Origin of the sequence: Macromonas bipunctata (genome assembly GCF_002837135.1) — a bacterium.
In the GTDB taxonomy this organism is placed as follows: Bacteria; Pseudomonadota; Gammaproteobacteria; order Burkholderiales; family Burkholderiaceae_C; genus Macromonas_A; species Macromonas_A bipunctata.
In genome coordinates, this window is sequence record NZ_NWBQ01000048.1 from 1 (window position 1) to 56,452 (window position 56,452).

The window sequence follows — 56,452 nt, forward strand, 5'->3', positions numbered from 1 at the left end:
CATGCCGCTGGGCGACGACGACATCGTGCTGCCCTTTGGCCCCGGCGCTGAGCTGGGTGGCCGCAGCCCCGCCCCGGTGGCCCAGCGCAGCAACCGCCACCAGCCCCAGGCCGCCGCTGCCGCCCCGGCCAGCGCGGCCATGACCGCCAACGAGGCGCGGCTGGCGGGTGAGCTCAGCGGCCTCAAGGCGCTGATCGAGGAACGCTTCAACACCATGTCGTGGCTGGGCGATGCGCGCCAGAACCCGCTGCAGGCCAACCTGATGCTCAAGTTTTTGCGCGCGGGCTACTCGCCCACCGTGGCGCGTGCCGTGCTGGAGCGCATGCCCACCGACCGCACCCCCACCGACACCTTCCGCTGGGTGCAGGAAGTGCTGGCGCGCAACCTCAAGACCCCCACCGACAACACCGCGCTGTGCGACGAAGGCGGCATATTTGCCCTGATTGGCGCCACCGGCGTGGGCAAGACCACCACCGCCGCCAAGCTGGCCGCCCAGTGCGTCAAGGCCTACGGCGCCAACAGCGTCGGCCTCATCACGCTGGACAGCTACCGCGTGGCCGGTTACGAGCAGCTGCGCGCCTATGGCCGCATGCTGGGCGTGGTGTCGCACCTGGCGCACGACCGCGCCGCGCTGCAAGACTTGCTCAGCCTGCTGGCCAACAAGCGCATGGTCATCATCGACACCGCCGGCCTGGGCCAGCGCGATCCGCGCATCCAGGACATGCTGGAAGTGCTGGAAACGCCCAAGATCCGCAAGATGCTGGTGCTCAACGCCGGCAGCCACGGCGACACGCTGGACGACGTGCTGACCGCCTACAAGGACACCTCGCTCTACGGCGTGATCCTGTCCAAGCTGGACGAAGCCGCCAAGCTCGGCCCGGCGCTGGACGCGCTCATCCGCCACCAGACCGTGCTGCGTGGCGTGACCACCGGCCAGCGCGTGCCCGAGGACTGGCAGCGCGCCGACGCCGCCGCGCTGGTGCGCATGTCGATGGGCAACAACGGCAAGTCCGCGCACGATCCGCAAAGCACCGAGCTGGGCTACTTCTTTGCCCAGCCCACGCACGCGCCGGTCAAGCTGGACAACTGGCATGTTTGAGCCCCACTTCGACCAGGCGCACGGCCTGCAGTCGCTGGTGCCGGTGCCGCCCACCCGGGTGCTGCCCGTGGTGGCCACCGAGGGCGACACCCTGTCGCTGGAGCTGCTGTGGACACTGGAGCGCGAGCTGCAGGCCCAGGGCCATACCCTGGTGGTGATTGACGGCCTGTGCGGCCTGAAACCGCAGGACGCGGCCCAGGGCCACCAGCGCGTGCTGCAACGCTGGCTGGCTGGCGTGCCCCAGGGCGTGGTGGTGCTGCTGCACGCGCAACTGCACCCGCTGGCGGTGCTGCTGGCCGACAGCGAGGCCTCGCCGCTGGTGCCGATGGCGCTGGACGCCAAGGGCGTGGTGCAGGCCTACAGCGCGGTCAAGGTGCTGGTGCAGGCGGGCGGCCTGTTGCCGGTGGTGTTGCCGCGCGTGAGCGCGCGCCCGCCGGTGACCACCGCTGCCGCGCTGCAGACGGCGCAGCAGTCGCTGCAGCGTTGCTGCCACCAGTCCTTGCGCGTGTTGCCCTACGTGTGGCCGCTGGAGTACCATGAACACACGGTGCTGGAGCGCCGACCCCGGCAGGAAGCCTGCGTGCTGCGCGTGCTCGACAGCGCTTTGGTGCTGCCCGTTGCGCCTGCGCCTGCCGCTGAATCCGCCCCCGCCGTGGCTGCTGCGCCCGCCGCAGTGGCCCGCCCCGGACACTCCGTTCGCCGATAGAGTCAGAATACCGTGTTGTTCACCGCTACGGAGTTGCCCAAGATGTACACCGCCAAAGGCACACTGGATCTCAACGCCCAGTTGCGCAAGTACACCCCGCTGGTGCACAAGCTGGCGCACCACATGATGGTCAAGCTGCCCGCCAGCGTGGAAGTGGACGACCTGATCCAGGTGGGCATGATGGGCCTGAGCGAGGCGCTGTCGCGCTTTGAGCCGTCGCAGGGCGTGCAGTTCGAGACCTTTGCCAGCCAGCGCATCCGGGGCGCCATGCTCGACGAGCTGCGCGAAGGCGACTGGATGTCGCGCAGCCTGCGCAAGCAGCAAAAAGACATCGAGCGCGCCGTGCAGCGGCTGGAGCAGCGCCTGCAGCGCGTACCGCGCGAATCGGAGATTGCCACCGAGCTGAACCTGCCGCTGGCCGACTACCAGGAGCTGCTGGGCCGCGTGCGGGGCACGCAGCTGGTCTATCTGGAAGATTTGGCCGGCCAGGCCGACGGCGAGGATCACTTTCTGGACCGCTACCTGCCCGGTGGCGCTGAGGTGGACCCTGAGCTGCTGCTGACCGGCCAGCGCATGCGCGAGGCGCTGGTGGATGCTATCGAGAAGTTGCCTGAGCGCGAGCAGTACGTGATGAGCATGTACTACGAGCACGACATGAACCTCAAGGAGATTGCCGCCGTGCTGGGCGTGACCGAATCGCGCGTGTGCCAGTTGCACAGCCAGTCCATTGCCCGTCTGCGCGCCCGCTTGCGCGAGCACTGAGCCGAAGCTTCAGGCCACCCGCATTTCAGGCCTTGAGCGGCGCCTGGCTGGGCCAGCGGCGCGAACCCATGCCGCCGCGCCCGCCCAGCTGCGCGTAGGTGCCTTGGTGCTGCTGCGGAAACAGGATGCCCAGCGCACGTTCAGGCCCAGCTGCCAGGCGCGCGGTGGTGTCGCGCAGGTGCTCCAGCCGCTGCTTGACTTGCTGGAACAGCGTGAGCACTTCCGCCGGGGGCTGGCCTTGCATCAGCGCGCGCGCCAGCACGGGGTAGGCCTGCGCCACCTGCTGCGCCAGCTCGCGGCACTGGGCGGCGTAGCCGTCGGCCTGCGCCGGGCTGTGGCTGGATTGCTGTGCCGCCACGCGGGCGGCGTCAAACTGGGCCAGCAGGCCTTCGAGCTGTTGCTGTGCTGCCGACCAGGGGGTTGTGGGTGCGACCATGGTTGCCAAACGCCAAGAGGGGGTGGAAAGAAAGCGGGCTCAGTTGCTGCGGCTGGTGCGCCAGAGGTCGCGCGCGTTGGCCAGCATCTTGTCGGCAATGGCGCCGGGGTTGGCCCGGAACGAGCCGTTTTCGATGGCGTCGCGCATGGCTTGCACCTTGTCGGCATTGAAAACGGCACTGGAGCCCGACGAACGGCTGGACGCGACCATGCTTTGTGTGGCGGACGATAACTGGACTTGCACCGACGCACCCGTGGCGGGGGCGTCGGCAGCGGGGCTGGCAGGCGCGGCGGCGGGCGCTGACCTACCGGCGAGCTTGGACGGCGCCGCAAGGGCGGCGCTGGCAGGCTGGTCTGACAGGTGGTGGATTTTCATGGCACTCTCCCAGCCCCTTGAACGGGCTGCGTGAATGCTGTATCGGCACAAATAAGGCCGACTTTACCGGATTTTTTGCGCTTTAGATCTGAATCTCGACCGTGTCGGCGCTGCGCACCACGCCGACGATGACGCGCCCGCTGGCCATGCGCACGCGCACGCTCTGGCCCAGGTAGCCGTGGCCCACGGCCTCGCCGTTGGCGTTGAGCGCAAAGCCCTTGCCGCTGGCCACCACCTTGACCTGGGTGCCCGACGAGAACAACTGCGGCGCGCGCACCATGTTCTGGCGCAGCACCTGGCCGGGCAGGATGGCGCGCACCGCCTCGTTGCCCACCCACTGCTCCTCGCTGGGCAGCACGGGCGAGACGCCTTCGGCCCAATCCACCTCCGTCTGCTCGGCCATGTCGCGCGTGAGCACGGTGCCCGGCGTCAGCGTCTGGCGCACCGTCCACGCCGGGCCCCAGGCCTTGACGGTGATGGGCAAGAACACCCGCCACGGCGTGGGCCCCTGCACGCAGCGCAGGCCAATGCGGCTGCGGCCCCACAGCCGGGTGTTGGGCGGCAAAAAGGGCTCCACGCGCTGGCAGGGCGCCAGCCGCAGCCGGGTGTCGAGCTGGCCGACGATGATCTCGGGCCGCAGCTGGCTGGGGGCGTTGCTGTCGCGGTTCTGCTGCCACTTCTGTTCTATCCACTGCTGGGCTTGCTGGCTCCAGGCCTGGGGCGGTGCGCTGGCGTAGGGCGTCTGGGCCTGCGCTGCGGGTGCCACGATGCCGGTGGCCAGCCCCCAGGCCAGCGCCACGCCACAGGCCAGCATGGCGGGCTTGGCGCCGCTGCCAACGCGTGCGCTGCGAACGTCATGGTGGGCGGGCAGGGCGGGGCAAGGGCGGGAGGGGGTGCGGTCAGACATGGTACGTGCCACTGTACGCACCCAGGCCAGCGTGCGCTGCGGGCAATAAGGGGGTGTTTGGGGCCTTTATCGTGCCTTTGTGGCGGCGCCAGATTCCCACAATCGGGGCATCGAAACGTGCTGCATGGGTGTGCAGCGCACCTTGTATGTTGTGAGGCCCGCCATGATTGAGCAATTGACGAAACGCATGGAGTTGTATTCCAACTCGCTGCAGTTGCGCTCGCTGCGCCAGCAGGTGATTGCCAGCAACATGGCCAACGTGGACACGCCCGGCTACGTGGGGCGCGACTTCGACTTTGCCAAGGCGCTCAAGAATGCCAACGGCCAGCAGCCAGGTGGCGCCACCGTGCTGCGCACCAGCGGCAGCACCGGCCTGGCCACCACCAGCGGCGCGCACCTGAGCACCGTGGAGCACGTCGGCGCGCTGCAGGCCAGCGCCAAGATGGCCTACAACGTGCAGATCCAACCCTCAGCGGACGGCAACAGCGTGGACATGGATCAGCAGCGTGCCAACTTTACCGACAACGCCATCCGCTACGAATCGACGCTGCGCTTCATCACCGGCCACGTCAAGACCATGCTCAACGCCATCCAGGGCCAGTAAGCCACCATCAGGGAGTTCATCATGTCGATGTTCGGAATTTTCAGTGTATCGGGCAGTGCCATCAGCTCGCAGGCGCAGCGCCTCAACGTGGTGGCCAGCAACCTGGCCAACGCCGACGCCGTGGCCGGGCCCGACGGCCAGGCCTACCGCGCGCGCCAGGTGCTGTTCCAGACCGTGCCGCTGAGCAAGGACGGCGCCACCAGCGGCGTCAAGGTCAGCAACATTGTGGAAAGCGAAGTGCCCAACCGCCGCGTGTACAACCCGCAGCACCCCAGCGCCGACGACCAGGGCTACGTGACGCATTCCAACGTGAACCCGGTGGAGGAGATGGTGAACATGATCTCGGCTTCGCGCGCTTACCAAAACAACGTCGAGGTGATGAACACCGCCAAGTCGTTGATGCTCAAAACCCTGCAAATGGGCCAGTAACCCGATATTGCACACATTGACACCGGAGCACCCTTATGTTCATGACCCCTTTGTCGGCCACCGAAATTCAGACTTACAACGCCAACGGTGGCAAAAAAGCTGTGGACTCTGATCCACAAGCCATGCAGGATCGCTTTTTGAAGCTGTTGGTGGAGCAGCTCAAAAACCAAGACCCGATGAACCCGATGGAAAACGCGGAAATGACCTCGCAAATGGCGCAGATCAACACCGTAACGGGCATCCAGCAGCTTAACAGCACCATGTCCAGCATCACCACCCAGTTCAATGCGTTGCAAAACATGCAAGGTACATCGCTGGTGGGCCGCCAAGTGCTGCTGCCGGGCAACCAACTGGCATTCGATGCCAATGGCGTGGGCCAAGGGGCGCTGGAATTGCCCAAAGATGCCAAGGGCGTGAAGGTGGAAGTCATCAGCACCACTGGCACCGTATTGGGTACGCTGAATTTGGGCGACAAAACCGCTGGTACCCACCACTTCAACTGGAATGCCCAAGCCGCTGGCGTGACCGATTTGAGCAAGGTCAAGAGCTTCCGCGTCACGTCCGACGTCAAGGGCGTGGCCGCCACCGTGACCACGCTGGCGCCGCAAACCGTGGAAAGCGTGAGCTTTGCCGACGGCGCCATGCGCCTGCGCACCAGCAGCGGTGGCACGGTGGCCTACGACGACGTGAAAGAGTTTATGTAAGCCGGGCCCAGACGCCCATTTGTGCAACTTTTTTTGAAAAGCTGAGAGGAAACTACCATGAGCTTTAACATTGGACTGTCTGGCCTGAACGCTTCGGCCAAGAACCTGGACGTGATTGGGCACAACATTGCCAACGTCAACACCGTGGGCATGAAGACGCAGCGCGCCGAATTTGCCGAGCTGTACGCTTCGTCGTTGGGCTCTGCCGGTGGCATGGGCTTGGGCATGGGCACCAGCATTGCCACTGTGTCGCAGGAATTTACGCAGGGCAACCTGAGTGACACCGGCAACGAGCTGGATCTGGCCATCAACGGCGCGGGCTTCTTTACGCTGGAAGCTGGCAACGGCGAGCGCATTTACACCCGCGCAGGCAACTTCAAGCTGGACGAGCTGGGCGAGATTGTGGCCAACAACGGCGCCAAGCTGATTGACCCGACCACGGGCGACCCGTACAAGTGGCCCAACGGCGGTGTGGCGGCGGGCCGCGAAACCACTGGTATCACGATGGATTTGAACTTGGATACGAACGCCAAGATCGCAGCACCTGACCCTACTACAGGTCTGACCGATCCGCCGCTGAAAACCTACGGCACCACGTTGCAAGTGTTTGACCAACAAGGCGCGGCCATCAACATGGATTTCTATTTCAAGAAAACCGAGGCCAACACTTGGGCCGTTTACGCCAAATACCCGGAAGGCACAGGAGATGCTGCTGCACCCACTGCTGTGCCCACCGATGGGGGCGAGATCAACGCGGCATGGTCTGCAACGGATCCTGATCGGTATGAGGGAACTGATGTCGACTACGAACCCGATTTGAAGCCGATTGCCTATTTGCAATTTGATTCGTTTGGAAAAATGAGCAAAATGACGACTGAATCGGTTCTTGAGGCAGCTCCCACGATAAGTAAGACCCCTTCTCCCGCAGTAGGAACTGCTGCTACAGAAACCAGATTTGGTGGTTTTACGGGTACCAATACTGTAGGCTCTGTTGGTACTTTAACCGTTGATGTGGTGACCAGTACAGACGGCCCAGATGCTGATGCCATATTTGATACTGCAACTGGTGTTCGTAAAAGCTACGCCAACGCAAAGCTTACAAGTGGCACGGCTGCTTTTCCAGCTGCCAATGCGGTTCTAACCTCGGCGATTGATAATGGAGATGGCACACTTACAGTCTCTGGTAGTGGTAATACTTGGATTTTTGCTGTCCAAAGCGATTGGAAGCCAACCAATATGGCTGTTCCACCAGCCTTCAGTGTTTCGATTGACAATATTAAAAATACCAGCGGTGCTACCGACTCTATTGGCCAGTTGAACAGCCCAGAGGGCATTACGGTCGATTTTTCCAAGATCACCCAAAACGCCCAGGAATTCAGCGTGACCGCGCTGGACCAGGACGGCAACCCGCCCGGCTTCCTGACCAAGATCAGCGTGGAAGACGACGGCACCATCTCGGCCAAGTACACCAACGGCCAGACCGAATCGATGGGGCAGCTCAAGCTGGCCAACTTCCGCAACGTGTCGGGCCTGGAGCCGTCCAGCGGTGGTTACTGGGTGGAAACCAAGGACTCGGGCGGCCCGGTGTTTGGCGTGCCGGGTTCGGGCAGCTTTGGCTCGTTGCGCGGCGGTGCGCTGGAAGAGTCCAACGTGGACTTGACCGCCGAGCTGGTGAACATGATGACCGCGCAGCGCAACTACCAGGCCAACTCGCAGACCATCAAGACGCAAGATCAGATCATGAACACCGTGATCAACCTGAAGTAACGCTGAGAGGAAACCACCATGAGCTTCAACATTGGACTGTCTGGCCTGAACGCTTCGGCCAAGAACCTGGACGTGATTGGGCACAACATTGCCAACGTCAACACTGTGGGCATGAAGACGCAGCGCGCCGAATTTGCCGAGCTGTACGCCTCGTCGTTGGGCTCTGCGGGTGGTATGGGCCTGGGCATGGGCACCAGCATTGCCACCGTGTCGCAGGAATTCACGCAGGGCAACCTGAGCGACACCGGCAACGAGCTGGACTTGGCCATCAACGGCGCGGGCTTTTTTACGCTGGAAGCCAGCAACGGCGAGCGCATCTACACCCGCGCCGGCAACTTTAAGCTGGACGAACTGGGCGAGATTGTGGCCAACAACGGCGCCAAGCTGGTGGATCCGACCACCGGTGAGCCTTACAAGTGGCCCAATGGCGGTGTGGCCCCGGGCCGCGAAACCACGGGCGTGACGATGGACTTGAACCTGGACACCCGCGCTGCGGTTGCCGTGCCCAATGCCGTCACCGGCTTGACCGACCCACCGTTGAAAACCTATGGCACCACGCTGCAAGTGTTTGACCAGCAAGGTGCGGCCATCAACATGGATTTCTATTTCAAAAAAACCGAGTCCAACACGTGGGCAGTGTACGCAAAATACCCTAAAGACGATGGCACAAATAAAACAGCGGCAGCACCATCTGCAACACCGACCAAGGGTGGTGTTGTTGACGCAGCTTGGAGTTCATCTAACCCGGATCAATACGACGCGACAACAGACGCTGACAATGACCCCGATTTGAAGCCAATTGCTTTCTTGCAATTTGATTCTTTTGGGAAAATCAGCAATATGACGGAAGCCTCTACATGGGGCCCAACGTCAACTGGTACTGCCCCCACGAATCCGATCACCAGTGCTCAGCTGACGGGAACCGATCTTAAAATTATTGGTGGTGCAAATACCATAACCTACAGCAATGCCAGTGTGAAGGCTGTTGACACATCCGCTAGTTCAACAGGTGCGCCAGCAGCAACTACTTACACAGTCAACAGCGACGGTACGATTGATGTGTCTGTAGACCCTGGTGTTAACGGTGATCCCATAGTTAAAACAACGTACAAAGTTATTGAAAACTGGCAGCCAGCTTTCCCCGCTTCCGCCCCTGTTGCATTTTCTGTTCCTATCAACAACATAAAAAATGAAAGTGGTTCGACTACTTCTTTGGGTCAAGCAAACAGCCCGAAGGGCATCACGGTTGACTTCTCCAAGATCACCCAAAACGCTCAAGAGTTCAGCGTGACCGCGCTGGATCAGGACGGCAACCCGCCCGGCTTCCTGACCAAGATCAGCGTGGAAGACGACGGTACCATTTCCGCCAAGTACACCAACGGTCAGACCGAGTCGATGGGCCAGCTCAAGCTGGCCAACTTCCGCAACGTGTCGGGGTTGGAGCCGTCCAGCGGTGGTTATTGGGTGGAGTCGAAAGACTCGGGCGGCCCGGTGTTTGGCGTGCCGGGTTCGGGCAGCTTTGGCTCGTTGCGCGGCGGTGCGCTGGAAGAGTCCAACGTGGACTTGACCGCCGAGCTGGTGAACATGATGACCGCGCAGCGCAATTACCAAGCCAACTCGCAGACCATCAAGACGCAAGACCAGATCATGAACACCGTGATCAACCTGAAGTAACCGGGCAAGCGTCTAGCAAAACTGGCTGGCCCGTGGGGCTGGCCAGGTGGTTTGAATTTGAGCAAGGAGTTGCACTGTGGATCGCGTTATTTACACCGCCATGTCGGGCGCCAACGCTGCCATGTACCGGCAGCAGTTGCTTTCGAACAACCTGGCCAACGTCAACACCAACGGCTTTAGGGCCGAGATGGCCACGTTCCGGCACGTGCCGGTGCGTGGCGAAGGGGCCAGCACCCGCGTGCATGCGCTGGAGGCCACCGCCGGGCATTTGGATTTGCCGGGCACCGTGGCCACGACGGGCCGCCCGCTGGACGTGGCGGCACAGGGCCAAGCTTACTTTGCTATTCAGGGTTTGGATGGCGTGGAGGCTTATACCCGTGCTGGGAATTTGCAAATTTCGCAAAACGGCAATCTGGTGGGCCATGCAGGTTTGCCAATGCTGGACGCGGGTGGCGCGCCCATCACCATTCCAGCCAACGCTGAGGTGGGCATAGGCAGCGATGGCACCATCAGCGTGAAGGTGGCGGGCGAGAACCCGCAAGCTGTGGGCCGCTTGAAGCTCGTCACGCCCAACGCCGAGGCCCGCCTGCAACGCGGTGAGGACGGTTTGTTCCGGGGCGCGGACAACCAGCCTTTGCCCGCCGACCCGGCGGCACAAATGGTCAGCGGCGCACTGGAAGGCTCCAACGTGAACCCAGTCGAAGCGATGGTGAACATGATTTCTGCAGCGCGGCTGTTCGAGGCGCAAATGAAGATGATTAAAAATGCTGAACAAAATGACCAGACGGCTGGCAAATTGTTGGGCATGAACGCCTGATATATTGAAATAAGGGGTTAAAAATGGCAATGGTTCAGTCTCTTTGCATTGCAGCTTCAGGCATGCAGGCACAGCAAACCCATTTGGATGTTATTTCCAACAACTTGGCCAACGTATCTACTACGGGTTTCAAGCGTGCTACGACGGTATTCGAAGATTTGATGTACCAGAATTTACGTCAAGCTGGGGGCAACAATACTGAGCAAACGCAATTGCCAACAGGATTGCAGCTCGGGTTGGGTGTGCGTACGGTAGCCACCTCGCGCAGTTATACCCAAGGCAGCTTGCAGCAAAGCGACAAATCATTTGATATCGCCATCAACGGCAATGGGTTTTTTCAGGTGGAGTTGCCCGATGGCACCACAGGCTATACCCGTGATGGCACGTTTGAAATCAACGCCCAAGGCCAGTTGGTCACAGCCAATGGCAACCGCGTGCTGGGTGGTGTGACAGTGCCGGCGGACGCGCGCAGCATTACCGTGGGCAAAGACGGTGTGGTCACAGCCTTGATTGGCCTGAACAACCCGCAGCCGCAGCAGATCGGCACGATTGAGACCGCATCTTTCATCAATCCGGCGGGTTTGGAGCCGCGTGGTCAAAATGTTTACACCGAAACCCAAGCATCCGGCAATCCAGTAGCCGGTACGCCGGGGGCTGACGGACTGGGTTATTTGATGCAAGGGCATTTGGAAACCTCGAACGTGAACGTGGTGCAGGAGCTGGTGTGCATGATTCAGACCCAGCGCGCTTATGAAATGAATTCGAAGGCCGTGACCACGTCCGACCAGATGCTGCAAAAACTCACGCAGCTGTAACGGTGGCGGCGGGCTTGGTGCCGCTGCCTTGAATGTCTTTGTGTTGTATTGATGGATGGTTTGCCATGCGCCGCTCTTTGTTGCCTTCCCTGATGTGTGCGCCTGCCGTTGGCCGTTGGCCATTGCGGTTGGGTGGGCTGGCGCTGGTGTTGGCGGCCACGGGTTGCAACACTTTGTCGCGGGTGCCGGATGTGGAGCTGGCCAAGGGGCCAGACGATCCGTCGATGCTGTACCCGGCGCGCCAAGAGCGGTCGTTTGATCCGCCCACCGGATCGCTGTTTGCCACGTCGTCGTACCGCCCAGGGTTTGAGGATCACCGTGCGCGGTTGGTGGGGGACGCGTTGACGATCAATGTCGTAGAGAGCGTGTTGGCATCGCAGGAATCCAACTCTGGTGTGAGTCGTCAGTCAACATTGGGGGCGGCCATTAGCATGTTGCCTTTAATTGGTACTGCTTTGGGCACAAAACTGGATGCCGAGGCCGAAACCAGCAACAGTATGAGTGGCAATGGTTCTACGGCCAGCAACAATTTTTTCCAGGGCGCTATCACCGCCACGGTGGTGGAAGTGTTGCCCAACGGCCATTTGCAGGTGGTGGCCGAGAAGCAGGTGGGCGTGAACCAGAACGTGGATGTTCTCAAGTTTACGGGCACGGTAGATCCGCGCACCATTGCACCGGGCAATATGGTGGCTTCGACGCAGGTGGCCAATGTGCGTGTTTTGTCGCGTGGCCGTGGCGCGCAGGACGATGCCCAAACCTTTGGTTGGCTGGCGCGTTTCTTTCTGACGCTCTCGCCGTTCTGATGGGGTGAGGCCACATTTGGCGGGTGTTTGCCGGTCTTTTTGACGTTTGCACCGCCGTCAGTCGTCTGCACAATAGGTTCAAGGGGTATTGTGCGATGAACAGATTCAATTTTTACAAATTACATGCCGTCCACAGCGCGCTGCTCGCAGTGGCCGTCGGGTGGGGGGCGGCGGTGGCTCCGGCCCATGCCGCGCGCATCAAGGATGTGGCCGCCGTGCAGGGGGTGCGCACCAACCAACTCACGGGTTACGGGCTGGTGGTGGGGTTGGACGGCAAAGGCGACAAAGCCGGTGGCCCAGCCAGCCAGAGTTTGCGCAACTACTTGCAGCAAATGGGTCTCTCTCTGGGATCAAACGTCAAAGACGGTAAAGCCATTGACTCGAACATCAGCGGGGCCAATATCAAGAGTGACAACGTGGCCGCTGTGTTAGTCACTGCACAATTGCCGCCGTTCGCGCGCCCAGGGCAGGCCATCGATGTGACGGTATCGTCGATAGGCGATGCCAAGTCGCTGCGCGGGGGTACCCTCATCAGCACCCCGTTGCGTGGGGTGGACGGTCAGATTTATGCGCTGGCGCAGGGCAACCTGTTGGTGGGTGGTGCGGGTGGCAGTTCCAAGGACGGCAAAAGCAGTGTGCAGGTCAACCACTTGAACGCAGGCCGTATCCCCGACGGAGCGCAAGTAGAACGCGCGGTACCCACGCCTTTTTTGCAGGGCGATTTTATTGAGTTGGGTGTCAAGTCGGCGGATTTTCAGACGGCGCGCCGGGTGGCAGCGGCCATCAACCAGTCCAAAGGCGGTGGCACAGCGCAGGCGTTGGATGGCCGGGTGGTGCGGGTGCGTGCGCCACAAAACCCGGATGCGCGGGTGGCGTTTTTGGCTGATCTGGAAGAATTGAATTTGGATTTGCCCACGCCTGAAGCGCGGGTGGTGGTCAATTCCCGCACTGGCTCGATTGTGATGAACCAGGCCGTGACTTTGGGGGCCTGTGCCGTAGCGCATGGCAACTTGACCATCAGCGTCGATTCCACCCCCGTCATCAGCCAACCCAATTCCTTCACGGGCAACGACAACGACACCAACATTGGCATCAACGCCAAGAACAACCAAAATACCGCCATAGTGGCCAATGCCGCCAACAATGGTGGCGTGCGTACCGTGGAGTCTGAAAAGGCCAATATCACCATCACGCAAGACGGCGGTCGGCTGATGCACTTGCCCCCTGCACCGCAGTTGTCGGATGTGGTGCGTGCGCTCAACAGCATGGGCGTGACACCGCAAGATTTGGTGGCCATTTTGCAGGCCATCAAATCGGCTGGTGCCCTCAACGCTGAGCTGGAGGTGATCTGACATGGACTTGAGCAGCAGCACCGTTTCCTTGGCCGGTCAGCGCGGTTTGGCCGCCGACAGCAAAGCACTCAATGGTTTGAACGCCTTGGCGGGCAAAGACAGCAAAGCCGCCATCAAAGAGACCGCCCGTCAGTTTGAAGCCCTGTTCATGCGTGAATTGCTCAAGAGTATGCGCGATGCGACGATGAAGAGCGGGTTGATGGAAAGCGAGCAAGGCGACTTTGCCACTGATATGCTCGACCAGCAGTACGCCCAACAAATGGTGGGCCTGCCCCGAGGCTTGAGTGAAATGATTGAACGGCAGTTATCGCAGCAAATTGCCCCGAACAACAGCTCGGGACAAAGCGGTGGTGCGCCGCCGTCGGCCACTTGGTCGGGCCGTGAGGCGCGCAGCACGGTGGCGGCGGTTGCGGCGCAGGCGCGTTCGGTAGGTGCGGCCAGCGGCGGTGGAGACACTGGAGGCAACGCCAATGCGGCCACGTTTGTGGGGCAGCACAACGCAGCGGCCCAGCAGGTGGCGCGTGAATCGGGTATTCCGGCAGCGTTCATGCTGGGGCAGGCGGCACACGAAACCGGTTGGGGCCGCAGCCAGATCAAAAGTGCCGATGGCAGCAACAGCTTCAACCTGTTTGGCATCAAGGCGGGGCCGGGCTGGAACGGCAAGGTGGCGGAAATTACCACCACCGAGTACATTGGAGGCCAGCCGCGCAAGGTGGTGGCCAAGTTCCGCGCCTACGACTCCTACGCCGACTCGTTCCGCGACTACGCCCGCCTGATCGGCAACAGCCCGCGCTACGCCAAGGTGATGGACAACCTGCACTCGCCGCAAAGCTTTGCCGCCAACCTGCAGCAGGCTGGCTACGCCACCGACCCCCAATACGCCAGCAAGCTCAGCCGCGTCATCCAGACCGCCATGAACCTGCAGCGCACCGCCACCTGAGCCTTCAATAGGATCCCGTCATGAGCAACAACAGCCTTAACATTGCCCGCAGCGCCGTGACCAGCAACCTGGCTGCGCTGCAGGTGATAGGCCACAACATTGCCAACGCCACCACCGAAGGCTACACGCGCCAGACGGTGGACATGCAGGCGCGCACCGGCAGCCAGCTGGGCTCCAGCCTCAACTTCTTTGGCCAGGGCGTGAACGTGGCCAGCGTGGAGCGCCAGTACAGCGGCTTTCTGACGCGCGAGGCGCAGGCCACCAAGTCCGTGGCGGCGGGCGACGCCGCGCACTACATGCGCCTGCAGCAGTTGGAAGAACTGTTCCCGATGGGCGAGACCGGCATGGGCGAGGTCATCAACGGCGCGCTCAACGCCTGGGTGGATGTGGCCTCGTCGCCCATCGACCTGACCGCGCGCGCCGTGGCCCTGACCAGCGCCGAGGACTTGGCCACGCGCTTGCAGGCCACCACCAGTGGTTTGGACGAGTTGCGTGTGTCGGCCACGCAGCAGTTCAATGGTGCATTGGACAGCATCAACACGTTGGCCAAGTCGATTGCCGCGCTCAATGCAAAGGTGATGCAGTCGGGCGACGAGGTGTCCAACGACCTGCTGGACCAGCGTGAGCAGGCCATCACCGACCTCAACAAGTACGTGCAGACCAGCACTGTGGCCGACGCGCGCGGTGGCCTGACGCTGTTTGTGGCCGGCGGCCAGCCGCTGGTGCTGGGCGGCACCGCGTTCCAGCTCAAGAACGCCGCCGACCCCAGCGTCAAGAATGGCAGCCAGCTCGCGCCCATCGACTCGATGCAGGTGGCGGTGGTGCTGGACCGCGGCGACGGCCAGCCCACGGCGCTCAACCCGCAGATGCTGGGCGGCGGTGAACTCAGCGGCCTGCTGCAGTTCGTCAACCACGACCTGACCGACACCCAGAACGCGGTGGGGCGCCTGGCCATGTCGCTGGCGGTGCAGATGAATGAACAGCACCGCCTGGGTATCGACCTCAACGGCCAGGCCGGCGGCGATTTGTTCAGCCTGCAGGGCGGCTACGTCAGCACCAACGCCACCAGCGGCGCGGTCAGCATCAGCGCCTTGCCTGCGCTCAAGCCCGATGGCTCCCGCGCCGCTGGCACCGTAGCAGCCACCGTGACCGACCCGACCGCGCTCAAGGCGTCGAACTACGAGTTGCAGTTTGACGCCAGCGATCCGACCAAAGGCGCCTTGGTGCGCTTGTCGGATGGCGCGAGCGTGTCATTTCAGGTGGACTCTGCCACCGATCCCGAACCAGGCCGGTTGAGGTTTGGTACGGCTGCCGATTCCGAGTTCGATGGCCTGTCGTTTGCGGTGGACACTACCCAGCCCCTGCCCACTGGCGGCGACCGCTACCTGTTCAAGCCCTTCGCCGATGTGAGCCGCAACATCAACATGGCCGTCACCCAGCCTGCCAGCGTGGCGGTGGCCAGCCCGGTGTATGCGTCGTTTGCGTCGGCCAACACCGGCAGCATGGGGCTGCAAAGCCTGAGCCTGAGCGCGGCCAGCCCGAGCTTGAAGGATGTGATGGCTTCTGGGTCATTGCCCACAATATCGTTGGAGTACGACAGCGCAACTGGCACCTTTGACGGCCTTGCTGCATCTCCAGCAGGCAGTGCTCAATTTTTAGATAAAGATGGCGCGCCTTTATCTGCCCCCAACTTGCCCAAATACGTTCCCGGCGCAACCCTGAATATCAAGTGGAGCGATGGTGGTGGCAACAGCCTGACCTACGCCCTGATTTTGCGCGGTACGCCCGCCGATAATGACAAGTTAACCATCCGGTCGGCGCTTCCCAATCCCAGTGACCCAGCCGCCGGTTTCATCCAGAACGCCGGCAACGCCAACGCCATGCTGGCGCTGCGCGACCAGGCCAGCCTGGACGGCGTGACGTTGAGCAACGGCTACACCAGCGTGTTCTCGGTGGTGGCCAACAAGGCGCAGGCGGGGCGGCTGGCGGCGGAGTTCTCCGACACCAAGGCCATGGCGGCCGAAAACGCGCGCTCGAGCCAGTCCGGCGTTAACCTGGACGAGGAGGCCGCGCGCTTGCTGCAGTACCAGCAGGCCTACGAGGCCGCGGCCAAGTACCTGCAGGTCATCCAGGCCAACTTCGACACCCTGCTCAGCCGCCTGGGCTGAGGCGGGTCAACCCGACACTGAAGCCGAATCCGGCACCCAGCCTTCCCAATCCGTTTTTTGACCTGAAAAGGGGACGACCATGGCCATCAACCGCGTGTCCACCGCCAACAGTTACGACCGCACCTTGCACAACATCGGCCAGCGCAGCAGCGAGCTGTCCAAGTCGCAGGAGCACATTTCATCGGGCAAGCGCGTGCTGCGCGCCAGCGACGACGCCGTGGCCGCCACCCTGGCCGAGCGCGCCCGCAACCGCCAGCTGCGCAACGAGGCCGACCTGCGCGCGCTGGAGGCCTCGCGCACCGCGCTGACGCAGGTCGAGTCGGCCCTGGGCGACGGCATCGAGCTGACGCAGCAGGCGCGCGAGCTGATCGTGCAGGCGGGAAACTCCACCCTGTCGGCCACCGACCGGGGCATCCTGGCCAACCAGATCGACGGCCTGCGCGACCAGCTGCTGGAAGTGGCCAAGCGCAAGGACACCTCGGGCTTGACGCTGTTTGGCGGGCTGGGGGGTGGAGATCCGGCGTTCAAAGAAGAAACGGGATCCGGTGTCGCGCCGGACAGCGAGGTCAACTTCTATGGCCAGAACGGGCAGTACCTGCCGACCGAGAACGCCTTGCCCAAGGCGGTGGATGGCAGCGTGGCGTGGTTGGTCAACAACCCATCCAGTTCTGGTTTGCCGTCCAAAAACAACCCTGATGGCTCCACCGAACCCAATTATCTGTTTGATATTCTGGAAGAGACTGCCAAAAAATTGCGCGATCCAGCCCCGACAGAAGCTTTGTCCACCACTGTGGGTAATGCCTTGTCTGATGTGGACCAAGCGCTGGAGAACATGCGCATGGTGCGCGGCCAGGCCGGGCAGTGGCTCAATCGGGCCGATTCGATGGAAAGTCTGTTCCAGGACCGCGACCTGTTCCACGAGCAGGAAATCTCCGACCTGACCGACCTCGATCTGGCCAAGGGCTATTCCGAGTTCCAGACCCAGCAGCTCGCGCTGAATGCCGCGCTGCAGTCCTACGCCCAGGTGCAGAAGAAATCGCTGTTTCAGTACATGGCCTGAGCGCCCGCGTGGCATGATCTAGCGCATGGCATTCAACATTCTGGAACATGTGGCGCTGGCCTATCAGCCGGTGTGGGGCAGCAACCGCCAGCTGGTGGGGGTGCGCTTGCAGGTGCGGGCGCTCAACCCGGAGTCGGTGGACGCTGCGCACCTGCTGCACTGGCTCGAGACCGAGTGGTTCGACGAGTCGCCGCGCCTGCTGGTGTCGTTTGCCGACACCGAGCTGCTGCAGCAGGCGCTGGGCCTGACGCCGCAGCCCTCCATCTGGCTGGAGCTGCCCGCCTGGCAGGACGACCTGCCCGCCGATTGGGCCCGCACCGTGGCGCTGGCGCTGGGCCACGGCCACGTGCTGGTGCAAAACGCCACGCTGGCGCAAGCCAAGCTGGGCCTGAGCCGGGGCCGTGGGCCCGAACGCTACGTGCTGCAACTGCAGGCCGACCAGATCGAACAGGCGCTGCAGGCGGCGCAGCAGTCGCAGGCCATGGCCGCTGGCCAGCTGCCGCGCGCCGACGCCAGCGGCATGGGCCAGCACCGCCCGGGCCTGGTGCGCAGCCCGGTGCTGGCCAACCAGCTGTACGAACACGTGGGCACGCGCGCGCTGGCCGCGCACTGCCTGGACGAACAGCGCGCCTGGGGCATGTGCGGCTGGCCCATGCTCGACACGCTGGAGCCCTACCGCCTGCACGGCGTGCCGGTGGACCGCCTGACGCTGGTGCGCGTGCAGCAGGCCCTGCTGCACGAGCGCCCGATGGACGTGGTGGAAAACCTGATCCTGCAAGACCCGGTGCTGACCTACCGCGTGCTGCAGCTGGTCAACTCGTCGGTGTTTGGTGCCAGCCGCGAGGTCAACACCATCCGCCAGGCGCTGATGCTGCTGGGCCAGAAAATCCTGCGCGACTGGCTGCTGGAGCTCATGCCTGGCGCCTCGTCCGACCGCGACCTGGTGCCGGTGCGCCAGACCATGGTGCTGCGCGCGCAGCTCATGACCTACCTGATGGACGCGGGCGCGCAGGCCGAGCTGGGCACCGAGATCTACGTCACGGGGCTGTTCTCGCAGCTGCACCTGCTGCTGCACGAGCCGCCGCTCAAGATGCTGCAGCGCCTGCCCATTCCCGAGCGCATGGTGGACGCCTTGCTGCGCCACAGCGGGCCGTACTTTCCGTACCTGGATCTGGCGCGGCGGCTGGAACAGTTCCAGACCCCTGAGCGCGTGCTGGGCGCGTGCGAGGAATACCAGTTCCCGCTCGACACCGTCAACCGTGCCCTGCTGCGCATGCTGGCGCGCTGGCGCAACCAGCTCTGATGCCGCACGGCACAGCCCGCCCGGCCACGTCCGGGCTTTTTTGCGCCCGGGTTATGGTTTCCTATAAGTAAACTTATTTACCTAAAAGAAACTTTGCGGTATAGTCGAACCCGTTGTGTTGTTGCACCCGTTGAGTTGTTAAGGAGACCCCACCATGAGCCTGATCCAGAAAATCCACCACGTTGCCTACCGTTGCAAGGATGCCAAAGAGACCGTTGAGTGGTACGTCAAGCACTTGGACATGGGCTTTGTGCTGGCGATTGCCGAAGACCTGGTGCCTTCGACCAAAGCGCCCGACCCGTACATGCATGTGTTTCTGGACGCAGGCGACGGCAACGTGTTGGCCTTCTTTGAACTGCCCAATTCCCCCGAGATGGGCCGCGACGAAAACACCCCGGCCTGGGTGCAGCACATCGCGTTCAAGGTCGAAAGCGTGGACAAGCTCGAAGAAGTCAAGGCCCGCCTGCAGGCCGCTGGCATTGACGTGGTGGGCCCCACCAACCACACCATCTTCAAGAGCATCTACTTCTTCGACCCCAACGGCCACCGCCTGGAGCTGGCCGCCGACGTGGGCACGCCCGAGATGTACCGCAAGCTCGACGAGGTAAAGTGGGACATGCTCAACGAATGGGCGCAGACCAAGCGCGCCCCCAAGCACGCCGCCTGGATGCACGAAACCGAGTTCAAAGCTTGAGCTAACATCCGGGGCATGCACACCTCTGCCCTGGTTTTGTTCTCTGGTGGACAAGATTCCACCACTTGTCTGGCCTATGCGTTGCAACGCTACACCCGCGTTGAGACCATAGGCTTTGCTTATGGCCAACGCCATGCCGTCGAAATGGACGTGCGCCCCACTGTGCTGGCCGAGTTGCGCCGTGCCTTTCCGGCGTGGGCCGACCGTCTGGGCGAAGACCACGTGCTGGACGCGGGCGTGCTGGGCCAGATCAGCGACACCGCGCTGACGCGCGGTACTGAAATCGCGATGCAAGCCAACGGCTTGCCCAACACCTTTGTGCCGGGGCGCAACCTGTTGTTTTTGACGCTGGCGGCGGCGCTGGCTTATCGGCGTGGTTTGCAAGTTATCGTCACGGGGGTGTGCGAGACCGACTTTTCCGGTTACCCCGACTGCCGCGACGACACCATGAAAGCGTTGCAGGTCGCGTTGTCGTTGGGCATGGACACGCGCCTGCTGATCGAAACCCCGCTGATGTGGCTGGACAAGGCACAAACCTGGGCACTGGCGCACCAGCTGGGTGAGCAAAGCGGTGTGGCCGGTGGTGGGCGTGCCCTCATCCAACTGTTGTTGGAAGACACCCACACCTGCTATTTGGGTGACCGCAGCTTGCGCCACCCGTGGGGCTATGGGTGCGGCACCTGCCCCGCGTGCGAGTTGCGCGCCAGCGGCTGGCAGCGTTACACCGCGTCTGCCACTGCATCCACCGCCTGAACCGCCACGTTGCTGATGCCGCTGGCCACGTGGCCAGCGGGCACGTGCCGGGCGGCGTGCTCAATGTGGCCGGTCTGGTCGTCAAAGAAGAAATCCGGTTCAAACTCGCGCAAAAATTCGCCTTTGGGCAGGCCGCCGAGGAAGAAAGCTTCGTCGATGTCGATGTGCCAGTCCATCAGGGTGCGGATGGCGCGCTCGTGCGCCGGGGCGCTGCGGGCCGTGACCAGCGCAGTGCGGATGCGCATGGTGTCGGTGCCCAGCCGTTGCAGTTGTTGCAACGCTTGCAGCAGCGGCTTGAACGGCCCGGCGGGCAGGGGTTGGCTGGCTTTTTGCGCTTCGTGCGACTGGAAAGCGTTCAGGCCTTCGGCCTGGAAGATGCGTTCCGCCTCGTCGGAAAACAGCACCGCATCGCCATCGAAGGCAATGCGCACCTCGTGCGGGTGCGCGTCGGACGCGTGTACCGACTGCGGGTACACCCGCGCCGCTGGCACGCCGGCTTGCAGCGCGGCATGCACATCGTCCAAGTGGGTGGACAAGAACAGGTTGGCTTGCAAGGGCCGCAGGTAGCGCCACGGTGGTGCCCCGCGCGTGAACACACCGCGCTGAATGCTCAGGCCATAGTGTTGCGCCGAGCGGAACACGCGCAAGCCCGACACCGGGTCGTTGCGCGACAAGATCACCACCTCGACCCGGGGCGCGTCGGGCTGGTTGAAGCTCAGCAGTTTGCGCACCAGCGAGAACGCCACCCCGTGGTTGGCAGGTTGAGTCAGCCGGTCGAGTTGCAGCTGCATGTAGGCGGTGCTGTCGCTTTGTTCAAAGATGCGGTTCTCGGCCTCAAAGTCGAACAACGCGCGCGAGGAAATGGCCACAACAAGTTGGCCTTCAAGGCTGGCGGGCATGGGGGCGGGGCTCCGGTGGCGGCACAATGTGGCGTATGTGGATCGACACCCATTGTCACCTGGACGCGCCCGAGCTGCACACCGGCGGCCTGCACCCGCTGGCGCTGCGGGCCCAGGCGCGCGCCGCGGGCGTGGCGCTGTGCGTGTACCCGGCGGTGCAGTGCCGCAACTGGGACGCGGTGCGCACGCTGGCGCACCAGACCGGCGATGCCTACGCGCTGGGCATCCACCCGCTGTACGTGCCCCAGGCCAGCGACGACGACTTGCTCCAGCTGGACGCCGCCTTGCAGCGCCACCAGCACGACCCGCGCCTGGTGGCGGTGGGGGAAATCGGGCTGGACTTCTTTGTGCCCGCTTTGTGCGAACCCGCGATGCGGGAACGCCAGTTGCACTTTTACCGTGCCCAACTGCGCTTGGCCCAGCGTTACGGGTTGCCGGTAATTCTGCATGTGCGCCGCAGCGCCGATGCGTTGCTGAAGCCTTTGCGCGAGCTGGCGGGGCAGGGCAGGCCGGTGTTGTGTGGCATTGCCCACGCCTTCAACGGCAGCGTGCAGCAGGCGCAGGCCTGTGTGGCGCTGGGCTTCAAGCTGGGTTTTGGCGGCGCGGTCACGTTCGATACCGCACGCCGTTTGCGCCAGTTGGCCACGGAGTTGCCCCTGGACGCGCTGGTGCTGGAAACTGATGCCCCCGACATTCCGCCGCAGTGGCTGTACGTGGACGCCGCTGCCCGCGCCGCTGGCCAGCCGCAAGGCGTCAACACTCCGGCGGAGCTGCCGCGCATCGGCGCCGTGGTGGCGGGCTTGCGTGGCATCCCCCCGGCGGCGCTGGCGGCGGCCACCACCGCCAACGCGCGCGCCGCCTTGCCCCGTCTGGCCGCACTGCAGCCCGCTGGCGCCAGCACCTGAGCTGCCGCGCATCCGCGCCGCCATGCCCTACGATTGCCGTCTTTCTTTTTCATCCGCATACTCAACGAGAACCCATGGCCCACCACGACGCCCGTTACCACCCCGACCAGCGCACCCCGCCGCCGCGCGCCGCCCAGACCCAGGACAACCTGCCCCCGGTGTCGATCTCGGAACACGGCGACCAGCGTTACCTGCACCTGGGCACCGAATGGATCCAGGGCGGCATGTGCATCGATGCCCCGTTCGACATCGAGCTGGAGTACGTGCAGCGCATGATGGCGTGGCTGCTGTTCGTCGAGCCCGACACCGTGGCGCAGCGCCACGCCATGCAGCTGGGCCTGGGCGCGGCGGCGCTGACCAAGTTCCACTTCAAGAAACTGAAGATGGACACCACCGCCATCGAGATCAACCCGCAGGTGGTGCTGGCGTGCCGCCAGTGGTTCAAGCTGCCGCCCGACAGCGCCAAGCTGCGCGTGCTGCTGGGCGATGCCGCCGAAGTGGTGCGCCACGCGCCGTTCTACGGCACCATCGACGCGCTGCAGGTGGACTTGTACGACCACGAAGCCGCCGCCCCGGTGCTCGACAGCCCCGACTTCTACGCCGACTGCCGCCACCTGCTGACCGACGAAGGCGCCCTGACCGTGAACCTGTTTGGCCGCGACGCCAGCTACGAGCGTTCGCTGGAAAGCATCTGCGCCGCTTTTGGCGCCGACGCGGTGTGGACGTTCAAGCCCACGCGCGAGGGCAACGCCATTGTGCTGGCGCTGCGCACGCCACAGCACCCCGAGCGCATGGAGCTGCTGGCCCGCGCCGAGCGCATCCAGGAACGCTGGGGTTTGCCAGCGGTCAAGTGGCTCAAGGTGTTCACCTCGGCAGCGGCCCGCTGAAGCGCCCAGCGGCGCGCTGGCGCGTCAGGCCTTGCGCGCCGACACCGCAATCCCGGCCACCAGCAGCGCAAAGGCCACGCCGTGGTACAGCTGCGGCAGCTCACCCAGCACGGCGGTGGACAGGATGGCGGCAAACAGTGGCGTCATGTTGGCAAAAAAGCTGGCCAGCGTCGGCCCCACGCGCTGCACCCCCGCGCCCCAGAAGCGGTACGCCAGCACCGCCGGCCCGATGGCCACAAACACCAGCACCCCCAGCAGTGGCCAGCCCCAGGCCACCAGCGGTGCCGCACCGGGCGCGCGCGGCGCTTGCAGCAGCCACAGCCATTCGCCCGCCATCAGCACGCCCGACACCAGCAGCCCGAACACCATCTGCGCCAGCAGGAAGGCGGCCCAGTCCTGCCGGATGGCGGGGCACGGGTCGGGCCGGGTCAGCAGCCAGCTGTAGCAGGCCCACGCCAGCGCGGCCAGCAGCATCCACGCATCCCCGGCCACCAGATCGAGCTGCAACAGCCTGAGCGGCTGGCCTTGCGTCAGCACCACCACCACGCCCAGCAGCGACAGCGCCGCCCCCAGCCAGGCCTGGCGCGTCATGGCCACGCCATAGCCGATGCGCCCCACCAGCAGCATCCACACCGGCATGCTGGCCGCCACCAGCGTCACGTTGACGGGGCTGGAGGTTTGCAGCGCCAGGTACAGCAGCGAGTTGTAGGTGGTGATGGCCAGCGCGCCCAGCACCGCATAGCGCCGCCAGTGCTGCCACACGGGGCTGCCCGGACGCAGCACCCAGCCCGCCAGCGGCAGCAGCACCAGCAGGGCCAGCGCCCAGCGCAGAAAGTTGAAGGTGAACGGCGGGATCCAGCCTGCCGCCACGCGGCCGATGACGGCATTGCCCGCCCACAGCAGGGGCGGAATCAGCATCATCAGTGCGGTGGCGGGGGTCAGGCGGTAGGCGGGAGCAGACATGGCGCCACTGTAGCAGCCAGCGCCTGGGGCCGCTGTGCTGGGGCGTTGCCGCATCAGTCCGGCTGCGGCATCACTGGCACCAGCAGGCCACCAGAGGGGCTGATGAAGTGAAACGGCAGCACCTGGCCCTGTGGCATGGCTGCCATCTCCAGCGCCACCGGTACCTGGGACACGGGCGCAGGTTCCGTCGGCACCGCAATCGGCATTGCAGGCGGTTCCGCCGCAGGTGCGGGCATTTCTGGGGCAGATACGGCAGGCGTCTCCGCTGGCACGGGTGCGGGCGGCGCTTCAGCTGGCAATGCGGCTGGAGTGGCACCACCGCAGGGGCGCAGCACGGCGGGCTTGTCCAGTAGGCGCTCGCACCAGTAGCTCAGGCCCTGGCTGTAGCCCACGCCGCGCACGGTTTGCTGGCCGGTAAAGCCATGCGGCACGCCGGGCTGGCTGGTGCTGGCTTCCCACGCCTTGTAATGCGCCTTGTGGGTGGGTTGCAGGCGGTTTTTCCGGTCGCGCGTCAGCACCTCAATGTCCACCCCGGCCTTGCGCGCGGGCTGTGCCAGGTTGGTGACCTTGAACACGAACGACGCCCCTTCCAGCACCGGCGCCACCTCGTCGGGGCACATGGCGGGCGGCACCGTGAACGAGCGCGTGGCGCCCGCGTACGTCAAGTGGCAGCGCACCGACTGCGCCGAGGCCACTGGAGCCAGCGCCGCCCCGCCCACCAGCAGCGCCGCCAGCGCCACGCCGTGCCAGCGCCCCGGGCGGGCAGGGGGCTGGTGGGGGTGTTGCGGTGCGGTCACGGTTCGGCGGGGGGTGGCGGGCATGGTCGGGAATCCTGGTGGGGGTGGGCCGTGTGGGGCAGCGGTTCAGCGCCTTCAGCTGGCGCTGCGGCGCACGCGCAGCACTTCGTCCAATATTAACCCGATGGCCCCGACGCTGATGCCCACATCGGCCACGTTGAACGCCGGAAAATGCCCTTGCACAAACAGCGGAGCCAGCCAATCGGCGTGAAAATCCAGCATGTCCACCACGTAGCCGTGCAGCAGCCGGTCGATCACATTGCCCAGCGCCCCGCCCAGCAGGCACGCCAGCGAGAACGAGAACAGCCTTTGCTGGTGGTGCGAGCGCAGCATCCACACAATGAACACCGCCGTGGCCAGCCCGATGCCGGTGAAGAACCAGCGCTGCCAGCCCCCCGCCTGCGCCAGGAACGAGAACGCCGCCCCCGTGTTGTGTACCCGCACGATGTTGAAGAACGACGTGACGGTGGTGCTTTCGCTCAGGTGGTACTCGCCCAGAATCAGCATCTTGCTGAGCTGGTCGAACATCAGCACGGTGGCGGCCAGCCCCAGCCACAGCCCCAGGCCGGGCGTCCAGCGGGCTGGGGGGGCGGTCTTGTTGGTGGCGGCGCCGGGCATCGCTCAGGCCACCTGACGCGCTTCGCCGTCGCCGTGCAGGTTGCTGGTACAGCGCCCGCAAATACCGGGATGGGCCGCGTCGTGGCCCACGTCGTCGCGGTAGTGCCAGCAACGTTCACATTTGGTGGCGCTGGACGGTGCAACGGCCACGCTGAGATCATCGCCCAGTTGCAGCGCCACCGCCGACACGATAAACACGAACTTCAGGTCGTCGCCCAAGCTGTGCAGCAGCGTGTGGTCTTCTGGCCCCACCGTCAGCGTGACGTTGGCTTGCAGCGATGAGCCGACCTGCCCCGCCGTGCGCACCGCCTCAATTGCCTTGTTGACGGTGTTGCGCAGCTCCAGCACGCGGCCCCACTTGGCCAGCAGCGCCTCGTTGGGTGTGCCCAGCGGCAGGTAGGTTTCGGTGAAGATGCTCGGGGTCTTGCCCACCAGCGCCCACGCTTCTTCGGCGGTAAAGCTCAGGAAGGGCGCCATCCAGCGCAGCATGGCGTGCGTGATCTGGTGCAGCGCGGTCTGGGCCGAGCGGCGCGCCAGCGACTTGGGTGCCGTGGTGTAGAGCCGGTCTTTGAGCACATCGAGGTAGAACGCCCCCAAGTCCTCCGAGCAGTACACCTGCAACTTGGCCACCACCGGGTGGAACTCGTAGGCGTGGTAGTGCGCCAGCGCATCGGCCTGGAACTGGGCCGCGCGGCTCAGGGCGTAGCGGTCGATTTCCAGCATCTGCTCCAGCGGCACCGCGTCGGTGGCGGGGTCGAAGTCGCTGATGTTGGCCAGCAAGAAGCGCAGCGTGTTGCGGATGCGGCGGTAAGCGTCCACCACGCGGGCCAGAATCTTGTCGTCGATGCCCAGATCGCCCGAATAGTCGGTCATGGCCACCCACAGGCGGATGATCTCAGCGCCCATCTTGGTGCTGATGGTCTGCGGGGCCACCACGTTGCCCACCGACTTGCTCATCTTGCGGCCTTGGCCGTCCACGGTAAAACCGTGGGTCAGCAGGCCTTGGTACGGCGCACGGTCGTACATGGCGCAGGCGGTCAACAGCGAGCTGTGGAACCAGCCCCGGTGCTGGTCGTGGCCTTCGAGGTAGAGGTCGGCCTCGGGGCCGTGGTCGTGGGCGCTGCCAGCGTGGCTGCCCTTGAGCACGGTGGTGTGGGTGGTGCCGGAGTCGAACCACACCTCCAAAATGTCGGTGCTCTTGCTGTACTGGGCCGGGTCGGCTGCGTCGCCCATGCGGGCCAGAATGTCGGCCACGCTCAATTGGCTCCAGGCTTCAATGCCACCGGCTTCGACCACCTCGGCGGCCAGATCGACAATCTCGGGCGTGCGCGGGTGGGGCTCGCCGCTGTCCACGTGCAGCAAAAAGGGCAGAGGCACGCCCCAGCTGCGCTGGCGGCTGATGCACCAGTCGGGCCGGTTGGCAATCATGTCGCGCAGGCGGGCGCGGCCATTTTCCGGGTAGAAGCTGGTGTGTTCGATGGCTGCCAGCGCGGTCTGGCGCAGCGTTTTGGGCGCTTTGTCGGTGGTGAAAATGCCCTCGCCCTCGTCCATGCGCACAAACCACTGCGCGGCGGCGCGGTAGATCACCGGGGTTTTGTGCCGCCAGCAGTGCGGGTAGCTGTGCGTGATGGCCTGGGTGGCCAGCAGACGGCCCTGCTCGCGCAGCGTGTCGATGATGACGGGGCAGGCTTTCCAGATATTGAGGCCGCCAAACAACGGCAGCGCCTCGTCGTACTGGCCGTTGCCTTGTACCGGGTTGAGGATGTCGTCGTACTTCAGGCCATTGGCCAGGCAGGAGTTGAAGTCGTCCACGCCGTAGGCCGGAGCGGCATGTACCATCCCTGTGCCGTCGTCGGCGCTCACGTAGTCGGCCAGATAGATGGGGCTGAGGCGGTCGTAACCGGCATCGACATGCGCCAGCGGATGCTTGAAGTGGATGTGCTCCAGTGCTTGGCCCGTACAGGTGGCCACCACGTTGCCTTCCAGCCCGTAGCGGGTCAAGCATTTTTCGACCAGCGACTCGGCCAGCACCAGCAGGCCCTTGGGCGTGTCCACCAGTGCGTAGGTCAGCTCAGGGTGCGCGTTGAGCGCTTGGTTGGCCGGAATCGTCCACGCGGTGGTGGTCCAGATGACGGCAAACATGGGCTTGTTGGCCAGCTCCGCCGTGTTGGCGTGCGGCAGGCCGCTGTGGCCCACAAAGGCGTGCAGCAGTTTGGCCGGTTCGGCGCACAAAAAGGCCACGTCCAGCGTGTCGCTCTTTTTGTCTTGGTACTCAATCTCGAACTCGGCCAGCGAGGAGCCGCAGTCAAAACACCAGTACACGGGCTTGAGGCCCCGGTACACAAAGCCACGCTCCATCACACGCTTGAAGGCGCGGATTTCGTTGGCCTCATTCTGGAAATCCATCGTGCGGTAGGGCTTGTCCCATTGCGCCAGCACGCCCAGGCGCTTGAAGTCGGCCATTTGCTGCGCAATTTGCTCAGTGGCAAAGGCGCGGCTCTTGGCCTGCATGTCGTCGCGGGCCAGTTTGCGGCCATGCAGCTTTTCGATCGCATTTTCAATCGGCAAGCCGTGGCAGTCCCAGCCCGGAATGTATTGCGCGTCAAACCCGGCCAACTGGCGCGCCTTGACGATCATGTCCTTGAGCACCTTGTTGACGGCGTGGCCAATGTGGATCTGGCCGTTGGCGTAGGGCGGGCCGTCGTGCAGGATGAACTTGGGCGCGCCTTGGCGCGCTGTGCGCAGTTGCTGGTAGATGCCTTGCTCTTCCCATTGCTGCACCCAGCCCGGCTCACGTTGCGGCAGGTTGCCGCGCATCGGGAACGGGGTGTCGGGCAGGTTCAGGGTCTTGCTGTAATCGGGGGCGGCGTTGGGGGTGTCGGACATGGCAATCAAAAAGGGGGATGATGTCGGCGACAGGCTCGGCCCGCTCAGCGCAGGATCCAGAAAAAAACCGGGGCCACCCACCCCGAGCCCGTCCAGAGGTGCGCAGCTTGCAGCAGTCCAGCGGGCGTCAGATTCGGTCGCGCGTGGTCTGGCGGCGCACGGCGGCGTGGGCAAAGTAAGCGCGCGCCGCATCGCAGTCTTTGGCAATGCCCTGCGTCAGGGCTTCCAGACCGTCGTACTTGAGTTCATCGTGCAGTTTGTGCAGCAGTTCCACCCGGATGATTTTACCGTAGGCCTCCCCTGGGGTCGTGGCGTGCGCCAGGGCGCGCTGCACCCGCTCGGGCCATTCCAGGCAATGGGTTTCCAGCAGCACGCGGCCACCGTTGACATCGTTGGGATCGAGTGAGGGGCGCACCCCCAAGTTGGCCACGCCGGGCACCGGCGGCGCATCTGGGTCGGGATCCAGTCCATGCACTTGCACCACAAAAATGCCGCTGGCGGCGGGCTTCCAGTGTGTGAAGCGCAGGTTGAGTGTGCGAAAGCCATCGCCCGCCCCGCTGGCGCTGGCGCCCAGCTCGCGCCCCAGTTTGGCCCCATGCACCACGTGGCCGCTGATGCTGTAAGGCCGTCCCAGCAGGGCCGTGGCATCGTCCATGCGGCCTTCGGCCAGCGCATCGCGCACGGCGGAGCTGGACACGCGCAGGCCATGCACCTCGTAACTCATCATGCGTGCCACGTCAAAGCCTTGCACACTGCCCGCTGCGTCCAGCATGGCGTAATCGCCCTTGCGCCCGGCGCCAAAACAAAAATCGTCGCCCACCAGCACGTAGCGTGCGCCCAAGGCCTTGACCAGCACGTCGTCAATAAAGCTCTGAGCCGGCAGGCTGGCCAAGTGGTCGTCAAACGGCAGTACCACGCAGCGTTCCACACCACAACGGCGCAATTCGTGCAGTTTGTCGCGCAAGGTGGCAATGCGCGCCGGGGCCAGATCGGGCTTGCGGAACTTGGCGGCAAAGTAGTCGCGCGGGTGGGGTTCAAACGTCAGGGCGCAACTGGGTACGCCCCGGTGGCGGGCTTCGTTGTGGAGCAACGCCAGCATGGCCTGGTGGCCACGGTGGACGCCGTCAAAATTGCCGATGGTCAGCGCGCAGCCGGTGGCGGCCAGGTCGGTGTGGGCCAGCAGGTGTTTCAGGCCTCGAATAATGTGCATTGTTGTGGGTGTCAAGCGTCTTGGGCGGCAGGGGGCGCCGCGCGGGTGCGCTATCTTGGCACAACTTGGTGCCGCCGCCACCACCCACCGGCCCAGCTCCGGGCCAGATACGGCAAAATCGGGCCCCCGCCATGATTCCACGCCCCACCGCCATGCCGCCTGCCGCCCCCTCCGATGCCACCCACGTGCTGGAGCAAGAGCTGGCACGCCAGCGCGCCTTGCTGCGCACCGTCATCGACGAGAACCCCAACATCATCCTGCTCAAGGACTGGAACGGCAAGTTTTTGCTGGGCAACCGCGCGCTGGCGCAACTCTACGGCACCACCACCGACCAACTGGAAGACCAGGACGACAGCGCCTTCAACCCCAACGCCGAGCAAGTCGCGTTCTACCTGGCCAACGTGCAGGGCATCATGCGCCGCTTCGAGACCGAAGTGGTGCTCGAATCCTCCACCGACAGCGCCACCGGCGAGGTGCGCTACTACCAGTCCATCAAGAAGCCCCTGCGCGACGACCAGGGCAACCTGCAGATCCTGGTCATTGCCAACGACATCACCGACATCCGCCAGGCCCAGCTGCGCGCCGAGGCCAGCGAGCGCCAGCTGCAGTACGTGCTGCAAGCCACCGGCGAAGGCGTGTGGGACTGGGACATCGACACCGGCGTGGTGCGCCACAACCCGCGCTGGGCCGAAATCCTGGGGCTGGACGGCGGCTGCCTGAGCAACACGATGGAGGAATTCTCGACCCACCTGCTGGACGAGGAACGCCCCGCCATCCTGCAAGTCATCAACGCCTGCCTGGCCGGGCAGGGCCCGTACCGGCACGAGCACCGCATGCGCCGCCACGACGGCAGCGTGATCTGGATCATCGACCGGGGCGACGTGGTGGAGCGCCACCCCGATGGCCGCCCCAGGCGCATGGTGGGCAGCTTTGCCGACATCACCGACCGCAAGCAGGCCGAACAGGACGCCATTGCCGCGCGCCTGCAAGCCGAAGCCCTGAACGAGGAAATGGCACAGGCACTGGAGCTGCTGCAAACCGTGGCGCGCGAGGCCGAAAGCGCCAACCAGGCCAAGAGCCAGTTCCTGGCCAACATGAGCCACGAGTTGCGCACCCCGCTCAACGGCATCGTCGGCATGACCTACGCCCTGAGCGACGCCACACTGGACGACGAACAGCGCGACTACGTGCAGACCATCGAGGCCTGCAGCGCCAGCCTCCTGGCCATCGTCAACGACGTGCTCGATTTTGCCCAGATCGACGCCGGCCAGCTGGCGCTGGACAGCCTGGACTACGCCCCCGCAGACTTGGCGGCCGAAGCCTTAAACAGTGTCAGCCAACGCGCCCGCAAAAAACAACTCATGTTGCTGCCCGCTGAGATTGACCCCGACGTGCCCCCCCAAGTACACGGTGCGCCCCAGCGCCTGCGCCAGGTGCTGCTGCACCTGCTGTCCAACGCGGTCAAGTTCACCCACCAGGGCCAGATCCGGCTGTGCGTGGAGCTGGCCTCCTGCACCACCCTCAACGACCGGCTGCACTTCGAGGTTCACGACAGCGGCATCGGCATTGCCGCCGACGACCTGACGCAACTGTTCCAGCCCTTCACGCAGCTCGACTCGTCCGACACCCGCCGTTACGGCGGTACCGGCCTGGGCCTGTCCATCGCGCAGCGGCTGGTGCAGCTCATGGGCGGCGACATGGGCGCGCGCAGCACGCCTGGCCAGGGCTCGGTGTTCTGGTTCGAGATCCCGCTGCAACCGCCTGCCACCGCCGCTGCTGCCTCCGCATCCGCAGCGGCGCCCACTTCTCTTTTTACCCAGGCCTAGGTTTTCCCTGTGACACCCACTCGCAACATCGTGATCCTGATTTCCGGTGGCGGCTCCAACATGGCCGCCATCGTCCGCGCCGCGCAGCAGCGCCACTGGCAGCAACGCTACGGCGCCACCGTGCGCGCCGTCGTCAGCAACAAGGCCGACGCCAAGGGCCTGCAGTTTGCGCAGCAGCACGGCATCGCCACCGCAGTGGTGGACCACAAGTCCTACCCCAGCCGCGAAGCGTTCGATGCAGAGCTGATGCGCACCATCGACGCCTTCGACCCCCAGGGCCAGCCCGCGCTGGTGGTGCTGGCCGGGTTCATGCGCATCCTCACGCCCGGCTTTGTGGCGCATTACCAGGGGCGCCTGCTCAACATCCACCCCAGCTTGCTGCCCGCGTTCCCGGGCCTGCACACGCACCAGCGCGCCATTGAATACGGCTGCCAATTTGCCGGTGCCACCGTGCACCAGGTCACCGCCGAACTCGACCACGGCGAATACCTGGCCCAGGCCGTGGTGCCCGTGCTCCCCACCGACACCCCCGACACCCTGGCCGCCCGCGTGCTCACGCAAGAGCACCTCATCTACCCCCGCGCGATCGAGCAACTGCTGGCGGCCAGTGCCGCAACATAACCCCTGTTGGGTAGCTCTGAGGTTTTTCGTTTATTTCGTTTAAGATCAGGTCATCCAATCCACCCCCTTCAGGAGCGATTGATGACCGCTGTCCAGCTTCCACACACCATGCCTTCGGCCCAGGAGGTCGCGCTTGCCCGCGAAAGCGGGCGTGTGCTCTCGGCTTATCTACAGGTGCGCTCTGAAACCCAGCAGATCGACATCTTGGACGACAAGGGCGCAGCCCACCCGGTGCGCGTGCCGATGTCGGCGCTGCGTTTGTTGGTGGACATCCTGAGCGCCATTGGTGAGGGCAATGCCGTCAGCATCATCCCCGTCCATGCAGAGTTGACCACGCAAGAGGCGGCCGACGTCCTGAACGTCTCGCGTCCGCATTTGGTGCAGCTGCTGGAGCGGGGCGAAATGCCGTTTCACAAGACCGGCACCCATCGCCGTGTCCGCTACCAAGATGTCATGGCCTACAAGGATCGCATTGACGCGGAGCGGCGCCATGCGCTGGATGCGTTGGCGGAGCAGGCACAGGCACTGGGCATGGGCTACGAATGAGCTCGCACTTCACGGTCGTGTACGACGCGTGCGTGCTGTACCCCGCACCGTTGCGTGATTTGCTGATGCGGCTGGCGCTGACCGACCGTTTCCGCGCGCGCTGGTCCAACACCATCCACGACGAATGGACGCGCAACCTGCTCAGGCAGCGCCCGGAGCTTGATCCGGTTGCTCTGGACAAGACCCGTATCCTCATGAACACTGGGGTGCGCGACAGCTTGGTGGAGGGCTTCGAGCACCTGATCCCTGCGATTGAACTGCCCGATCCAAACGACCGCCATGTGTTGGCGGCCGCCATCCACAGCGGGGCCGACACTATTGTCACCTTCAACCTGAAGGACTTTCCGCCCAAGGTGCTGTTCCGCTACCACCTGCAGGCCCAGCACCCCGACGATTTTGTGGTGGACTTGTTCGACCTGCACCCGGCAGCGGTGTTGCAGGCGGTGGCCGAGCAACGTGCGGCCCTCAAAAAACCACCCAAAACCGCTGACGAGTTTCTCGACATCCTGCTCAGACAAGGCCTGACGCAAACCGTGTCCATGCTCAAGGACTGGAAAGTGGCGTTCTGAAGATCACACCGCCTTGTGGAACACCAGCCCCGCGTGTTCGCGCATGGCGTGGAACTGGATCTTGGGCCAGTTGGCTTCCACCGCGCGCAGCGTGGCGCCGTGATCCACCAGGATGGTGGGTGCGTCCACCGCATCCCAGGCCATACGGTGAATATTGGCATCAATAAAGCGTTTCAGCTCCACGTCACCGCCGTTCTCGGGTGGGCAGGTGACCCAGCGCGCCACCTGGTACGGGCTGTGCGTGATGCGCGCCTTCACGCCGTATTCCGCCTCCAGCCGGTGCTGTACCACTTCAAACTGTAATTGCCCCACCGCACCCAGCATCAAAATGCTGCCTGCCATCGGGCGGAACACCTGGATTGCGCCTTCCTCGCCGAGCTGGGTCAGGCCGGCCTTGAGCTGCTTGCCGCGCAGCGGGTCGGCCACCTCCACGCTGCGGATGATCTCCGGCGCAAAGAAGGGCAGGCCAGTAAACTGCAGCGCCTCGCCCTCGGTGAGCGTGTCACCCAGTTGCAGCACGCCGTGGTTGGGGATGCCGATGATGTCGCCCGCATAGGCCTCGTCCAGCAGCTCACGGCGCTGGCTCAAAAAACTCACCACGGTGTTGGGGCGCAATTCCTTGCCGGAACGCACCACCTTGAGCCGCATGCCGCGCTCAAAGTGGCCCGAGGCACAGCGCACAAACGCGATGCGGTCGCGGTGGGCTGGATCCATGTTCGCTTGAATTTTGAACACCACGCCGCTGAACTTGGGTTCGGTCGGCTCTACCACGCGCTGCATGGCGGGCTTGGGGCCGGGGGGCGGCGCCAGATCCACCAGCGCGTCCAGCACCTCGCGCACGCCAAAGTTGTTGATGGCCGAGCCGAACAGCATGGGGGTTTGCCTGCCGTCCAAAAATGCTTGTTCGTCGAACGCGGGCGATGCGCCTTCCACCAACTCCAACTCGTCTTTGGCCTGTGCCCACTCCAACCCGAAGCGTTGCGCACTGTCGGTGTTATCCAGCCCAGCCAGCACCTCCTCGTCGCCGCCAGCGCGTTCCTCGCCCGCTGCAAACACGCGCATCTGGTCAGAGCGGCGGTCGTACACGCCGTGGAACAGCTTGCCCATGCCCACCGGCCACGTGAACGGCACCACGGTCATGCCCAGCTCACGCTCAATCTCGTCCATCACGTCCAACGGCGCCTGCACCTCGCGGTCCATCTTGTTGACGAACGTAATGATGGGGGTGTTGCGCGCGCGGCACACTTGCAACAGGCGCCGGGTTTGGGGTTCCACACCGTTGGCGGCGTCGATCACCATCAGTGCCGCGTCCACGGCGGTCAACACGCGGTAGGTGTCTTCGCTAAAGTCCTGGTGGCCGGGGGTGTCGAGCAGGTTGATCACGCAGTCGCGGTACTCCATCTGCATCACCGACGAGGCCACCGAGATGCCGCGCTGCTTCTCGATCTCCATCCAGTCGGAGGTGGCGTGGCGCGCGGCCTTGCGCGCCTTCACCGACCCGGCAATGTTGATCGCGCCCGAGAACAGCAGCAGCTTCTCGGTCAGCGTGGTCTTGCCCGCGTCGGGGTGGGAGATGATGGCAAACGTGCGGCGGCGGCGCACTTCAGAAACAATGTCAGACATAAGGCCAGATTATCCCTGTAACCGCTGGCCTGCCCGCAGCCGTCAGTGCAAGCGCGCTGGCGGCTGCACGCCCCGGTCCATCATCTGGCCCAAGTCCTCCAGCCACGGCTCGGCCAGGTGGCGGATCTGCGCGTCGTGGCGCAGGATGGCCAGCATGATGCGGTTCTTCTCGGCGCGCTCGTCCGCCGACAGCACACTGGCGTGGCTGTGGGCGCGCAGGTGCTCGATCAGCACCGCGCAGGCGCCCTCCAGGCGCACCACCTCGTCCCAGTCGTCCTGGCGTGCGGCGTCTAGCATCTGCGTGCTGGTGTGTTCAATGGCTTTGTAGTAGTCGATCAGGGAGCGTGGCGAGGAGGTCATCATGGGGTGGGGCTCGGGTAAGGCGGCGGTGGTCAAGGGGGAGGAAGGGGGCAGGGGTGGCACCACCATGTCAGGCCACACGCGACACGCGATGCTGGTGGTCGTCCAGCACCGGCCAGGCCACCACCCAGGCGTCGGCCAGATCGCGCACCTGCGCGTCCTGGCGCAACATCGACAACAGGATGCGCTGCTTGTGCAGCCGCTCCTGCGGCGTCAGCTCCAGCCCGTCGGTGCGGTCGCGCACCGCGCGCACCTGGGCGGCACACACCGCCTCCAGCCGCTCAACCTCGTCCCAGTCGTCCTGCTCGGCCGCACTCAACATCCGGGCACTGGTATCGGCAATCGCTTCGTAGCAGCCTAGCAGCGAGAAAGTCATGGTCTGTGCGTCCTGTGTGTCATGTTGATGTCAATACCTGCTGTATCGACCTCAAACAGCGCGCACTTGATTGGTGCCAACATGCAAAAAGCGGTGCCAAAACACCGCTTTTCAGGCTTTGCCTGCCAAGATTCAAAATTTCCCGCTTCGGGGCAACGCTATCTTTTCAAAATTTGAGAAGATAGACCTAACTTCTCACTTTTTGAGAGGTTGGTGGTAAGTTGGCAAGTTGCAGGCTCAGCCCACCGTGAAGCTGTACATGCTCTGCATGGTGGCGGGGTTGCGGCCGGCGGCACCTTCGGGGCTGGCCGCACCGCCACCGGTGGCCTGGCTGCGGATCTGCGCCCACGCCTCGGCCACAGGCTTGATCAGGCCGATCACCTCCTGCAGCTTGGCGGTGTCGTTCTTCAGGTTGGCCTGCATCAGGGCAATGCAGCAGTAGTCGTACAGCCCGGCCAGGTTCTTGCTCAGCTCGCCACCTTGCTCCATGTCCAGGTTGGCCTCCAGACCGTCGCGCAGCAGCAACAGCGCATGGTTGATCTTCTTGATCTTCTCCGGCACGTCCTGGCGCTCGATGGCCCCAATGGCGGCGTTCACTGCCTCCAGAAAGGTTTCGTACATCAGCGCCACCAGCTGGTGCTTGTCCTGCTGTGGCGTACGTGTTTCAAGACCAATGTTGCGGTAGGCCGATGCGGCCTGGCGGTTGAAAGTGGACATAAATTCAGTGCGATCCTGTTCGGTGCATCAATTTTTTTGACGTTTGAGCCATGCCCCTGGCCAGTGAGTGATGTTGCGTGTCAGTGTACTTTCATTGAAAGGCCATGCGGGCTGTTCGATTACGAAATCCGGATGCTGTGCCGCAAAGTCCTTGGCCGCTTGTGTCGGGTTATCTTGCGTCCATTCCAGATGGCCCCTGGGCGTGTCGGCGACCTCCGACATGACACCGTCGGTGGCCACGATGTAGGAGCTAGGTGTCACAAACTGGGCGTAGGCGTTCAGTTCACCCAGCACGTGGGCATAACTGTGGTTAGAGTCCAGAATGACCAACACGGTCTCGCCAGGTTGAATGTGGGCTGCCACTTGTGCCACCACCTCGGGGGCGGTGGAACTACCTTCGATCAGTGTGATGCGGTCGCTCAGCGGATGCTGCTCAATGGCGGTGCGGTTGTGGGGGCGGATCTCGATGTCCACCCCAACCACGCGCCCTTTATCCATGGCCTTGCACAGACTGGAATAAAAAATCAGCGAACCACCATGCGCCACCCCCGTCTCGATGATGACATCAGGTTTTACTTGAAATATTGCTTCTTGTATGCGGATCATATCCTCCGGCAATTGAATGACCGGACGACCCATCCAACTGAAGGTGTATTGGTATCTTTGATCCCATCCCACCTTAATCCATTGATCGGAAATAATTTCGAAGGCTTCTTCCGAGTAAAGATCTATTATCTTTTCTTGATTCAAATTTTCGATACGGAGAGTTTTATTTTCTGTGTCAATTGTGATTTTCATGAGTGGTTCCAGTCAACAAGGTTCAGTGTGATGCCGAGGTCGCTCAATAAACGCATGTTTTCTTCCCGATAATTGGGATTCATCAGTATGGCACTGCAAATGCGACGCTTGCTGATGTCAAAAGGGGAGACAATAAGATGTCCTGTGCCTGCAATATAGTGGCCTTGTTTCTTGGGGTTGAGATCCACAACGCAATCAATCAAACTTTGATTCGAGTCAATCAAGTTGGCAAATGTAGAGCCCTTTGCCCCGGCTCCCCAGATGGAAATTGAGCCTTGTTGCCGCAGAAATTCTAGCTTTGTTTTCCATGTACTTCGCTCTTGTTGTTCACTCTTCAAATATTCTGCGGCGAGTTTGGGTAAATTCGAATCATTATAATTTTTTTTGGTTTTATTTTTAGTTGCGTCTGTTGTTGCTTCTAACCATAAATATTGGCCATTAAAAATATGTCTAATATTCTTCACTGAAAAACCCGCGGCCTCAAATGCTGTACGCAATGAATTTTTTGTAAATAGGGAGCAATGTTCGTAAAAAAAATCCCAAATTACTTTGTTGTGCAAAATCCAATCGACGCACGGGGTTTCAAAAAAAACCTTGGCTTGGGGTGAGTTATCTAAGGCAGATCTTACAGTTTTCAGCAATGCCAAAGGTTCGGGCACATGTTCAATTACATGCCGACATACCACGGCATCGGCTTGCACATCGGTACAACTGTCGTCGTAATAGCAGCGTCGAAATATTAAACGACCCTCTAACTCAGAATCCGGGCCAACATAGCTGGGGTCAAAACCGATACCACGGTTGTTGGTATCGGGGTAATTAACAAATTTTCGTAAAAAATGCCCCTTGCCACAACCTACTTCAACAATAGTACTGTTGCGAAGACCTTGTTCTTCAACCAAGTATTTAACCAAACCGTTGAGATAATCATCGAAGTAATCTGAACAGGTTTGAGTGTTGTCGTAATCTTTGCCATAGGCCAGAAGTGACAAGTCGAATGCCCGATTGAATACAAAGCCACAATCTTGGCATAGCACAAAGTCCAGATCACCTCGGGCAACTGCCAGTGCAGCCTCTCGTGTGGCCAGAATCAAATTCTGGTGTACGGGTACCTGCTCACGTTTCAGGAGCGTCGAAAAATGTACGCTGTTGCATATTGGACATGTTTGAGCACTCATGCCGTTGTCTCCTGAACAAGTTGCATCAATCCCTCTTTGAGGGACAGTGTAGGTTGCCACCCCAAGGCTCGCAAGGCTTGATTTTGCCCGACCAGCAATTCGGGTTCACCGGGGCGTTCTGTGGTCAGGTTCAGTACGGTGTCCGGCTGACTGTGTAGCAGTGTGGCCAGTTCACGTACCAAAGTCGCCAGTTGCACGGGTTGGCTAGAACTGATGTTGTAAGCCCCAGAGGCGCTGTGGTGCAGCAAAGTTACCAGAGCCGATGCTACATCGGATGCGTGCAAAAAATCGCGGTATGCGGTGGCGTTGATGCCGAAAGCGGGACGTTGTCCACGCAACGCTTCAATCAAGGAGGGGATGAGACGTTGACGGTTCTCGCCCGTTCCAAAAGGCAGGAAGATACGCCCCCATGCGCACGAAACCTGATGTTGCTGACCAATCGCCATCACCAAGCGGCGTGTGGCATCTTTGCTGGTGCCGTACAGCGTGGCTGGACGCAGGGGCGTGCTGGCTTCCCGGCAGTAACCGTGTGACCAGTCGTATTCGGCGCAGGTGCCCGCCATGACCATGCGTTTACCCCCAGTTCGGCAAAAACTTTCGGCCAAACGGATGGTGGCTTCTACCCACCGCAGGTTCAGCGGTGAGGCCCAATACTGGCCGTGTTCGGCATACCATGCCAGATGCAGCAAGTGCGTGGCTTGGGTTTCTTGGCAAACAGCATCCCAGTCGGCGGTGGCCAGCAGGTCGGCTTCTAGCCAAGATGAAGTGGTGGTGCTGTGCCCGGCTGGGTACATGGGTGGCCGTCGGCCTAACGTCACGGTTTCTATCCCGGCGGCGTGCAGGTGTTGCAGCACATAACGTCCTAAGAAGCCGCTGGCTCCTGTCAACAACACTTTCATGGCTGGGCAGGTGCGATCAACGTCCAACCGGGAATGGCTACCGCAAATTGGCCGCCCCATGCTTGGATGTAGGACAGTTGTGCGGTGATTTCATCCCGCAAGTTCCACGGCAAGATCAGCACAATATCGGGCTTATCCGCACGCAAGTGGGCTTCGTCGACCACCGGAATGCGGCTGCCCGGCAAGAACTTGTCTTGTTTGCTGGGGTTTTTGTCCACCACGTACGGCAGCAGGTCTGCACGTACACCTGCAAAGTTCAACAGCGTGTTGCCTTTGGCGGCGGCACCGTAGGCCGCTACTTTACGGCCCTGGGCTTGGCAGTTGAGCAAGAACAGCAGCAGTTCCCGCTTGATGCGCAAGCACTGTGCTTGGAATTGGGTGTAGAAGCTGGCGTTGCGCATCCCCGCGGCGGTTTCGGTGGCCAGCATCGCATCGACCGATGGCAATACCGGATGTGCCATGCTGTCGCTGCGTTGCGCAAAAACCCGCAGGCTGCCGCCGTGGGTGGGCAGTGTTTCCACATCAAAAACGGTCAAGCCGTTGGCATGGAAAATGCGCTGTACCGCCGTCAACGACAGGTAAGAAAAGTGCTCGTGGTACAAAGTGTCAAATTGGCACTGTTGTACCAGCTGCAACAGGTGTGGAAATTCAAAGGTGGCCACCCCTTGCGGCTTGAGCAGGGTGGTAAATCCAGCCACAAAGTCGTTGATGTCGGGTACGTGGGCCAGCACGTTGTTGGCGGCTATCAGATCCGCAGCGTGTCCTTGATCCAGCAGTTCTTGTGCCAGTGCGGTGCCGAAGAACCGTTCTACCACCGCAAGGCCTTTGGCCCGTGCCGCATTCGCGGTGCTGGTGGTGGGTTCCACGCCCAGACAAGGAATGCCACGTGCTGCCACGTATTGCAGCAGGTAGCCGTCGTTGGCAGCCACCTCCACCACTTGGCTCTGATGGTTCAGGCCCCAGCGTTGCACCATTTGGGTTACATAGGCTTGCGCATGTGTCAGCCAGCTGCTGGAGTACGAACTGAAGTAAGCGTATTCGCTGTCAAACAACTCATGTGCCTGGGCAAAGTCTTCGGTTTGTACCAGCCAGCATTCTGTACACACCAGCACACGCAACGGGTACCAACGCTCTGGGGCATGCAGATCGCTGGCATTCAAATAGGCGTTGGAGGGCGGTGCGGTGCCCAGATCGGTCAGTGACAAGCTGACAGGGGCGGCGCAATGGCGACATTTCATGGTGATATCCTCACAAACACACGCCGCTGAAGCTGGCATCCAGCATGGGATGGGCCGCGTCGCGTGGTGACAAATCGGCAATCGGCAGTGGCCACGCAATGTCCAAGCGCGGATCGCGCACATTCAAGGCGGCCTCGCAGGTGAGGGTGTAGGGCGCTGAATGCAGGTACAGCAGTTCGGCACCGTCTTCCAAAGCTTGAAACCCGTGGGCACAGCCAGGTGGAATTAAAAACGCCGCGTGGTTGGAGGCCGACAATTCTTGTGCGTGCCATTGCAAAAAAGTCGGTGAGTTGGCGCGCACATCCACCACCACATCCCACACAGCGCCGTGCAGGCAAGTGACCAGTTTAGCTTCTGCCGCAGGCGGGCATTGGTAATGTAAGCCACGCACCATCCCACGCTGTGCGGTGTGGGTGTGGTTGATTTGTGCGATCGGCCAGTGCCAGCCTGCACTGGCCAGCTCCTCGGCACAAAACAGCCGGGCCAAGAAGCCCCGCGTATCGCGCAGTGGTTGGCGCTCAATGGCAACCAGCCCGTGCAGCGGGGTGGAGGAGAGGGTGAATCGGCCCATGTGTTAGGTGTCGGAAGCGAGGTAATGGTCTATGTCGGCCAAACACAAGGCACGCGCATCGGCACCTTGGCACAAGGCACTGTACCACCCTGTGGTGCGTGCAATAGCGGTGGCCAGCGACCAGCGCGGACGCACGCCCAGCACCTGGTGGGCATGTGCTGTTTCCAGGGCTAGCGATTGGGCTTCGTGTGGCCCGTGTTCCGAGGTGCCGTACACCACCTGGGCTTGTGGGTAAGCGATTCGCGCTTGTTCGATGACTTGCCGCACCGTGGCGGCCTCGTGTGGCCATGGGCCAAAATTGTAGGCACCTGCCATTTGTGGTTGTTGCCACAACACTTCAGCCAGCCGCAGGTAAGCCGCCAGTGGTTCCAATACGTGCTGCCAAGGGCGGGTGGCCTGGGGGTGGCGAATGTGCAATGCCCCACCGTGTTCCCAAGCACGTATGGCATCGGGCAACAGCCGGTCTTGTGACCAGTCGCCACCGCCGATCACGTTGCCCGCCCGAGCCGTGGCCACCGCCACACCTTGCGCGGACAGTAAGGCCGAGCGGTAGCTGGCCGTGACCAGTTCGGTCGCGGCTTTGCTGGCGCTGTAAGGATCGTGCCCGCCCAGTGCATCGGTTTCGCGGTACGGGTAGGCCCATTCCTGGTTGCGGTATACCTTGTCGGTGGTTACGACCACCGCCACCCGCACGCTGAGCAGGTCACGCAACGCATCCAGCACATGGACGGTGCCCATGACGTTGGTGTTGAAGGTTTCCAGCGGTTGGGCGTAACTGGGGCGCACCAGTGCTTGGGCCGCCAAGTGCAACACCACCTCGGGTTGCGTCTGCCGCACAATGGCCGCTACCGATGCCGCGTCCCGTATGTCGCACAAGTGGCTGTCTATGTGCTGTTCGGCTTGCACCAGCGTAAACAGTGCTGGCGCAGTGGTAGGTGGCAAAGCGATGCCGGTCACGTGCGCGCCCAGCCGTTGCAACCACAATGCCAGCCAAGCGCCCTTGAAGCCGGTGTGGCCTGTGAGCAGTACGCGCTTGTTGCGCCAAAAATCCGGGTGGGGCAGGGGTGAATGGTTCATCACCACCGCTTCCAGGGGGCTTTGCCGCTGTTCCACAGATCCTCCAGCAGATTTTTTTCTCGCAAGGTATCCATAGGCTGCCAAAAGCCCGAATGCTCGAAAGCGCGCAATTCACCTTGGGCGGCGAGTGTGGCCATGGGTTCCATTTCCCAACTGGTGTGATCACCTTCAATGGTGTGAATCACTTGGGGCGACAACACAAAAAACCCCCCGTTGATCCAACTGCCATCGCCACGCGGTTTCTCGGTAAAGCCGCGCACGGTATCGCCATCGCGCTCCAGCAAACCAAAACGGCCCGGTGGCAGTACCGCCGTGACCGTGGCCTGCTTGCCGTGCTGCTGGTGAAACCGGATGCTGGCACCAATGTCTACGTCGGCCACACCGTCGCCATAGGTAAAGCAAAAAGCTTCATCGCCTTCCAAGTATTTGGCGGCACGCTTCAACCGTCCCCCTGTCATCGTGTCTTCGCCAGTATCGACCAATGTGACACGCCAAGGCTCGGCCTTCTTTTCATGCACTTCCATCCGATTGCTGACCATGTCAAAAGTCACATCCGACATGTGCAAGAAGTAATTGGCAAAATACTCTTTGATTAAATAGCCTTTGTAGCCACAACAAATGACAAAATCATTGATTCCGTGGGCGGAATACATTTTCATGATATGCCACAGAATCGGTTTTCCCCCGATTTCAATCATAGGCTTGGGTTTCAGATGCGTTTCTTCTGAAATGCGGGTGCCCAAACCACCAGCAAGAATAACAGCTTTCATTTTGAAAAGGGGGAGTGGTTTTGAAATATGGTGAAATTATATTTCAAAGTAAGCCAAGCAACTGTCGTATTTGAATCTTTTGATTCTGAAGTTGCCCAATGCTTTGTAGTCTTTCAATGCTTTTGTCTCACCTTGAAAGTTTTGATAATTGTATTCATCCAAAACAACGATAGCCCCTTTGGGCATGTTGGGTATGATGTGTTCCAATGCCGTCAGTGTGGGTTTGTACAGGTCAGTATCCAAGATCAGCATGGCACAAGTGAATGCTGGATTGTCCTCAATGTACTTTGGCACGGTTTCGGTAATATCTCCCTTGACCAGTTCAAAACGCTTGATTTTATTGACGGGACGCAGCACATCAATAGCTTGCAACGATTTTTGAATCACGCTGAACGATGTGTCAGAAAAATTATTGCTGCTGATGTCTTTCGGATCGTTGTTCTCATCAATGCTAGAGAAACCCTCAAAAGTATCAAAACCGATAAATTTTCGGTTGATGGCGTATGGTTCCAGAATTACGGAAAGATGCGCCAGCCAAAGAAAAGAATTGCCTTGGTACACACCGCATTCCACGATATCACCCGGAATTTCCTGCACCATCTTGTACAGTTCGTATCTGGAGATCAGCGATTGAACGGTGATTCGGTTACTGAACAACATAGGAGAGCTTGTCAGCAAATGGGCAGGACTCTCTTGTTTGATTTCTTCAATCAAACTGTAGTATTTCTGTTCTTCGGCAGTAATGTTTCTTTTTGTCATGTTGTTTTTTGATAAGTTTAAGGGTTATTTGACTTCAAACATGTACTTTTTGTAGTTACCTGTGGCTCTCGAATCCAAATTAACCGGAGGGTGATACTCTGAAGATGCAACAGGATCTACACGGTAATCAACGCTAAACCGAATTTTGTTGGTGGTATTCTTGCCCGATCCGTGCAAATGGTGTCCAGAAAATACGAACTCAGTGCCAACCGGAAGCAAAATGTAGTAGTTCTTCTCATCCGGTAACGCTTCGGTAGGAACAGGGTGGGGTCGATTTTCTTCGCCAATATTCTGTTCTGCTAAAATCCTGTATCTGGTATCCCATTCATCCAGATCAAAAATCTCTGAATTGTTACCAATAGGTTTGTGGAAATATTCTGGTGTAATATAAAAAGTCGATTGTGGCGTCACATTGGCTACGGGCATCCAGTGGTTGATCTGTTCTTGTCCTCCTCCGTACCACGTGTCTCGGTGAGCTTTGTAGTTGTACGAAATACCACTGGACAAAAAATCAGAGTTCGGAACAATTCTGAGCCGTGGCACGTCATAGAGCAAACCGGTTGAATTGGTTTGTGAGTATCGTTTTTTGATCAACTCAACCAAAATCTCACGTGTCAAACTGTCGTTGGTAAACCTGGATTTGGCTTGTTTAGCTTTATGTACAAATTGTTGCACATCAGGAAAGTCTTCTGCGGAAATTGAATCAATCTGATTCTCGAAAATATCTTCAACGATATTTTTGGCGTGCTCTACCAATGCCATGCTTTCCGGAATACCCACAGCGATGGTCAATGAACCATCGTAAATATCCTGAATCTTCAGGAATTCTGTACAAGTCAGGCTTTGCATCGTCTGTGTCCTTTGTGGTGAAGGTGCGGATTGAAGAAGAAAAAACTAAAAAACAAAATAAAATTTTAGTAGCTGGCCCAGTAGTCCTGCTGATCAGTGGTGACGCAATGTATATTGCCCACCATATTATCTTCAATGTAAATATTTTCTTCGCTCAAGTATTTCATGAGTAAGTAACTTCCCATTCTTTCATTGCAGAATGAAAGAGCACGCCTTTGGTATTGACTTAAATCGGCTGGATGGTTGGTTTTGATGAAGTTTATGCAAATATCTTCAAGTTTAGACATTACTTTTAGAAAGATAAATGCAGGCAGCGTTCCGAATTCCGAGCCCCCGGGGATCAAAACATCGCAATTTAAAAAGTTGAAAGAATCTGTTGGAGATAAAATTCCAAGATCCAAAGCTATTGCAGTGTATTTCAGTAAATCAGCAGGACGATGAACGTTGCAATACTGCCAGTATAAATTGCCTATGTTGACAGGCCGTGATATTAAAATGTCTGGCAACGAAACACCATCAAATGGATCGGGTTTGGTGTTGCTGGTATTTTTAATGACCTTCATGCCAGGGTAGTTGGATGAAGGTTCACCTAGGCAATTGGGATGCAGAAATTTTCTGTATTGAAATATGGTGATTGAGTCTTCGTGAACCGAGATGTCTAACTTCTTATTTAGGAACAGCTCCAGAATTGCAAATGTTCCTGCGGAACCAGATAAGAATGGGTAGAAGAACTCAATCTCATGCGATGCGTCCAGCAATCGGTATTGTTTGAGATCTTGATCGCAATCCACCTGATTGTGGCCTGTCCAGATAATGGTGGTATTCTCTGGAAGTTTGTAGGTAATCTCTTTGTGGGCAATGCAAAAAATATGGTTCATGATTTACTTATTCAAAAATTTTTCGATGCCATTCATGGGCATTCTTAGATATGTAGAAATTATCTTCGACCCATTCGTGGAGTTGTTTGCCTTTTTGTACCCTTAATTCGCGATTGTTTATTAAGGCTTCAATATTTTCCAGCCACTCTTTCGAGTTGTTCTTGCACTTGTACACAGGCGGGTTCGCAACGCGAAACGGATACACGTCCGAGCACACCACAGGCCATCCCATCGCACCATATTCAAGCAAGCGTAGGTTGCTCTTGCACTCATTAAATTGGTTATCTTCCAATGGTGCGATAGCAATATCGAGATCAAGAGATGACAGCTTCTTGGGGTATTGCCTGTAAGAAACAAATGGATGAAATTCTTTGATGTAAGGACGCAAATCGTCTGGACACATGCCCATGAAGATCCAATCCACCTTGTCACTTAAAGTTGCGACCACATCGGTCATCATTTGCAAATCGCCCAGATGCTGTGCAGCACCCGCCCAACCTACGCGCAGCCGTTGCCTTTCTGGAGGAGGGCCATGGTAAAAAATGCCCCAATCTTCTTCATCTAGGCAGTTGGGCATGACGTGTACGTCGTCGCAGTATTTTTGGTAAAAATCTGCCAGAGGTTGCGTTGAGGTAATCAGCCGATTGCTTAGACTTAACGCTTCGCGCATACGTGTATCGCCTTCGCGCTGGTGAATGTTGTAGTTTGGATGGTGTTTGGACAGATTCCGCAACAAATCGTCCACCATTTGAACAATGAACAGTTCTGGGCACACCAGACGGTATTCACGCAACAATTTGAATTGCAAATCGGCAATACTGTGCTGAACTATCAAGCGGTCTGGATTGGCACGTGCCAATTCGATGGCTGTGGGTGTACGCACGTTGCGGTTGACCATGGGTAGCACCACGCAGGTCTTGGCCAATCCTGCATTTTGTACCGCATGCAGCGGTTCAACCACACGGTATTGGCCTGAGCCACTGGAAATGGGCAGTGCCAGCACGGTAGGGCGGTCTTTGCGCGAGCGGTGCCAATCGATCACGATATCGGTTTCAATGTCGTAAGCGCGCACCAGCGACAAATGGCGGTTATAACAACCATCACGCGCTAAAGTAGAGCCCCAGCGACGCAAGAGGTGTTCTTTTTCAGTGATGGCTTGGCCTTGCAGGTACAACGATTTTTCTGGATCGTAGGCCAAGAAAGCCACCGTTTTGCTGCCTTGGTGCAAGACATTGCTGATGGGAGTCCACACATGCCGGTAACCCTCATAACCAGCGCGCAGGCAATAATCCAGCACGGTGTAGTACAGCGAAAACTCGGTGGTGTTGAAGCCGTTGAGGCTTTGCCACAGGCTGCGGCGTGTCAGAAAACAATGGCCCGCCACGGTGGTCACGTCTTGCGCGGTTTGCAGGCGTGAGTACACCCCTTGTTCTTCCAGCAGGCCGCGTTCACCCAGATAGGGAGCTGTGCTGTTGAGCAACCCAGCAATCATTGGCCCGCCCACCAGACGAGGATCTTTTTGCACTTGCAACGTCAGGCGTGGTGCCACACAGCCAATGTCGCTTTGCTCCATATAAGCGCACAGGGTTTGCAGCCAGTAACTGTGCAGGGCTTCGGTGTCGTCATCGGCAAATAGCAGCAAATTGCCTGTAGCCACGGCGGCACCTGCGTTCAGTGCGGCGGCGTGGTTGTAGTGACCGTCGGGCGTTTGCACCACGCGAATGGGCACCGACAGCTGTGCAATGTCGGGCTCTGCAATGGCCTCACAGGTGGTCGCGTATTGGGTCTCTTGTGTTACCAAAACCACTTCGGTCAATTGTGGGTCTTTGAACGCTTCCAGCGAGCGCAACAAACATTGCAAGTACCCCAACTGGTGTCCGGTTGGGATAATGACAGATACGCGGTGTGGTGTTTTTGGGTGGTATTCCACCAAGCGAGTGCCCCAGGTTTGGCCGGGTTGCACGCTGGCGTGCAGTTGTTGCTGTTGCAAAAATGCCTGCAACTGCGCCATTTCGTCGGCTTCTGTATGCGCCGCTGCTTGGCCTGTACTGTGTGCCAGTACCGTGTCGATGTGTGCTACAGCGGCTTTGCCATGCTGGGCCAGCAGTTGCATGGCCAACCCATAGCTGTTGCCCATGTGGCCGGGGTTGGATTGCTGAAACCAAACGCTGCTGCGTACGGCAATGGCCGAACCCAGGTAATTAAAGGCGCGCAGCCATTCAATGTTGGCATCGGGCTTGAAGTGTGGCACGGGGCCGTTGTTGTCGGGGCCAGGCTGATCGTCGTCGCAGTACACCAGTTGAATGGAAGCATCGCGCGCGCTCAGTGCAAATTCCACCAATGCATGGGGCTCCAGTGTGGTGCCTGCTTCCAGCAACAGTGTCCACGGGGCGGGGCTGGCCACCATGGCCAGTGGGGTTGTTGCATCGTGTTGTATCCACCGCAAATGTCCGCCCAGTTCTTCTTCATTGACCGGACAGGAAACGGGTGCAATCACTGTAATGTGAGTAGGTTTCCAGAAGTTGTGTTCTAGGCTGTCCAGGCTGGAGGCTATCGCCTCCATGTCGGTGTGGGTGGCGTAGAGCAGAACCTCAAAGGTTGGCAGCGTGCCCGAAGCCACATGCTCTGCGTAGATGTCGGCATCAATTTCGCGCAATGAGCTGCGTTTGCGCCAGATTTGGTATTGTTCTTGTAAGTGGCGGTATTTGGTGGCATCGGCCCAGCGGGCACGTTCTTTCTTCTCGATAGCCCATTCTTCAAGAGGTTCCAGCACCGCACCTGGCCACGCTTGTGCCAGTGTCAAGGTTTGGGCCACAGTGTTAGCACGTTCCGCAAAATGCCGCACATCGGCCTCGGAATGAACCACCATTTGTTGGTAACGTGCGGCAAAGTCGTCCAGTTCAGTGCGCAGCGTAGCGGTTTGCGCGTCCGTCAGTGTGTCTTGGTTCCAAACGGTGCCTTGGGTGTCCCAGTAACCCTGTGGCGCTGTGATCAGCGAGCGGTCATTGGACACGTAAATGACAGGGCAACCGCACAACCGTGCTTCGGTCACAATGGTGCCGGTTTCGTAGGCGTACAGGCAAGGCGCTTGCCGCAGCAAGGTGGCTCTTTCAATTTCTGACAGTTTTCCCGCAATGACGGGTGAAATGTCTGTGGCGTGTGCGTGCTCAGGCCGTGGGGTGCAATCGTAGGTGTGCAGCAATTCGGCATACAGCAATGCGTTGCCGTTGCGTGGTGAGCTGGGGTCGGTATAAAACAGCTCTGGGTTGGCCGATGGCAGGCGCAGCGTGACCGTCTCTGACGCGACTGTGGGCGTGCTGGGTGGCAACAACCGGGCTTCCCCCTGCATTTGTTCCACGCCGTCAATAAAAAAGCCTTCTGACACGTATTCCACGAGCAAGCCAGCGTGTGTTGTTCCGGTTCCTGCATTGCCCAGCCTGACCGTGACCGGAATACGTCCTGCGCGGTAGTGTGCAGCTTGTATCTGAGGGGTCAGTTGCGGGGTCCACAAACCACCGTGGGTTTGAACGGTACCTGACACGTAAGCCTCGTAACCCAGCTGGTTGAGCGTATCGCACAGCCTATGCAGGCGTGCTGCCATTGCATTGTTGTCACCAAACGACGCGGTTTGAATATAGAAAGGAGCAGCTAAGGTGCGACCACGACGATCTGCTGTGGGGTGTGACGAGGCTGATTGCATGTGAAAAAAGTGTAGAAGCAACGGCCCTGAACAATCTAAGGCAGAGCCCAACCTTATCACAAACCCACGGGTACACGGCCCCGTGGGATGGTGAAAACAAGACTCAGTTCAACAGCTTCATGACACCTTGCGGCACTTGGTTGGCCTGCGCGATCATGGCGGTGGAGGCCTGTTGCAGGATTTGGGCGCGGCTGAGGTTGGCCGATTCGGCGGCAAAGTCGGCATCGACAATGCGACCACGGGCGGCACTTTGACTTTCGATGGAGGTTTGCAGGTTGGAGATAGTGTTGTCAAAACGACTTTGAATGGCACCGATGCTGGCACGGCGGTCGTTGACCAAGGCCAAAGCAGCATCAAGAGCCGCCAGTGTGCCTGTGTTGGCATTGCCCGCCGAGGTTGCTGCAACCAATGCACCTGCGCTGGCAGATGCTACACCAGACAAAGCACTGACGTTGGTGTCGGCAGACGAAATAGTAATGAATTGATCTGCGGTGCCATTGGCGCCCACTTGGAAACCGACACCGCCACCTGTCAATACCGCTTGCCCATTAAACAAGGTGGCAGACATGGTGCGTGCCACTTCAGCCGCCAACTGACCATATTCTTTGTTCAGGGCAGAAACGTCGGTTGAACTCAGGGTAGAGTTGCCGGCCTGTACCGTCAATTCGCGCATGCGTTGCAGCATGTTGCCGATGTTGCCCAATGCTCCTTCAGCGGTTTGGGTAAAAGAAATACCGTCGTTGGCGTTGCGGATGGCCACCGTCATGCCGCGCGATTGGGTGTCCATGCGGTCGGCAATGGCCAGACCTGCTGCATCGTCTTTGGCAGTGTTGACGCGCAGACCCGAAGACAAGCGGGCCATAGCGGTGCCCAGCGCAGCTTGCGAGTTGGCCGCTTGGCGCTGTGCGTTGATCGACATGACGTTGGTGTTGATGCCCATGGCCATAGTAAAGCTCCTTGAAACAGAAAAAAACAGATGCCTGCCACACTTTCAAGACGCCTCTGCTGTGTGCCTGAGAGTGACTGGATGTGTTGGCATTGTTGTCTGGCTGCACCAAAGACAAAGCCCCGATAAACGGGGCTTTGAGGGGGTAAATTTGGGATCAGTTGTTGGAGTTGTTGTTGTTCCACGCCGAGATTTGTTGTGTAACGTAATTGCTCATGGAGTTGAGACTGGAGATTTTGGTGTCCAGTGCGCTGTACATCTTGTAGAGACGGTCTTCTGTCTTGTTGATGCGTGTTTGCATTCTGTCCATGTCGTTCTGGTTGCGGCTAACAGCTTGTTGCAAGGCGTTGTTGCGTCCTGACAACAAACCTTCCACACCGTTGGCACCAAAAGCATAGTCGTAAAAACGACGTGCCATGCCAGTATCGGTGTTGGTGGTACCCGCCGCCGAGAAGAAGGTTTTCAAATCTTCTGGTTTGGTCAGCGCCGATGTCAATTTTGTGGCGTTGGTGGTCAGGGTGCCATCACGTTGCAGTTCCAGCCCTACGTCGCTCAAGCGGCCAAAGGTGGTGCCTGCTGGGCCAGTGCTGCCCACCATGGTTTTGAGGGTATTGAGCAAACCTGTGGCCGTGCCATCACCTTGCAACGCACCGGCGGTTTTGGTGTCGGCATCGTATTTGGTGAGTGTGGATAAGTTGCTGACAATGGCGTTGTAAGCCTTGACGAAAGCCTCCACCGCCTCTTTGGCAGGTTTGGTGTCGTTGCCAACGGTAATGGTGGCGGGTGTGGCCCCAGTGGTTTGTTGCAGGTTAAGGGTCAAGCCCGGTACCGCATCTTTGAGTGTGTTGGAGGCCGAGGTAACTGCCACACCTTCAATAGTGGCCTGTGCATCTAGTCCTTCTTGCGAGCGTTGCATGCCATAACCGGCGGCTGTGCCAGTGTAGGCCAACGCCCCAATGCCGGTGTTGGTGGTAATGGGCGTACTTTGGTCAGCACCTTCAAAGGCCTCAATTTTGAAGGCCATGTTGGCACCAGTGTTGTTACTGCGCATGACCAGTTGGTCGTTGCCTCCCACGCTGATGACGGTCGCAGTTACCCCTGCGCCTGCAGTGTTGATTTTGCCTGCGATGGTACTGAGGTTGTCGGTATTGTCGATGTTGACAGTAACCGGAGACCCGGACGCGTTAAAAGTGCTGGCATCAGCCCATGCACCCAAAGAAATTTGCAGATTGCCCGAGGTGCCGCCAACAGCACCGCCAGCAGGGATAGGGCTGGAAAAATTGCTGCGTACTGATTGAGCTTGTGCCAGCTGCGACACCGATACGTTAAAAGAACCGACCACAGCCGATTCTGCCGCAGAACCTGAAACGGCGGTTTCGCTGCTTGATTTGAAAGAGCGGGCATTCCAACTGGACAAGCCCATCAATTTTTGTGAGGCATCCTGTACCGCCGACAGCTGCGATTTGATGGTGCCCCAGGTGGAAATCTGGCTGCTGAGTTTGCTGCCTTTGCTTTGCAACTGCGTCAGGGGCTTGCTTTCCAGCTGCACCAGTTGCGAAACAATGCTTTTGACATCCAGACCGCTGCCAATACCTGTGGAAGAAATGCCGGCCATGATGGACTCCTGTAGCTAAAAATAAGAATGTAGTGTGGGGCTAAGTATGCCACGGCTATAAAAAAACCGGCTCTGGAAAAAGACCAGAGCCGGTTGCAGAGAGGAAGCTCTGGCGAATTAACGCAGCAGAGACATCACGCCTTGCGACAACTGGTTGGCTTGTGCAATCATGGCGGTGGAGGCTTGTTGCAGAATTTGCGACTTGCTCAAGTTGGCAGATTCCGCAGCAAAATCGGCATCCACAATGCGGCCACGGGCAGCACTTTGGCTTTCCACCGAGGTTTGCAGGTTGGAAATGGTGTTATCGAAACGGCTTTGAATCGCCCCCAAGCTGGCCCGACGTTCGTTCACCAGTGCCAGTGCCGAGTCAATGGCAGACAGCGTGGCGGTGTTGGCGTTGCCAGCAGAAGTTGCTGCGACCAGCGCACCAGCCGTGGCAGAAGCCACAGCAGTGACACCAGCGCCGTTGATGTCACCCGAACCAATGGTAATGAATTGGTCGGCGGTGCCGTTGGCACCCACTTGGAAACCCACACCAGCGGTGCTGTTTAACACGGATTGACCGTTGAACTGTGTGGCCGACACGGTGCGGCTGATTTCGGCAGCCAGTTGGCCGTACTCTTTGTTCAGCGCGCTGATGTCGGTGGCGCTCAGGGTCGAGTTACCGGCTTGCACGGTCAACTCGCGCATGCGTTGCAGCATGTTGCCGATGTTGCCCAATGCGCCCTCAGCGGTTTGGGTCAAGGAAATACCATCGTTGGCATTGCGGATAGCCACGGACATGCCACGCGATTGGGAGTCCATGCGGTCGGCAATGGCCAAGCCAGCGGAATCGTCCTTGGCGCTGTTGACGCGCAGGCCAGACGACAAACGGGCCATGGAAGTGCCCAACGACTCTTGGGCTTTGGCAGCCATGCGCTGTGCGTTGATGGATTGAACGTTGGTGTTGATACCCATAGCCATGATGATTACTCCTCGTGTGGAACAGTACCGGCCTGATGCCGGTGTCAAGTCCAGCCCTGTGCTGGGTTTGACCACGTAGCCCTGACACGGGCTCGTTACTGGTTCTTTCGGTAGACCGATGGGCAAACTTTAGGGGGTAAAGGCCGAAAAATCAATGAATTTCTGCAATTTCTCGGGCTTTGTCGATCCGTCTTTTCAATGTAGAGGGGGTTGGGCCTGCTGTTGGGTGCGTGGTGGCCTGCACGTGGGTGGTGTCGGTTTTGCTGGCATCATCTGTGCCATGAGTCACGCCCACACCGTTCGCATTGCCACGTACAACATCCACAAGGGGGTGCAGGGCCTGGGGCCGGTGCAGCGGCTGGAGATCCACAACCTGCTGCAGGCGGTGGCCGGGTTGCAGGCCGATGTGGTGTGCCTGCAGGAGGTGCGCCGCTTCCACCACAAGCTGCAGCAGCGGTTTGCGCACTGGCCCGATGTGGAGCAGGCGGCCTACCTGGCGCCACCGGGTTACGAGGCGGTGTACCGCACCAACGCCGTGACGCGCCACGGCGAGCACGGCAACGCGCTGCTGTCGCGCTGGCCGGTGCTGGGGGTGGGGCACGAGGACGTGTCGGACCACCGGCTGGAGCAGCGCGGCCTGCTGCATGTGCGCCTGCAGTTGCAGGGCCTGCCGGTGCACGTGGTGGTGGTGCATCTGGGCTTGTTCCACGCCAGCCGCGAGCGCCAGGTGCAGCGCTTGGGGCAGTTTGTGGCGCGCGAGGTGCCGCCCGATGCGCCGCTGGTGGTGGCGGGCGACTTCAACGACTGGGGCGTGCGGCTGCACCGCCCGATGGCCGCGCTGGGCCTGCACACGCTGGAGGCGGCGCGGCTGGCCACCTACCCGTCGCGCCTGCCGCTGCTGCAGCTGGACCGCATCTACACGCGCGGGCTGCGGCTGGTGTCGGCGCAGGTGCCGCGGGGGCGCGACTGGGCGCGCATGTCCGACCACCTGCCGCTGGTGGCGGAGCTGGCGTTCGGTTGAGCGGGCGCTGAGATGGCGAGGGCGGTGTTGCGGCCGGGGCACCGGTTGCGCCTGTTGCAGGGCGGGGCGGCGCTGTTTCCGGCACTGGTGCAGGCGATCGAACGGGCGCGGCGCACGGTGTACCTGGAAACCTACATTCTGGATTGTGCCGATGCGGTGCTGCCGGTGCTGCTGGCGCTGGAGCGCGCGGCGCGCCGGGGCGTGGCGGTGCGCTTGCTGGCCGACGGCGTGGGCACGCCGCACTGGCCACGCCCGTGGTGGGAGCGGCTGACGCGGGCCGGGGTGGCGTGTGCCGTCTATGCGCCGCTGGGCCGGGTGGGGTTGCTGATTCCGAGCCGTTGGCGTCGCCTGCACCGCAAGCTGTGCGTGGTGGACGGGGCGGTGGGGTTCTGTGGCGGCATCAACCTGATTGACGACCGCAACGACGTGGCGCTGGGGCGGCTGGCGTGGCCCCGGCTGGATTTTGCGCTGCAGGTGAGCGGCCCGCTGGTGGCCGAGATGCAGGAAGCGATGGAGCGCGTGTGGTGGCGGGTTCAGGCGGTGCAGCGGGTGCGCCAGCGCGCGTTGCGTGCGGCGTGGCAGGCTTGGCGCTCAGGCTGGCCAGACGACGACCGCACCACGTGGGGTACGCCGGGCCTGCGCCGGCGGGTGCCCCATGCCCGCGCCGCCTTGCTGCTGCGCGACAACGTGCGCCACCGGCACGACATCGAGCGAGCCTACCTCAAGGCGCTGGCCACGGCGCGGCACGAGGTGCTGCTGGCGCACGCCTACTTCATTCCGGGGCGGCGCTTGCGCCAGGCGCTGGTGCGCGCGGCGCAGCGCGGAGTGCGGGTGCGGGTGCTGCTGCAGGGGCGCTACGAGCACTTTCTGCAATACCACGCGGCGCGCCCGGTACACCATTACCTGTTGCAGCGCGGCGTGGAGCTGTACGAGTACACCCCCAGCGCGCTGCACGCCAAGGTGGCGGTGGTGGACGGGCGCTGGGCCACAGTCGGGTCGAGCAACCTGGACCCGCTGAGCCTGCTGCTGGCGCGCGAGGCCAACATCGTCACCACCGACCGCGCGCTGGCGCTCCAGCTGCAGCGCCACCTGCGCCACCTGCTGCACACGGCGGCGCGCGCCCTGAGCGTGCAGGCGCTGCGCCAGCGGCCCTGGCACCAGCGCGCGCTGGACTGGCTGGCCTTTGGCACCATGCGCGCCGTGCTGTGGCTGAGCGGACACCGCTACTGAAATTGTGGTCTTGTTGCCGGTGTTAGCATGTGGGCATGTCAACGACTGAACCCACCTCCGTACCTGCCATGCCTGCCACCACTGTGACCGCCCGTGATGAAGGCACCCCTGTGTCCGTCAAAATCCGCGAACGCTTGCAGGCGGCCCGGCAGCGTTTCCATTCCAACGACAACATCGCCGACTTCATCCGCCCCGGTGAGCTCGATGCCCTGCTGGACGAAGTGACCGGCAAGATGCAGGGCGTGCTCGACAGCATGGTGATCGACACCGAGAACGACCACAACACCGGCAACACCGCGCGCCGTGTGGCCAAGATGTACCTGAAAGAGGTGTTTGCGGGCCGCTACGTCAAGGCCCCGGCCATCACCGAATTCCCCAACGCCGAGCACCTGAACGAGCTGATGATCGTGGGCCCGATCACGGTGCGCAGCGCCTGCAGCCACCACCTGTGCCCGGTGATTGGCCAGGTCTGGATTGGCGTGATGCCCAACGAGCACACCAACGTGATCGGCCTGAGCAAGTACGCGCGCCTGGCCGAGTGGATCATGGGCCGCCCGCAGATCCAGGAAGAGGCGGTGGTGCAGCTGGCCGACCTGATCCAGGAAAAGACGCAGCCCGATGGCCTGGCGATCGTGATGGAGGCCAGCCACTTCTGCATGGGCTGGCGCGGCGTCAAGGACATGGACAGCAAGATGATCAATTCCGTGATGCGCGGCGTGTTCCTGAAGGACACCAACCTGCGCCGCGAGTTCCTGTCCCTCATTCCCCGGAAAGGTTGAACACCATGTTGGTTCGTTTGTTGTACGTGAGCCGCGCCATTGCCCCCGAGAACCAGGAGGCGGTACACGCCATTCTGGCGTCGGCGCGCCAGCACAATCTGCAAAACGGCATCACCGGCATCCTGTGCTACGGTGGTGGCGTGTTTGTGCAGGCGATCGAGGGCGGGCGCTCGGCGGTGAACCGGCTCTACACCCAGATCATCGAAGACCCGCGTCACCAGGACGTGGAGCTGCTGCACTACGAGGAAATCACCGAACGCCGTTTTGGCGGCTGGACCATGGGCCAGGTCAACCTGAGCAAGCTCAACACCTCGATCGTGCTGAAGTATTCGGAAAAGCCGGAGTTCGACCCCTACAGCGTGTCGGGCAAGGTGTCGCTGGCGCTGCTGGAGGAGCTGATGGCCACCGCCAGCATCATTGGCCGGGCTTGACGCCGCGCGCGTGCGGTGCCGGGCTTGAGCGGCCTCAGGCCGGTGCGCCGCACATCGGGCAGTCCGGGTCGCGCTGCAGCCGCAGCTGCCGCGTGGCCAGTGTGCGCGCATCGAAAGTGAGCAGCTGGCCCACCAGCGGGCTGCCCAGACCAGACAGCAGCTTGAGCGCCTCCGCGGCCTGCAAGCTGCCGATGGTGCCCACCAACGGCGCGAACACGCCCAAGGTGGCGCAGCGCGTTTCCTCGGGCGCGTCGTCGGGCGCAAAGATGCAGGCGTAGCAGGGGCTATCGCTCTGGCGGCTGTCGTACACCGCCAGCTGGCCCGACCAGCGGATGGCCGCGCCCGACACGAGCGGCACGCGGTGTTGTACGCACGCCCGGTTGAGCAGCTGGCGCGTGGCGAAGTTGTCGGTGCAGTCCAGCACCACGTCGGCGCGGGGCAGCAGCGCGTCCAGCAAGGCGGCGTCGGCGCGTTGCACCAGGGCGTCGATGCGCACGTCGGGATTGATGGCGTGCATGGCTACGCGGGCCGATTCGGCCTTGGGCTGGCTCACGCGCGCCAGGGTGTGCGCAATCTGGCGTTGCAGGTTGGTGGCGTCCACGTGGTCGTGGTCGATCAGCGTGATGTGGCCCACGCCCGCGCTGGCCAGGTACAGCGCCACCGGCGAGCCCAGTCCTCCCGCGCCCACCACCACGGCGTGCGCGGCCAGCAGGCACTCCTGGCCCTCGATGCCCAGCTCGTCCAGCAGGATGTGGCGCGAGTAGCGCAGCAGCTCGTCG

The 56,452-nt window shown here is 61.1% G+C and carries 56 protein-coding genes (1 of these 56 cut by a window edge); 28 read left to right on the plus strand and 28 right to left on the minus strand.

Annotated elements, in window-relative coordinates; translation table 11 throughout:
• The 3 genes from flhF to CON76_RS07130 all read left to right on the plus strand — a co-directional run.
• Positions 1-1,099, plus strand: a 1,099-nt coding sequence (flhF, locus tag CON76_RS07120) for a flagellar biosynthesis GTPase FlhF (protein WP_101102674.1), incomplete at its 5' end; no start/stop codon positions are given.
• Positions 1,092-1,805, plus strand: a complete 714-nt coding sequence (locus CON76_RS07125; protein WP_101102675.1) for a hypothetical protein — start codon at positions 1,092-1,094, stop codon at positions 1,803-1,805. The genes flhF and CON76_RS07125, both read left to right, overlap by 8 nt.
• Before the next feature lie 42 nt (positions 1,806-1,847).
• On the plus strand, positions 1,848-2,567 hold the full coding sequence (locus CON76_RS07130) for an RNA polymerase sigma factor FliA (RefSeq protein WP_101102676.1): 720 nt from the start codon (positions 1,848-1,850) through the stop codon (positions 2,565-2,567).
• Between the two features lie 25 nt (positions 2,568-2,592).
• Here the strand turns inward: CON76_RS07130 and CON76_RS07135 are convergent, their stop codons facing one another.
• From CON76_RS07135 to flgA, 3 genes are all read right to left on the minus strand, one after another.
• Positions 2,593-3,003 carry a hypothetical protein gene (locus CON76_RS07135; RefSeq protein WP_101102677.1) on the minus strand — a complete coding sequence of 137 codons (411 nt, stop codon included), beginning with the start codon at positions 3,001-3,003 and terminating at the stop codon, positions 2,593-2,595.
• Between the two features lie 39 nt (positions 3,004-3,042).
• Positions 3,043-3,378, minus strand: coding sequence for a flagellar biosynthesis anti-sigma factor FlgM (flgM, locus tag CON76_RS07140; protein WP_101102678.1), 336 nt, complete (start codon positions 3,376-3,378; stop codon positions 3,043-3,045).
• 82 nt (positions 3,379-3,460) lie between these two features.
• Entirely contained in the window at positions 3,461-4,285 is an 825-nt protein-coding gene (gene flgA / locus CON76_RS07145) for a flagellar basal body P-ring formation chaperone FlgA (protein WP_240592800.1), read from the minus strand.
• Positions 4,286-4,448: 163 nt separating this feature from the next.
• On the opposite strand from flgA, the gene flgB reads away from it, so the two are divergent.
• From flgB to queC, 15 genes are all read left to right on the plus strand, one after another.
• The gene (gene flgB, locus CON76_RS07150; RefSeq protein WP_101102680.1) at positions 4,449-4,889 is read left to right on the plus strand and encodes a flagellar basal body rod protein FlgB; all 441 of its coding nucleotides are present in this window, start codon (positions 4,449-4,451) and stop codon (positions 4,887-4,889) included.
• A 21-nt stretch (positions 4,890-4,910) separates the two neighbouring features.
• Positions 4,911-5,318, plus strand: a complete 408-nt coding sequence (flgC, locus tag CON76_RS07155; protein ID WP_101102681.1) for a flagellar basal body rod protein FlgC — start codon at positions 4,911-4,913, stop codon at positions 5,316-5,318.
• A 35-nt stretch (positions 5,319-5,353) separates the two neighbouring features.
• Complete coding sequence (locus CON76_RS07160) at positions 5,354-6,022, plus strand: flagellar hook assembly protein FlgD (protein WP_101102682.1); 669 nt, start codon at positions 5,354-5,356, stop codon at positions 6,020-6,022.
• 57 nt (positions 6,023-6,079) lie between these two features.
• On the plus strand, positions 6,080-7,789 hold the full coding sequence (locus CON76_RS07165) for a flagellar hook protein FlgE (protein ID WP_101102683.1): 1,710 nt from the start codon (positions 6,080-6,082) through the stop codon (positions 7,787-7,789).
• Between the two features lie 18 nt (positions 7,790-7,807).
• Positions 7,808-9,463 carry a flagellar hook protein FlgE gene (locus CON76_RS07170; protein ID WP_101102684.1) on the plus strand — a complete coding sequence of 552 codons (1,656 nt, stop codon included), beginning with the start codon at positions 7,808-7,810 and terminating at the stop codon, positions 9,461-9,463.
• A gap of 76 nt (positions 9,464-9,539) precedes the next feature.
• Entirely contained in the window at positions 9,540-10,280 is a 741-nt protein-coding gene (gene flgF, locus CON76_RS07175; RefSeq protein ID WP_101102685.1) for a flagellar basal-body rod protein FlgF, read from the plus strand.
• Between the two features lie 29 nt (positions 10,281-10,309).
• Positions 10,310-11,095 (plus strand): flagellar basal-body rod protein FlgG, encoded by a 786-nt coding sequence (gene flgG, locus CON76_RS07180; protein WP_101102686.1) that lies wholly within the window; start codon positions 10,310-10,312, stop codon positions 11,093-11,095.
• A gap of 92 nt (positions 11,096-11,187) precedes the next feature.
• Positions 11,188-11,898: a flagellar basal body L-ring protein FlgH gene (locus CON76_RS07185; RefSeq protein ID WP_101102687.1), complete on the plus strand. Its 711-nt coding sequence runs from the start codon at positions 11,188-11,190 to the stop codon at positions 11,896-11,898.
• A 95-nt stretch (positions 11,899-11,993) separates the two neighbouring features.
• Positions 11,994-13,250 (plus strand): flagellar basal body P-ring protein FlgI, encoded by a 1,257-nt coding sequence (locus CON76_RS07190; protein ID WP_101102688.1) that lies wholly within the window; start codon positions 11,994-11,996, stop codon positions 13,248-13,250.
• A 1-nt stretch (position 13,251) separates the two neighbouring features.
• The gene (flgJ, locus tag CON76_RS07195; RefSeq protein WP_101102689.1) at positions 13,252-14,190 is read left to right on the plus strand and encodes a flagellar assembly peptidoglycan hydrolase FlgJ; all 939 of its coding nucleotides are present in this window, start codon (positions 13,252-13,254) and stop codon (positions 14,188-14,190) included.
• A 20-nt stretch (positions 14,191-14,210) separates the two neighbouring features.
• Positions 14,211-16,358: a flagellar hook-associated protein FlgK gene (flgK, locus tag CON76_RS07200; protein ID WP_101102690.1), complete on the plus strand. Its 2,148-nt coding sequence runs from the start codon at positions 14,211-14,213 to the stop codon at positions 16,356-16,358.
• Positions 16,359-16,437: 79 nt separating this feature from the next.
• Entirely contained in the window at positions 16,438-17,418 is a 981-nt protein-coding gene (locus CON76_RS07205; RefSeq protein ID WP_101102691.1) for a flagellin N-terminal helical domain-containing protein, read from the plus strand.
• Between the two features lie 25 nt (positions 17,419-17,443).
• Positions 17,444-18,721 (plus strand): HDOD domain-containing protein, encoded by a 1,278-nt coding sequence (locus CON76_RS07210; RefSeq protein WP_101102692.1) that lies wholly within the window; start codon positions 17,444-17,446, stop codon positions 18,719-18,721.
• A 154-nt stretch (positions 18,722-18,875) separates the two neighbouring features.
• On the plus strand, positions 18,876-19,415 hold the full coding sequence (locus tag CON76_RS07215; RefSeq protein WP_101102693.1) for a VOC family protein: 540 nt from the start codon (positions 18,876-18,878) through the stop codon (positions 19,413-19,415).
• A gap of 15 nt (positions 19,416-19,430) precedes the next feature.
• Positions 19,431-20,168: a 7-cyano-7-deazaguanine synthase QueC gene (queC, locus tag CON76_RS07220; RefSeq protein WP_101102694.1), complete on the plus strand. Its 738-nt coding sequence runs from the start codon at positions 19,431-19,433 to the stop codon at positions 20,166-20,168.
• Here the strand turns inward: queC and CON76_RS07225 are convergent.
• Positions 20,135-21,067: a 5'-nucleotidase gene (locus CON76_RS07225; protein WP_101102695.1), complete on the minus strand. Its 933-nt coding sequence runs from the start codon at positions 21,065-21,067 to the stop codon at positions 20,135-20,137. The genes queC and CON76_RS07225 overlap by 34 nt on opposite strands.
• A gap of 26 nt (positions 21,068-21,093) precedes the next feature.
• Here CON76_RS07225 and CON76_RS07230 point away from each other — a divergent pair, with 26 nt between their 5' ends.
• Both CON76_RS07230 and CON76_RS07235 read left to right on the plus strand, forming a co-directional pair.
• A complete protein-coding gene (locus tag CON76_RS07230; protein ID WP_101102696.1) occupies positions 21,094-21,972 on the plus strand; it encodes a TatD family hydrolase in 879 nt (292 codons plus the stop codon).
• 74 nt (positions 21,973-22,046) lie between these two features.
• On the plus strand, positions 22,047-22,859 hold the full coding sequence (locus CON76_RS07235) for a class I SAM-dependent methyltransferase (RefSeq protein ID WP_101102697.1): 813 nt from the start codon (positions 22,047-22,049) through the stop codon (positions 22,857-22,859).
• Positions 22,860-22,883: 24 nt separating this feature from the next.
• Here the strand turns inward: CON76_RS07235 and CON76_RS07240 are convergent, their stop codons facing one another.
• The 5 genes from CON76_RS07240 to CON76_RS07260 all read right to left on the minus strand — a co-directional run bounded on the left by CON76_RS07240 (position 22,884) and on the right by CON76_RS07260 (position 29,333).
• Positions 22,884-23,822, minus strand: a complete 939-nt coding sequence (locus CON76_RS07240; protein WP_101102740.1) for a DMT family transporter — start codon at positions 23,820-23,822, stop codon at positions 22,884-22,886.
• A gap of 53 nt (positions 23,823-23,875) precedes the next feature.
• Positions 23,876-24,643, minus strand: coding sequence for a hypothetical protein (locus CON76_RS07245; protein WP_101102698.1), 768 nt, complete (start codon positions 24,641-24,643; stop codon positions 23,876-23,878).
• 51 nt (positions 24,644-24,694) lie between these two features.
• Complete coding sequence (lspA, locus tag CON76_RS07250; RefSeq protein WP_101102699.1) at positions 24,695-25,237, minus strand: signal peptidase II; 543 nt, start codon at positions 25,235-25,237, stop codon at positions 24,695-24,697.
• Between the two features lie 3 nt (positions 25,238-25,240).
• Complete coding sequence (ileS, locus tag CON76_RS07255) at positions 25,241-28,123, minus strand: isoleucine--tRNA ligase (RefSeq protein ID WP_101102700.1); 2,883 nt, start codon at positions 28,121-28,123, stop codon at positions 25,241-25,243.
• Between the two features lie 127 nt (positions 28,124-28,250).
• The gene (locus CON76_RS07260; protein ID WP_101102701.1) at positions 28,251-29,333 is read right to left on the minus strand and encodes a bifunctional riboflavin kinase/FAD synthetase; all 1,083 of its coding nucleotides are present in this window, start codon (positions 29,331-29,333) and stop codon (positions 28,251-28,253) included.
• 131 nt (positions 29,334-29,464) lie between these two features.
• Here CON76_RS07260 and CON76_RS07265 point away from each other — a divergent pair, with 131 nt between their 5' ends.
• The 4 genes from CON76_RS07265 (at position 29,465) to CON76_RS07280 (ending at position 32,895) form a co-directional block, all read left to right on the plus strand.
• Entirely contained in the window at positions 29,465-31,159 is a 1,695-nt protein-coding gene (locus CON76_RS07265; protein ID WP_101102702.1) for a hybrid sensor histidine kinase/response regulator, read from the plus strand.
• 9 nt (positions 31,160-31,168) lie between these two features.
• Complete coding sequence (purN, locus tag CON76_RS07270; protein ID WP_101102703.1) at positions 31,169-31,780, plus strand: phosphoribosylglycinamide formyltransferase; 612 nt, start codon at positions 31,169-31,171, stop codon at positions 31,778-31,780.
• Between the two features lie 81 nt (positions 31,781-31,861).
• Positions 31,862-32,326 (plus strand): helix-turn-helix domain-containing protein, encoded by a 465-nt coding sequence (locus CON76_RS07275; RefSeq protein ID WP_101102704.1) that lies wholly within the window; start codon positions 31,862-31,864, stop codon positions 32,324-32,326.
• Positions 32,323-32,895: a PIN domain-containing protein gene (locus CON76_RS07280; RefSeq protein ID WP_101102705.1), complete on the plus strand. Its 573-nt coding sequence runs from the start codon at positions 32,323-32,325 to the stop codon at positions 32,893-32,895. Before CON76_RS07275 ends, CON76_RS07280 begins: the two co-directional genes overlap by 4 nt.
• 3 nt (positions 32,896-32,898) lie before the next feature.
• Here the strand turns inward: CON76_RS07280 and CON76_RS07285 are convergent, their stop codons facing one another.
• The 18 genes from CON76_RS07285 to CON76_RS07360 form a co-directional block, all read right to left on the minus strand.
• Complete coding sequence (locus CON76_RS07285) at positions 32,899-34,518, minus strand: peptide chain release factor 3 (RefSeq protein ID WP_101102706.1); 1,620 nt, start codon at positions 34,516-34,518, stop codon at positions 32,899-32,901.
• A 42-nt stretch (positions 34,519-34,560) separates the two neighbouring features.
• Positions 34,561-34,947: a flagellar protein FliT gene (locus tag CON76_RS07290; protein ID WP_420812927.1), complete on the minus strand. Its 387-nt coding sequence runs from the start codon at positions 34,945-34,947 to the stop codon at positions 34,561-34,563.
• A gap of 1 nt (position 34,948) precedes the next feature.
• Complete coding sequence (locus tag CON76_RS07295) at positions 34,949-35,254, minus strand: flagellar protein FliT (protein ID WP_101102707.1); 306 nt, start codon at positions 35,252-35,254, stop codon at positions 34,949-34,951.
• 237 nt (positions 35,255-35,491) lie between these two features.
• Positions 35,492-35,971, minus strand: coding sequence for a flagellar export chaperone FliS (fliS, locus tag CON76_RS07300; protein ID WP_101102708.1), 480 nt, complete (start codon positions 35,969-35,971; stop codon positions 35,492-35,494).
• A gap of 27 nt (positions 35,972-35,998) precedes the next feature.
• The gene (locus CON76_RS07305; protein WP_101102709.1) at positions 35,999-36,769 is read right to left on the minus strand and encodes a cephalosporin hydroxylase family protein; all 771 of its coding nucleotides are present in this window, start codon (positions 36,767-36,769) and stop codon (positions 35,999-36,001) included.
• A complete protein-coding gene (locus tag CON76_RS07310; RefSeq protein WP_101102710.1) occupies positions 36,766-37,947 on the minus strand; it encodes a class I SAM-dependent methyltransferase in 1,182 nt (393 codons plus the stop codon). The genes CON76_RS07305 and CON76_RS07310 overlap by 4 nt, the downstream gene beginning before the upstream one ends.
• The gene (locus tag CON76_RS07315; RefSeq protein ID WP_101102711.1) at positions 37,944-38,846 is read right to left on the minus strand and encodes an NAD-dependent epimerase/dehydratase family protein; all 903 of its coding nucleotides are present in this window, start codon (positions 38,844-38,846) and stop codon (positions 37,944-37,946) included. Before CON76_RS07315 ends, CON76_RS07310 begins: the two co-directional genes overlap by 4 nt.
• On the minus strand, positions 38,843-40,084 hold the full coding sequence (locus CON76_RS07320) for a class I SAM-dependent methyltransferase (protein ID WP_101102712.1): 1,242 nt from the start codon (positions 40,082-40,084) through the stop codon (positions 38,843-38,845). The genes CON76_RS07315 and CON76_RS07320 overlap by 4 nt, the downstream gene beginning before the upstream one ends.
• Positions 40,085-40,094: 10 nt before the next feature.
• On the minus strand, positions 40,095-40,655 hold the full coding sequence (locus CON76_RS07325; protein WP_101102713.1) for a dTDP-4-dehydrorhamnose 3,5-epimerase family protein: 561 nt from the start codon (positions 40,653-40,655) through the stop codon (positions 40,095-40,097).
• A gap of 3 nt (positions 40,656-40,658) precedes the next feature.
• Positions 40,659-41,732 (minus strand): CDP-glucose 4,6-dehydratase, encoded by a 1,074-nt coding sequence (gene rfbG, locus CON76_RS07330; RefSeq protein WP_101102742.1) that lies wholly within the window; start codon positions 41,730-41,732, stop codon positions 40,659-40,661.
• Positions 41,732-42,502, minus strand: coding sequence for a glucose-1-phosphate cytidylyltransferase (gene rfbF / locus CON76_RS07335; RefSeq protein ID WP_101102714.1), 771 nt, complete (start codon positions 42,500-42,502; stop codon positions 41,732-41,734). The genes rfbG and rfbF overlap by 1 nt, the downstream gene beginning before the upstream one ends.
• Positions 42,503-42,538: 36 nt before the next feature.
• Entirely contained in the window at positions 42,539-43,261 is a 723-nt protein-coding gene (locus tag CON76_RS07340) for a TylF/MycF/NovP-related O-methyltransferase (protein WP_101102715.1), read from the minus strand.
• A 24-nt stretch (positions 43,262-43,285) separates the two neighbouring features.
• Complete coding sequence (locus CON76_RS12840) at positions 43,286-44,110, minus strand: phytanoyl-CoA dioxygenase family protein (RefSeq protein WP_145995371.1); 825 nt, start codon at positions 44,108-44,110, stop codon at positions 43,286-43,288.
• 65 nt (positions 44,111-44,175) lie between these two features.
• Positions 44,176-44,988, minus strand: coding sequence for a hypothetical protein (locus CON76_RS12845; protein WP_145995372.1), 813 nt, complete (start codon positions 44,986-44,988; stop codon positions 44,176-44,178).
• A 7-nt stretch (positions 44,989-44,995) separates the two neighbouring features.
• Positions 44,996-48,688 carry a glycosyltransferase gene (locus CON76_RS07345; RefSeq protein WP_101102716.1) on the minus strand — a complete coding sequence of 1,231 codons (3,693 nt, stop codon included), beginning with the start codon at positions 48,686-48,688 and terminating at the stop codon, positions 44,996-44,998.
• Positions 48,689-48,791: 103 nt separating this feature from the next.
• Positions 48,792-49,634, minus strand: coding sequence for a flagellin N-terminal helical domain-containing protein (locus CON76_RS07350; protein ID WP_101102717.1), 843 nt, complete (start codon positions 49,632-49,634; stop codon positions 48,792-48,794).
• A gap of 157 nt (positions 49,635-49,791) precedes the next feature.
• Positions 49,792-51,249: a flagellar filament capping protein FliD gene (fliD, locus tag CON76_RS07355; protein ID WP_101102718.1), complete on the minus strand. Its 1,458-nt coding sequence runs from the start codon at positions 51,247-51,249 to the stop codon at positions 49,792-49,794.
• A 117-nt stretch (positions 51,250-51,366) separates the two neighbouring features.
• The gene (locus CON76_RS07360) at positions 51,367-52,212 is read right to left on the minus strand and encodes a flagellin N-terminal helical domain-containing protein (protein WP_101102719.1); all 846 of its coding nucleotides are present in this window, start codon (positions 52,210-52,212) and stop codon (positions 51,367-51,369) included.
• A 280-nt stretch (positions 52,213-52,492) separates the two neighbouring features.
• Here CON76_RS07360 and CON76_RS07365 point away from each other — a divergent pair, with 280 nt between their 5' ends.
• From CON76_RS07365 to CON76_RS07380, 4 genes are all read left to right on the plus strand, one after another.
• Positions 52,493-53,233 (plus strand): endonuclease/exonuclease/phosphatase family protein, encoded by a 741-nt coding sequence (locus CON76_RS07365; protein ID WP_101102743.1) that lies wholly within the window; start codon positions 52,493-52,495, stop codon positions 53,231-53,233.
• Between the two features lie 12 nt (positions 53,234-53,245).
• Positions 53,246-54,463: a cardiolipin synthase ClsB gene (gene clsB, locus CON76_RS07370; RefSeq protein WP_101102720.1), complete on the plus strand. Its 1,218-nt coding sequence runs from the start codon at positions 53,246-53,248 to the stop codon at positions 54,461-54,463.
• 68 nt (positions 54,464-54,531) lie between these two features.
• On the plus strand, positions 54,532-55,242 hold the full coding sequence (gene folE / locus CON76_RS07375) for a GTP cyclohydrolase I (RefSeq protein ID WP_101102721.1): 711 nt from the start codon (positions 54,532-54,534) through the stop codon (positions 55,240-55,242).
• Positions 55,243-55,247: 5 nt separating this feature from the next.
• Positions 55,248-55,673, plus strand: coding sequence for a BLUF domain-containing protein (locus tag CON76_RS07380; protein ID WP_101102744.1), 426 nt, complete (start codon positions 55,248-55,250; stop codon positions 55,671-55,673).
• 34 nt (positions 55,674-55,707) lie between these two features.
• On the opposite strand, the gene CON76_RS07385 is transcribed toward CON76_RS07380, so the two are convergent.
• Positions 55,708-56,452, minus strand: the 3' portion of a protein-coding gene (locus tag CON76_RS07385) for a HesA/MoeB/ThiF family protein (protein WP_101102722.1). It continues 8 nt past the right edge of the window; only the last 745 of its 753 coding nucleotides appear in the window; the start codon falls outside the window, past its right edge — the gene reads right to left on this strand; it ends in the stop codon at positions 55,708-55,710.

Coding starts and splice junctions, on each gene's coding strand:
- clsB (WP_101102720.1), top strand. CDS start 53,246: ATGGCGAGGGCGGTGTTGCGGCCGGGGCACCGGTTGCGCCTGTTGCAG.
- CON76_RS07290 (WP_420812927.1), bottom strand. CDS start 34,947: ATGGTGGTGCCACCCCTGCCCCCTTCCTCCCCCTTGACCACCGCCGCC.
- CON76_RS07135 (WP_101102677.1), bottom strand. CDS start 3,003: ATGGTCGCACCCACAACCCCCTGGTCGGCAGCACAGCAACAGCTCGAA.
- CON76_RS07225 (WP_101102695.1), bottom strand. CDS start 21,067: ATGCCCGCCAGCCTTGAAGGCCAACTTGTTGTGGCCATTTCCTCGCGC.
- CON76_RS07295 (WP_101102707.1), bottom strand. CDS start 35,254: ATGACTTTCTCGCTGCTAGGCTGCTACGAAGCGATTGCCGATACCAGT.
- CON76_RS07275 (WP_101102704.1), top strand. CDS start 31,862: ATGACCGCTGTCCAGCTTCCACACACCATGCCTTCGGCCCAGGAGGTC.
- CON76_RS07380 (WP_101102744.1), top strand. CDS start 55,248: ATGTTGGTTCGTTTGTTGTACGTGAGCCGCGCCATTGCCCCCGAGAAC.
- CON76_RS07350 (WP_101102717.1), bottom strand. CDS start 49,634: ATGGCCATGGGCATCAACACCAACGTCATGTCGATCAACGCACAGCGC.
- CON76_RS07310 (WP_101102710.1), bottom strand. CDS start 37,947: ATGAGTGCTCAAACATGTCCAATATGCAACAGCGTACATTTTTCGACG.
- CON76_RS07365 (WP_101102743.1), top strand. CDS start 52,493: ATGAGTCACGCCCACACCGTTCGCATTGCCACGTACAACATCCACAAG.
- CON76_RS07160 (WP_101102682.1), top strand. CDS start 5,354: ATGTTCATGACCCCTTTGTCGGCCACCGAAATTCAGACTTACAACGCC.
- CON76_RS07325 (WP_101102713.1), bottom strand. CDS start 40,655: ATGGGCCGATTCACCCTCTCCTCCACCCCGCTGCACGGGCTGGTTGCC.
- CON76_RS07340 (WP_101102715.1), bottom strand. CDS start 43,261: ATGACAAAAAGAAACATTACTGCCGAAGAACAGAAATACTACAGTTTG.
- flgK (WP_101102690.1), top strand. CDS start 14,211: ATGAGCAACAACAGCCTTAACATTGCCCGCAGCGCCGTGACCAGCAAC.
- folE (WP_101102721.1), top strand. CDS start 54,532: ATGCCTGCCACCACTGTGACCGCCCGTGATGAAGGCACCCCTGTGTCC.
- CON76_RS07125 (WP_101102675.1), top strand. CDS start 1,092: ATGTTTGAGCCCCACTTCGACCAGGCGCACGGCCTGCAGTCGCTGGTG.
- CON76_RS07190 (WP_101102688.1), top strand. CDS start 11,994: ATGAACAGATTCAATTTTTACAAATTACATGCCGTCCACAGCGCGCTG.
- CON76_RS07210 (WP_101102692.1), top strand. CDS start 17,444: ATGGCATTCAACATTCTGGAACATGTGGCGCTGGCCTATCAGCCGGTG.
- flgM (WP_101102678.1), bottom strand. CDS start 3,378: ATGAAAATCCACCACCTGTCAGACCAGCCTGCCAGCGCCGCCCTTGCG.
- CON76_RS07130 (WP_101102676.1), top strand. CDS start 1,848: ATGTACACCGCCAAAGGCACACTGGATCTCAACGCCCAGTTGCGCAAG.
- rfbF (WP_101102714.1), bottom strand. CDS start 42,502: ATGAAAGCTGTTATTCTTGCTGGTGGTTTGGGCACCCGCATTTCAGAA.
- flgC (WP_101102681.1), top strand. CDS start 4,911: ATGTCGATGTTCGGAATTTTCAGTGTATCGGGCAGTGCCATCAGCTCG.
- CON76_RS07170 (WP_101102684.1), top strand. CDS start 7,808: ATGAGCTTCAACATTGGACTGTCTGGCCTGAACGCTTCGGCCAAGAAC.
- CON76_RS07345 (WP_101102716.1), bottom strand. CDS start 48,688: ATGCAATCAGCCTCGTCACACCCCACAGCAGATCGTCGTGGTCGCACC.
- flgB (WP_101102680.1), top strand. CDS start 4,449: ATGATTGAGCAATTGACGAAACGCATGGAGTTGTATTCCAACTCGCTG.
- CON76_RS12845 (WP_145995372.1), bottom strand. CDS start 44,988: ATGAACCATATTTTTTGCATTGCCCACAAAGAGATTACCTACAAACTT.
- CON76_RS07240 (WP_101102740.1), bottom strand. CDS start 23,822: ATGTCTGCTCCCGCCTACCGCCTGACCCCCGCCACCGCACTGATGATG.
- rfbG (WP_101102742.1), bottom strand. CDS start 41,732: ATGAACCATTCACCCCTGCCCCACCCGGATTTTTGGCGCAACAAGCGC.
- ileS (WP_101102700.1), bottom strand. CDS start 28,123: ATGTCCGACACCCCCAACGCCGCCCCCGATTACAGCAAGACCCTGAAC.
- CON76_RS07305 (WP_101102709.1), bottom strand. CDS start 36,769: ATGAAAATCACAATTGACACAGAAAATAAAACTCTCCGTATCGAAAAT.
- CON76_RS07320 (WP_101102712.1), bottom strand. CDS start 40,084: ATGAAATGTCGCCATTGCGCCGCCCCTGTCAGCTTGTCACTGACCGAT.
- CON76_RS07185 (WP_101102687.1), top strand. CDS start 11,188: ATGTGTGCGCCTGCCGTTGGCCGTTGGCCATTGCGGTTGGGTGGGCTG.
- CON76_RS07285 (WP_101102706.1), bottom strand. CDS start 34,518: ATGTCTGACATTGTTTCTGAAGTGCGCCGCCGCCGCACGTTTGCCATC.
- CON76_RS07165 (WP_101102683.1), top strand. CDS start 6,080: ATGAGCTTTAACATTGGACTGTCTGGCCTGAACGCTTCGGCCAAGAAC.
- CON76_RS07230 (WP_101102696.1), top strand. CDS start 21,094: ATGTGGCGTATGTGGATCGACACCCATTGTCACCTGGACGCGCCCGAG.
- flgA (WP_240592800.1), bottom strand. CDS start 4,285: ATGTCTGACCGCACCCCCTCCCGCCCTTGCCCCGCCCTGCCCGCCCAC.
- CON76_RS07215 (WP_101102693.1), top strand. CDS start 18,876: ATGAGCCTGATCCAGAAAATCCACCACGTTGCCTACCGTTGCAAGGAT.
- CON76_RS07360 (WP_101102719.1), bottom strand. CDS start 52,212: ATGGCTATGGGTATCAACACCAACGTTCAATCCATCAACGCACAGCGC.
- fliS (WP_101102708.1), bottom strand. CDS start 35,971: ATGTCCACTTTCAACCGCCAGGCCGCATCGGCCTACCGCAACATTGGT.
- lspA (WP_101102699.1), bottom strand. CDS start 25,237: ATGCCCGGCGCCGCCACCAACAAGACCGCCCCCCCAGCCCGCTGGACG.
- CON76_RS07235 (WP_101102697.1), top strand. CDS start 22,047: ATGGCCCACCACGACGCCCGTTACCACCCCGACCAGCGCACCCCGCCG.
- CON76_RS07265 (WP_101102702.1), top strand. CDS start 29,465: ATGATTCCACGCCCCACCGCCATGCCGCCTGCCGCCCCCTCCGATGCC.
- CON76_RS12840 (WP_145995371.1), bottom strand. CDS start 44,110: ATGCAAAGCCTGACTTGTACAGAATTCCTGAAGATTCAGGATATTTAC.
- CON76_RS07245 (WP_101102698.1), bottom strand. CDS start 24,643: ATGCCCGCCACCCCCCGCCGAACCGTGACCGCACCGCAACACCCCCAC.
- flgG (WP_101102686.1), top strand. CDS start 10,310: ATGGTTCAGTCTCTTTGCATTGCAGCTTCAGGCATGCAGGCACAGCAA.
- fliD (WP_101102718.1), bottom strand. CDS start 51,249: ATGGCCGGCATTTCTTCCACAGGTATTGGCAGCGGTCTGGATGTCAAA.
- CON76_RS07260 (WP_101102701.1), bottom strand. CDS start 29,333: ATGCACATTATTCGAGGCCTGAAACACCTGCTGGCCCACACCGACCTG.
- CON76_RS07205 (WP_101102691.1), top strand. CDS start 16,438: ATGGCCATCAACCGCGTGTCCACCGCCAACAGTTACGACCGCACCTTG.
- queC (WP_101102694.1), top strand. CDS start 19,431: ATGCACACCTCTGCCCTGGTTTTGTTCTCTGGTGGACAAGATTCCACC.
- CON76_RS07280 (WP_101102705.1), top strand. CDS start 32,323: ATGAGCTCGCACTTCACGGTCGTGTACGACGCGTGCGTGCTGTACCCC.
- CON76_RS07315 (WP_101102711.1), bottom strand. CDS start 38,846: ATGAAAGTGTTGTTGACAGGAGCCAGCGGCTTCTTAGGACGTTATGTG.
- flgJ (WP_101102689.1), top strand. CDS start 13,252: ATGGACTTGAGCAGCAGCACCGTTTCCTTGGCCGGTCAGCGCGGTTTG.